At 72.4% G+C, this 56,118-nt stretch carries 54 protein-coding genes and 2 pseudogenes (2 of these 56 running past the window's edge); 24 read left to right on the top strand and 32 right to left on the bottom strand.

Going from position 1 to position 56,118, the window contains the following annotated elements; genetic code table 11:
* The 6 genes from ACFWW8_RS06900 to pssA form a co-directional block, all read left to right on the top strand.
* Positions 1-1,508, top strand: partial view of a protein meaA gene (locus ACFWW8_RS06900; RefSeq protein WP_386524628.1) — the 3' portion only. Its footprint begins 571 nt before the window's first position; only the last 1,508 of its 2,079 coding nucleotides appear in the window; its start codon lies off the left edge, out of view; the stop codon is at positions 1,506-1,508.
* Positions 1,505-2,494 carry an HpcH/HpaI aldolase/citrate lyase family protein gene (locus ACFWW8_RS06895; protein ID WP_386524626.1) on the top strand — a complete coding sequence of 330 codons (990 nt, stop codon included), beginning with the start codon at positions 1,505-1,507 and terminating at the stop codon, positions 2,492-2,494. Before ACFWW8_RS06900 ends, ACFWW8_RS06895 begins: the two co-directional genes overlap by 4 nt.
* Before the next feature lie 4 nt (positions 2,495-2,498).
* Positions 2,499-3,011 (top strand): MaoC family dehydratase, encoded by a 513-nt coding sequence (locus tag ACFWW8_RS06890; RefSeq protein WP_267720681.1) that lies wholly within the window; start codon positions 2,499-2,501, stop codon positions 3,009-3,011.
* Between the two features lie 2 nt (positions 3,012-3,013).
* Positions 3,014-4,219: an acyl-CoA dehydrogenase family protein gene (locus tag ACFWW8_RS06885; RefSeq protein ID WP_386524623.1), complete on the top strand. Its 1,206-nt coding sequence runs from the start codon at positions 3,014-3,016 to the stop codon at positions 4,217-4,219.
* Positions 4,220-4,405: 186 nt separating this feature from the next.
* Positions 4,406-5,062: a phosphatidylserine decarboxylase gene (locus ACFWW8_RS06880; RefSeq protein ID WP_386524622.1), complete on the top strand. Its 657-nt coding sequence runs from the start codon at positions 4,406-4,408 to the stop codon at positions 5,060-5,062.
* 64 nt (positions 5,063-5,126) lie between these two features.
* Positions 5,127-5,906, top strand: coding sequence for a CDP-diacylglycerol--serine O-phosphatidyltransferase (pssA, locus tag ACFWW8_RS06875; protein ID WP_386525098.1), 780 nt, complete (start codon positions 5,127-5,129; stop codon positions 5,904-5,906).
* 385 nt (positions 5,907-6,291) lie between these two features.
* On the opposite strand, the gene ACFWW8_RS06870 is transcribed toward pssA, so the two are convergent.
* The 5 genes from ACFWW8_RS06870 to ACFWW8_RS06850 form a co-directional block, all read right to left on the bottom strand.
* A complete protein-coding gene (locus ACFWW8_RS06870; protein ID WP_386524619.1) occupies positions 6,292-7,581 on the bottom strand; it encodes an ABC transporter substrate-binding protein in 1,290 nt (429 codons plus the stop codon).
* Entirely contained in the window at positions 7,578-8,618 is a 1,041-nt protein-coding gene (locus ACFWW8_RS06865; RefSeq protein WP_386525096.1) for a branched-chain amino acid ABC transporter permease, read from the bottom strand. Before ACFWW8_RS06865 ends, ACFWW8_RS06870 begins: the two co-directional genes overlap by 4 nt.
* Before the next feature lie 214 nt (positions 8,619-8,832).
* Entirely contained in the window at positions 8,833-9,723 is an 891-nt protein-coding gene (locus ACFWW8_RS06860) for a branched-chain amino acid ABC transporter permease (protein WP_386524616.1), read from the bottom strand.
* The gene (locus ACFWW8_RS06855) at positions 9,720-10,535 is read right to left on the bottom strand and encodes an ABC transporter ATP-binding protein (RefSeq protein WP_386524614.1); all 816 of its coding nucleotides are present in this window, start codon (positions 10,533-10,535) and stop codon (positions 9,720-9,722) included. Before ACFWW8_RS06855 ends, ACFWW8_RS06860 begins: the two co-directional genes overlap by 4 nt.
* Positions 10,523-11,311: an ABC transporter ATP-binding protein gene (locus ACFWW8_RS06850; protein WP_386524611.1), complete on the bottom strand. Its 789-nt coding sequence runs from the start codon at positions 11,309-11,311 to the stop codon at positions 10,523-10,525. Before ACFWW8_RS06850 ends, ACFWW8_RS06855 begins: the two co-directional genes overlap by 13 nt.
* A gap of 185 nt (positions 11,312-11,496) precedes the next feature.
* On the opposite strand from ACFWW8_RS06850, the gene ACFWW8_RS06845 reads away from it, so the two are divergent.
* From ACFWW8_RS06845 to ACFWW8_RS06835, 3 genes are all read left to right on the top strand, one after another.
* Positions 11,497-12,702, top strand: coding sequence for a PucR family transcriptional regulator (locus tag ACFWW8_RS06845; protein ID WP_386524609.1), 1,206 nt, complete (start codon positions 11,497-11,499; stop codon positions 12,700-12,702).
* 76 nt (positions 12,703-12,778) lie between these two features.
* Positions 12,779-14,263 (top strand): AlkA N-terminal domain-containing protein, encoded by a 1,485-nt coding sequence (locus ACFWW8_RS06840; RefSeq protein WP_386524607.1) that lies wholly within the window; start codon positions 12,779-12,781, stop codon positions 14,261-14,263.
* Between the two features lie 16 nt (positions 14,264-14,279).
* Positions 14,280-14,786, top strand: coding sequence for a methylated-DNA--[protein]-cysteine S-methyltransferase (locus ACFWW8_RS06835; RefSeq protein ID WP_386524604.1), 507 nt, complete (start codon positions 14,280-14,282; stop codon positions 14,784-14,786).
* Between the two features lie 27 nt (positions 14,787-14,813).
* Here ACFWW8_RS06835 and ACFWW8_RS06830 read toward each other — a convergent pair whose 3' ends face one another.
* The 4 genes and pseudogenes from ACFWW8_RS06830 to ACFWW8_RS06815 all read right to left on the bottom strand — a co-directional run.
* Positions 14,814-15,188, bottom strand: a complete 375-nt coding sequence (locus ACFWW8_RS06830; protein ID WP_386524602.1) for a VOC family protein — start codon at positions 15,186-15,188, stop codon at positions 14,814-14,816.
* Positions 15,189-15,222: 34 nt separating this feature from the next.
* Positions 15,223-15,651 carry a hypothetical protein gene (locus tag ACFWW8_RS06825; protein WP_386524600.1) on the bottom strand — a complete coding sequence of 143 codons (429 nt, stop codon included), beginning with the start codon at positions 15,649-15,651 and terminating at the stop codon, positions 15,223-15,225.
* Positions 15,652-15,764: 113 nt separating this feature from the next.
* The gene (locus tag ACFWW8_RS06820; protein WP_386524597.1) at positions 15,765-16,262 is read right to left on the bottom strand and encodes an NUDIX domain-containing protein; all 498 of its coding nucleotides are present in this window, start codon (positions 16,260-16,262) and stop codon (positions 15,765-15,767) included.
* A gap of 64 nt (positions 16,263-16,326) precedes the next feature.
* Positions 16,327-16,527, bottom strand: a pseudogene (locus ACFWW8_RS06815) (BCCT family transporter); the annotation flags it as partial.
* 219 nt (positions 16,528-16,746) lie between these two features.
* Between ACFWW8_RS06815 and ACFWW8_RS06810 the strand changes: the two are divergent.
* Both ACFWW8_RS06810 and ACFWW8_RS06805 read left to right on the top strand, forming a co-directional pair.
* The gene (locus tag ACFWW8_RS06810) at positions 16,747-17,895 is read left to right on the top strand and encodes a glycerate kinase (protein ID WP_386524594.1); all 1,149 of its coding nucleotides are present in this window, start codon (positions 16,747-16,749) and stop codon (positions 17,893-17,895) included.
* A 229-nt stretch (positions 17,896-18,124) separates the two neighbouring features.
* The gene (locus tag ACFWW8_RS06805) at positions 18,125-20,962 is read left to right on the top strand and encodes a SpoIIE family protein phosphatase (RefSeq protein WP_386524592.1); all 2,838 of its coding nucleotides are present in this window, start codon (positions 18,125-18,127) and stop codon (positions 20,960-20,962) included.
* Positions 20,963-20,992: 30 nt separating this feature from the next.
* Here ACFWW8_RS06805 and ACFWW8_RS06800 read toward each other — a convergent pair whose 3' ends face one another.
* The 17 genes and pseudogenes from ACFWW8_RS06800 to ACFWW8_RS06720 all read right to left on the bottom strand — a co-directional run bounded on the left by ACFWW8_RS06800 (position 20,993) and on the right by ACFWW8_RS06720 (position 38,098).
* Positions 20,993-23,050 (bottom strand): SpoIIE family protein phosphatase, encoded by a 2,058-nt coding sequence (locus tag ACFWW8_RS06800; protein WP_386524590.1) that lies wholly within the window; start codon positions 23,048-23,050, stop codon positions 20,993-20,995.
* Between the two features lie 127 nt (positions 23,051-23,177).
* On the bottom strand, positions 23,178-24,596 hold the full coding sequence (locus ACFWW8_RS06795) for a phytoene desaturase family protein (RefSeq protein ID WP_386524587.1): 1,419 nt from the start codon (positions 24,594-24,596) through the stop codon (positions 23,178-23,180).
* Positions 24,597-24,663: 67 nt separating this feature from the next.
* Positions 24,664-25,488, bottom strand: coding sequence for an inositol monophosphatase family protein (locus tag ACFWW8_RS06790; protein ID WP_386524584.1), 825 nt, complete (start codon positions 25,486-25,488; stop codon positions 24,664-24,666).
* 123 nt (positions 25,489-25,611) lie between these two features.
* Positions 25,612-25,752 (bottom strand): annotated as a pseudogene (locus ACFWW8_RS06785) (response regulator transcription factor); the annotation flags it as partial.
* A 106-nt stretch (positions 25,753-25,858) separates the two neighbouring features.
* Complete coding sequence (locus ACFWW8_RS06780; protein WP_386524582.1) at positions 25,859-26,614, bottom strand: hypothetical protein; 756 nt, start codon at positions 26,612-26,614, stop codon at positions 25,859-25,861.
* Between the two features lie 48 nt (positions 26,615-26,662).
* Positions 26,663-27,205 carry a hypothetical protein gene (locus tag ACFWW8_RS06775; protein ID WP_386524580.1) on the bottom strand — a complete coding sequence of 181 codons (543 nt, stop codon included), beginning with the start codon at positions 27,203-27,205 and terminating at the stop codon, positions 26,663-26,665.
* Positions 27,206-27,232: 27 nt separating this feature from the next.
* Complete coding sequence (locus tag ACFWW8_RS06770; protein WP_386524578.1) at positions 27,233-28,045, bottom strand: hypothetical protein; 813 nt, start codon at positions 28,043-28,045, stop codon at positions 27,233-27,235.
* Entirely contained in the window at positions 28,042-28,584 is a 543-nt protein-coding gene (locus ACFWW8_RS06765; RefSeq protein ID WP_386524576.1) for a hypothetical protein, read from the bottom strand. Before ACFWW8_RS06765 ends, ACFWW8_RS06770 begins: the two co-directional genes overlap by 4 nt.
* Entirely contained in the window at positions 28,581-29,858 is a 1,278-nt protein-coding gene (locus ACFWW8_RS06760) for an MCE family protein (protein WP_386524574.1), read from the bottom strand. The genes ACFWW8_RS06765 and ACFWW8_RS06760 overlap by 4 nt, the downstream gene beginning before the upstream one ends.
* Complete coding sequence (locus ACFWW8_RS06755) at positions 29,855-31,141, bottom strand: MCE family protein (protein WP_386524572.1); 1,287 nt, start codon at positions 31,139-31,141, stop codon at positions 29,855-29,857. The genes ACFWW8_RS06760 and ACFWW8_RS06755 overlap by 4 nt, the downstream gene beginning before the upstream one ends.
* Positions 31,138-32,163: an MCE family protein gene (locus ACFWW8_RS06750; protein WP_386525093.1), complete on the bottom strand. Its 1,026-nt coding sequence runs from the start codon at positions 32,161-32,163 to the stop codon at positions 31,138-31,140. The genes ACFWW8_RS06755 and ACFWW8_RS06750 overlap by 4 nt, the downstream gene beginning before the upstream one ends.
* Positions 32,163-33,212, bottom strand: coding sequence for an MCE family protein (locus tag ACFWW8_RS06745; protein ID WP_386524570.1), 1,050 nt, complete (start codon positions 33,210-33,212; stop codon positions 32,163-32,165). Before ACFWW8_RS06745 ends, ACFWW8_RS06750 begins: the two co-directional genes overlap by 1 nt.
* A complete protein-coding gene (locus tag ACFWW8_RS06740) occupies positions 33,209-34,264 on the bottom strand; it encodes an MCE family protein (RefSeq protein WP_386524568.1) in 1,056 nt (351 codons plus the stop codon). The genes ACFWW8_RS06745 and ACFWW8_RS06740 overlap by 4 nt, the downstream gene beginning before the upstream one ends.
* A complete protein-coding gene (locus tag ACFWW8_RS06735) occupies positions 34,261-35,514 on the bottom strand; it encodes an MCE family protein (protein WP_386524566.1) in 1,254 nt (417 codons plus the stop codon). The genes ACFWW8_RS06740 and ACFWW8_RS06735 overlap by 4 nt, the downstream gene beginning before the upstream one ends.
* A 1-nt stretch (position 35,515) precedes the next feature.
* On the bottom strand, positions 35,516-36,322 hold the full coding sequence (locus ACFWW8_RS06730; RefSeq protein WP_383915667.1) for an MlaE family ABC transporter permease: 807 nt from the start codon (positions 36,320-36,322) through the stop codon (positions 35,516-35,518).
* Positions 36,323-36,326: 4 nt separating this feature from the next.
* Positions 36,327-37,091, bottom strand: coding sequence for an MlaE family ABC transporter permease (locus ACFWW8_RS06725; protein WP_386524565.1), 765 nt, complete (start codon positions 37,089-37,091; stop codon positions 36,327-36,329).
* The gene (locus ACFWW8_RS06720; RefSeq protein ID WP_386524563.1) at positions 37,088-38,098 is read right to left on the bottom strand and encodes an ABC transporter ATP-binding protein; all 1,011 of its coding nucleotides are present in this window, start codon (positions 38,096-38,098) and stop codon (positions 37,088-37,090) included. The genes ACFWW8_RS06725 and ACFWW8_RS06720 overlap by 4 nt, the downstream gene beginning before the upstream one ends.
* 735 nt (positions 38,099-38,833) lie before the next feature.
* Between ACFWW8_RS06720 and ACFWW8_RS06715 the strand changes: the two genes are divergently transcribed.
* From ACFWW8_RS06715 to ACFWW8_RS06700, 4 genes are all read left to right on the top strand, one after another.
* Positions 38,834-39,469 (top strand): hypothetical protein, encoded by a 636-nt coding sequence (locus ACFWW8_RS06715; RefSeq protein ID WP_386524560.1) that lies wholly within the window; start codon positions 38,834-38,836, stop codon positions 39,467-39,469.
* Between the two features lie 226 nt (positions 39,470-39,695).
* Positions 39,696-41,324: a DUF6801 domain-containing protein gene (locus ACFWW8_RS06710; RefSeq protein WP_386524558.1), complete on the top strand. Its 1,629-nt coding sequence runs from the start codon at positions 39,696-39,698 to the stop codon at positions 41,322-41,324.
* 123 nt (positions 41,325-41,447) lie between these two features.
* Positions 41,448-42,392: a hypothetical protein gene (locus tag ACFWW8_RS06705; protein WP_386524556.1), complete on the top strand. Its 945-nt coding sequence runs from the start codon at positions 41,448-41,450 to the stop codon at positions 42,390-42,392.
* A 211-nt stretch (positions 42,393-42,603) separates the two neighbouring features.
* The gene (locus ACFWW8_RS06700) at positions 42,604-43,815 is read left to right on the top strand and encodes a helix-turn-helix domain-containing protein (protein WP_386524554.1); all 1,212 of its coding nucleotides are present in this window, start codon (positions 42,604-42,606) and stop codon (positions 43,813-43,815) included.
* Between the two features lie 420 nt (positions 43,816-44,235).
* Here the strand turns inward: ACFWW8_RS06700 and ACFWW8_RS06695 are convergent, their stop codons facing one another.
* A complete protein-coding gene (locus ACFWW8_RS06695; RefSeq protein ID WP_386524551.1) occupies positions 44,236-44,436 on the bottom strand; it encodes a hypothetical protein in 201 nt (66 codons plus the stop codon).
* Between the two features lie 507 nt (positions 44,437-44,943).
* Between ACFWW8_RS06695 and ACFWW8_RS06690 the strand changes: the two genes are divergently transcribed.
* Both ACFWW8_RS06690 and ACFWW8_RS06685 read left to right on the top strand, forming a co-directional pair.
* Positions 44,944-45,363: an SRPBCC family protein gene (locus ACFWW8_RS06690; protein WP_386524550.1), complete on the top strand. Its 420-nt coding sequence runs from the start codon at positions 44,944-44,946 to the stop codon at positions 45,361-45,363.
* A 188-nt stretch (positions 45,364-45,551) separates the two neighbouring features.
* On the top strand, positions 45,552-45,791 hold the full coding sequence (locus ACFWW8_RS06685; protein WP_386524547.1) for a hypothetical protein: 240 nt from the start codon (positions 45,552-45,554) through the stop codon (positions 45,789-45,791).
* Positions 45,792-46,047: 256 nt separating this feature from the next.
* On the opposite strand, the gene ACFWW8_RS06680 is transcribed toward ACFWW8_RS06685, so the two are convergent.
* A complete protein-coding gene (locus tag ACFWW8_RS06680; RefSeq protein WP_386524544.1) occupies positions 46,048-46,497 on the bottom strand; it encodes an SRPBCC family protein in 450 nt (149 codons plus the stop codon).
* 567 nt (positions 46,498-47,064) lie between these two features.
* Between ACFWW8_RS06680 and ACFWW8_RS06675 the strand changes: the two genes are divergently transcribed.
* From ACFWW8_RS06675 to ACFWW8_RS06645, 7 genes are all read left to right on the top strand, one after another.
* Entirely contained in the window at positions 47,065-48,699 is a 1,635-nt protein-coding gene (locus ACFWW8_RS06675; protein ID WP_386524542.1) for a right-handed parallel beta-helix repeat-containing protein, read from the top strand.
* A gap of 149 nt (positions 48,700-48,848) precedes the next feature.
* Positions 48,849-49,487 (top strand): TetR family transcriptional regulator, encoded by a 639-nt coding sequence (locus tag ACFWW8_RS06670; RefSeq protein WP_386524540.1) that lies wholly within the window; start codon positions 48,849-48,851, stop codon positions 49,485-49,487.
* Positions 49,488-49,819: 332 nt separating this feature from the next.
* On the top strand, positions 49,820-50,329 hold the full coding sequence (locus ACFWW8_RS06665; RefSeq protein WP_386524538.1) for a hypothetical protein: 510 nt from the start codon (positions 49,820-49,822) through the stop codon (positions 50,327-50,329).
* A 286-nt stretch (positions 50,330-50,615) separates the two neighbouring features.
* Positions 50,616-51,128 (top strand): hypothetical protein, encoded by a 513-nt coding sequence (locus ACFWW8_RS06660; protein WP_386524535.1) that lies wholly within the window; start codon positions 50,616-50,618, stop codon positions 51,126-51,128.
* Positions 51,125-51,472, top strand: a complete 348-nt coding sequence (locus tag ACFWW8_RS06655; protein ID WP_386524532.1) for a transcriptional regulator — start codon at positions 51,125-51,127, stop codon at positions 51,470-51,472. The genes ACFWW8_RS06660 and ACFWW8_RS06655 overlap by 4 nt, the downstream gene beginning before the upstream one ends.
* On the top strand, positions 51,469-52,419 hold the full coding sequence (locus ACFWW8_RS06650) for an ABC transporter ATP-binding protein (protein WP_386524530.1): 951 nt from the start codon (positions 51,469-51,471) through the stop codon (positions 52,417-52,419). Before ACFWW8_RS06655 ends, ACFWW8_RS06650 begins: the two co-directional genes overlap by 4 nt.
* Positions 52,416-53,291 carry an ABC transporter permease gene (locus ACFWW8_RS06645; protein WP_386524528.1) on the top strand — a complete coding sequence of 292 codons (876 nt, stop codon included), beginning with the start codon at positions 52,416-52,418 and terminating at the stop codon, positions 53,289-53,291. The genes ACFWW8_RS06650 and ACFWW8_RS06645 overlap by 4 nt, the downstream gene beginning before the upstream one ends.
* 20 nt (positions 53,292-53,311) lie before the next feature.
* On the opposite strand, the gene ACFWW8_RS06640 is transcribed toward ACFWW8_RS06645, so the two are convergent.
* The 4 genes from ACFWW8_RS06640 to ACFWW8_RS06625 form a co-directional block, all read right to left on the bottom strand.
* On the bottom strand, positions 53,312-53,836 hold the full coding sequence (locus ACFWW8_RS06640) for a DUF3291 domain-containing protein (RefSeq protein WP_386524525.1): 525 nt from the start codon (positions 53,834-53,836) through the stop codon (positions 53,312-53,314).
* Between the two features lie 48 nt (positions 53,837-53,884).
* Positions 53,885-54,592 (bottom strand): helix-turn-helix transcriptional regulator, encoded by a 708-nt coding sequence (locus ACFWW8_RS06635; protein WP_386524522.1) that lies wholly within the window; start codon positions 54,590-54,592, stop codon positions 53,885-53,887.
* 178 nt (positions 54,593-54,770) lie between these two features.
* Positions 54,771-55,421: a response regulator gene (locus ACFWW8_RS06630; RefSeq protein ID WP_386524519.1), complete on the bottom strand. Its 651-nt coding sequence runs from the start codon at positions 55,419-55,421 to the stop codon at positions 54,771-54,773.
* Between the two features lie 18 nt (positions 55,422-55,439).
* A protein-coding gene (locus ACFWW8_RS06625) for a sensor histidine kinase (protein ID WP_386524517.1) crosses the window boundary here: on the bottom strand, positions 55,440-56,118 show its 3' portion. It continues 437 nt past the right edge of the window; only the last 679 of its 1,116 coding nucleotides appear in the window; the start codon falls outside the window, past its right edge — the gene reads right to left on this strand; it ends in the stop codon at positions 55,440-55,442.

Genomic DNA, 56,118 nt, shown 5'->3' with positions numbered 1-56,118 from the left:
CCGTGCTGGACTCGGTCCGCGACTCGGGGCAGGTGCCCGAGGAGCGGTTCGGCGAGGTGGTCGCCCGGATCTCGTTCTTCGTGAACGCGGGCGTCCGCTTCATCGAGGAGATGTGCAAGATGCGCGCCTTCGGCCGCATCTGGGACAAGGTCACCCGCGAGCGCTACGGCATCGAGAACGACAAGCAGCGGCGCTTCCGGTACGGCGTCCAGGTCAACTCCCTCGGCCTGACCGAGGCCCAGCCGGAGAACAACGTCCAGCGCATCGTGCTGGAGATGCTGGCCGTCACCCTCTCCAAGGACGCCCGCGCCCGCGCCGTGCAGCTCCCCGCCTGGAACGAGGCCCTGGGCCTGCCCCGGCCGTGGGACCAGCAGTGGTCGCTGCGCATCCAGCAGGTCCTGGCGCACGAGAGCGACCTGCTGGAGTACGAGGACATCTTCGAGGGATCGCACGTCATCGAGGCGAAGGTCCAGTCCCTGGTCGCCGAGTGCCTGGCCGAGATCGACCGGATCCAGGAGATGGGCGGCGCGATGGCGGCCGTCGAGTCCGGCTACCTGAAGTCCCAGCTGGTTTCCTCGCACGCCGAGCGGCGGGCCCGGATCGAGGCCGGCGAGGACAAGATCGTCGGGGTCAACTGCTTCCAGCAGACGGAGGAGAACCCGCTCACCTCCGACCTGGACGGCGCCATCATGACGGTCGACGGCGCCGTGGAGGCCCAGATCGTCGAGCGGATCGGGCGCTGGCGGGCCGAGCGGCAGGAGTCCTCCGACCGGCAGGGCGACGGCGACCCGTTCGTCTTCCCGACGGTCCGCCAGGCCCTGGACCGGCTGAAGGATGCCGCGGCCGGCACCGAGAACCTGATGGAGGCCACCCTGGAGTGCGCCCGCGCCGGCGTCACCACCGGCGAGTGGTCGATCGCCCTGCGCGAGGTGTTCGGGGAGTTCCGCGCGCCGACCGGGGTCTCCTCGGCCCCGGTGGCGGTCACCGCCGAGGAGGGCACTCCGATGGCCCTCGTCCGCGAGAAGGTCTCCCGCACCGCCGACGACCTCGGCGCGGGCCGGCTGCGCCTGCTGGTCGGCAAGCCCGGCCTGGACGGCCACTCCAACGGCGCCGAGCAGATCGCCGTCCGGGCCCGCGACGCGGGCTTCGAGGTGGTCTACCAGGGCATCCGGCTGACGCCCGAGGAGATCTCCTCGGCGGCGCTGGCGGAGGACGTGCACTGCGTGGGACTGTCCATCCTGTCCGGTTCGCACTGCGCGCTCGTCCCGGATGTCCTCGAACGGCTCCGCACGGCGGGGGCGGGTGACATCCCCGTCATCGTCGGAGGCATCATTCCGAACGCCGACGCCGTGACGCTGAAGGCGGCCGGGGTCGCCGCCGTGTTCACGCCGAAGGACTTCGGCATCACGGAGATCATCGGCCGTATCGTCGACGAGATCCGCAAGGCCAACAAGCTCGAGCCCCTCATCAGCACCGACATCGCTGCAAGCACGGAGGTCCCCGCATGACCACGCCCCACCCGGTGAACCGTCTCCGCCCGCGCCGTTCCTGCCTCGCGGTCCCGGGGTCGAACCCGCGCTTCCTGGAGAAGGCCCAGGGCCTGCCGGCCGACCAGGTCTTCCTGGACCTGGAGGACGCCTGCGCGCCGCTCGCCAAGGAGGGCGCACGCCACACGATCGTGGACGCGCTGAACAACGGCGACTGGACGGGCAAGACCCGGGTCGTGCGCGTCAACGACTGGACCACGCACTGGACGTACCGTGACGTCATCACGGTCGTCGAGGGCGCGGGCCAGAACCTCGACTGCATCATGCTGCCGAAGGTCCAGGACGCCCAGCAGATCGTGGCCCTGGACCTCCTCCTGACGCAGATCGAGAAGACGATGGGCTTCGAGGTCGGCAAGATCGGCATCGAGGCGCAGATCGAGAACGCCAAGGGCCTGGTGAACGTCGACGAGATCGCCGCCGCCTCCCCCCGGCTGGAGACGATCATCTTCGGCCCGGCCGACTTCATGGCCTCGATCAACATGAAGACGCTGGTCGTGGGCATGCAGCCGCCCGGGTACGGGGCGGACGCCTACCACTACATCCTGATGCGCATCCTGATGGCGGCCCGCACGCACAACCTCCAGGCGATCGACGGCCCCTTCCTCCAGATCCGCGACGTGGACGCCTACCGTGAGGTGGCGGGCCGGGCGGCGGCGCTGGGCTTCGACGGCAAGTGGGTCCTGCACCCGGGCCAGGTCGACGCGGCGAACGAGGTCTTCTCCCCGTCGCAGGAGGACTACGACCACGCCGAGCTGATCCTCGACGCGTACGACTGGTGCACCTCCGAGGCCGGCGGCAAGAAGGGCTCGGCGATGCTCGGGGACGAGATGATCGACGAGGCCAGCCGCAAGATGGCCCTGGTCGTCGCGGGCAAGGGACGCGCCGCGGGGATGCAGCGCACCAGCAAGTTCGAACACCCCTCGACCGAGAAGACGGCGGAGGCCTAGGACCATGCAGTTCGGACGCACGTACGAAGAGTTCGAGGTCGGAGCGGTCTACAAGCACTGGCCCGGAAAGACCGTCACCGAGTACGACGACCACCTCTTCTGTCTGCTGACCATGAACCACCACCCGCTCCACATGGACAGCAACTACGCGGAGAACACCACCGACTTCGGCAAGAACGTGGTCGTGGGCAACTACATCTACTCGCTGCTGCTGGGCATGTCCGTCCCGGACGTCTCCGGCAAGGCCATCGCCAACCTGGAGATCGAGTCGCTGCGCCACGTGGCGCCGACCTTCCACGGCGACACCCTCTACGGCGAGACCACGGTCCTCGACAAGACCCCGTCGAAGTCGAAGAACGACCGGGGCATCGTGTACGTGGAGACCAAGGGCTACAAGCAGGACGGCACCCTCGTCTGCGTCTTCCGGCGCAAGGTGATGGTCCCGACCGAGACGTACATCAAGGAGCGCGGCGGCGAGCAGCCCGGCCGCCCCACGCTGAAGGAACAGGTGAAGTAGCCATGGCCCGACTCGCCCAGACCGCCGGGCTCACGGACGTCCAGCGGGAGATCCTCAAGACCGTCCGGGAGTTCGTCGACAAGGAGATCATCCCGGTCGCCACCCAGCTGGAGCACCGCGACGAGTACCCGCAGGACATCGTCGACGGGCTCAAGGAGCTCGGCCTGTTCGGCCTGATGATCCCGGAGGAGTACGGCGGCCTGGGTGAGTCGCTCCTCACGTACGCCCTGTGCGTCGAGGAGATAGCGCGGGGCTGGATGTCCGTCTCGGGCATCATCAACACGCACTTCATCGTGGCGTACATGCTCAAGCAGCACGGCACGCAGGAGCAGAAGGACCACTTCCTGCCGCGGATGGCGCTCGGCGAGGTGCGCGGCGCGTTCTCGATGTCCGAGCCGGCGCTCGGCTCCGACGTGTCGGCCATCACGTCGAAGGCGGTGCGGGACGGCGACGAGTACGTCCTGAACGGTCAGAAGATGTGGCTGACGAACGGCGGCACGTCCACCCTGGTGGCCGTTCTCGTCCGGAGTGACGAAGGACACGCCGAGGGAACGCCCCCGCACAAGTCGATGACGACCTTCCTCGTCGAGAAGGAGCCGGGCTTCGGTGAGGTCCGTCCGGGCCTGACGATCCCGGGCAAGATCGACAAGATGGGCTACAAGGGCGTCGACACGACCGAGCTCATCATGGACGGACTGCGCAGTCCGGCCAATCGGGTCCTCGGAGGCCAGACGGGCCGAGGGTTTTACCAAATGATGGACGGGGTCGAGGTCGGCCGGGTGAACGTGGCGGCGCGTGGCTGCGGCGTCGCTCAGCGTGCCTTCGAGCTGGGTGTCTCATATGCCCAGCAACGTCACACTTTCGGCAAGGCGATCGCCGAGCACCAGGCCATCCAGTTCAAGCTGGCCGAGATGGCTACCAAGGTCGAAGCCGCCCATGCGATGATGGTCAATGCAGCACGCAAAAAGGACTCCGGGGAACGAAACGACCTCGAAGCAGGGATGGCGAAGTACCTCGCCTCCGAGTACTGCAAGGAGGTGGTGGAGGACGCGTTCCGCATCCACGGCGGCTACGGCTTCTCGAAGGAGTACGAGATCGAGCGCCTCTACCGGGAGGCCCCGATGCTGCTGATCGGTGAAGGTACCGCCGAGATCCAGAAAATGATCATCGGGCGACGCCTGCTTGAGGAGTACCGACTCCAGGGCTGAAAGTACCTTTTGCTGCGAATCGTCCATGGGTTCGTCGCGAAAGGGTCACTGCCAGTCACTGGCCGACGGCCATCGACTCGGCTTCTGGCTTGCCCAGTTGTTGCGTGCAACCGATAGCATTCCAGTAAAGCCGCCGTCCCGTCCCCCTGTTTGCGGCGCGGCAATCACCCGCTACGAAGGTCATCCATGCCCCACAGCCAAACCTCTGCACCTCGCGACAGCCTCCTTGGCGTACGCCTCGCGCGCGGAGCATCGCCGTGGCTTCTGCCGACCGTCGCCACCGCGGCGCTCAGCCTCACCCGGGCTCGCAAGTCCGGGCGCTGGGCCGCGGCGGCCGTGCCCGTCACCGCGCTCGCGGCGGGCATGCTGTGGTTCTTCCGCGACCCCGAGCGTGAGATCGCCCAGGGCCGCGTCATCTCGCCCGCCGACGGTGTGGTGCAGAGCATCATGCCGTGGAAGGACGGGCGCACCCGCGTCGCGATCTTCATGAGCCCGCTGAACGTCCACGTCAACCGGGCGCCCCTCGCGGGCACGGTGACGTCCGTGGAGCACGTCCCCGGCGGATTCGTTCCGGCGTTCAACAAGGAGAGCGAGAACAACGAGCGGGTCGTCTGGCACTTCGACACCGAGCTCGGCGACATCGAGATGGTGCAGATCGCCGGCGCCGTCGCCCGTCGCATCGTGCCCTACCTCCCGGCCGGTACCAAGGTGGAGCAGGGCGAACGCATCGGTCTGATCCGCTTCGGATCCCGAGTCGACATCTACCTCCCCGAGGGCGTCGAGGTCGCGGTCGAGGTCGGTCAGACCACCACCGCGGGGGTGACCCGAATTGACCGTGACTGACCCCGAGAGTCCCGCCGCCGGCTGGGTGCCGGAGCACGCCGAGGAGGAGTCCGCCGGAGACGACATGCCGCTCTCGATGCGGTTGTCGATAGCGGACACCCTCACCCTCGGCAACGCGACCTGCGGATTCATGGCGGTGTACTTCACCACCACCGGAATCCTCATCCCGCACCTGACCGGCAGCAACGAGTCGGGCATGGCCCGTCACAGCGCCGCGACGGCGGTGATACTGATGCTGCTCGCCGCGGTCTTCGACCTCTTCGACGGCATCGTGGCCCGCAAGCTGCGCAGCTCGCCGATGGGTGCCGAGCTGGACAACCTGTCCGACCTGATCAGCTTCGGACTGGCGCCCGCGTACTTCGTGCTCGTCTACGGCATGGTCGCCGACGACGCGCACCAGAAGATGTCGGCGCTCGCCGCGATCGTGGTGCTGCTGGCCGTGGTGCTCAGGCTCGCGAGATTCAGCTGCGTGACGCTGAAGGACGGCATGTTCCAGGGCATGCCGAGCCCCTTCGGCGCGCTCACGGTCGTCTCGATCGTGCTGCTGGAGCTGCCGTTCATCCCGACGCTGCTGGCGATCATCGGGGTGGCCTGGCTGATGGTGAGCCGGGTCGAGTACCCCAAGCCGCGGGGCGTCCTCGCGGTGGCGATGCTGAGCTGGATCGTCGGGGCGATGGGCCTGCTGGCGGCCTGGGCGTTCGACGCCCCCGGCGGCCAGCTGCTGCTGCAGACGGGCTGCGCCCTGCAGATCGCGCTGGCGGCCACCATCCCGCTGTTCGCGACGACCCGGAGGGCCAACACCTTCCGGCACAACCGCCGCGAGGCGCGGGCGACCCAGCCGTAGCGCCGTGCTCGACGTGTGAGAGGGCCCCGGATGCCAGACGGCATCCGGGGCCCTCTCGTCGTACGGGCGCCTGCGGCGGCCCACGCGGTGCCCCGTACTCCGGGGCCCTAAGCCGCCGCAGGCGCCGTCCGCCCCCCGCCCGGCCCCGGAGGGCGCCGCGGGCCGGGGAGGGCCCACAGGGGCCCGTGGAAGGCCGGGAGGGGTGTGGGGGGCCCGCCGCCGTGGTGGCGGGGACCGCGTCGTGGTGGCGCGGACCCCGCACGCGTTCGTGGCCGGCCACCCGCGTGCGGGGACCGCGCCGTGGTGGCGGGGACCCCGCACGCGTTCGTGGCCGGCCTCCCGCGAGGGTGACCGGCCACGAACGCGTGCGGGGCGGGTGCGGGGATCAGCCCGCCGGAGTGAACTTCTCCGCCGCGGGCGCGACGCCGGCCTCCTTGACCACCTTCAGGCCGCCCGGTGTCTTGCCGTCCGGCTTCATGATCACGCTCTGCCGGGTCGACGGGGCCTTCGGGTCGGAGAAGTCGTGCGTGATCCCGAACCCGCCGTCGTAGGACTTCAGGGTCAGCAGCGCCTTGCCGACCCCCTCGCGGGTGAGGTCCTTGTCGGCGCAGGCCTTCTTCAGCGCCTCGCCGTAGACCCCGGCCGCCGAGTACCCGGCCACCACGCCGTTGTCGAGGGCCGCTCCCGGGTACTCCGCCGTGTAGGCCGCGGCGAGGGCCGCCGGTCCCGGCTCGGTGGAGCCGATCGGGAGCGTGGAGGCGGCGACGTAGTAGTCCTTCTGCAGGGCCGCACCCGCCGGGGTGGCGAGCAGCTGCGGCGAGAACGCGGAGTTGTTGCCGACCACCGGGACGTTCCAGCCGCCGGCCGCGGCGACCCCGACGAGCGAGGCCGCCTGCCGGGGCCCCGCGCTGACCACGACGGCCTTGACCCCGGCCTGCTTGAGCGCCGCGACCTGGGCGGACATGTCGTTGTCGGTGGGCTTGATCTTCTGTTCCACGATGGTCAGCCCGGCCTCCGCGGCCGCGTGCTTGGCCCCCGCCAGGGCGTTCTCGCCGTAGTCCCCCTCGAAGTAGACCTGCCCGATCTTGTCGCCGGAGGCGACCCGCTTCTGTTCCAGCAGGTAGCCGACGAGGTTGACCGTCTCGATGTCGTACGTGGCGCCGATCGTGCGGACGTACGGGCTTCCCAGCAGCGACGCGGACCAGGCCTGGGGGATGACCAGGCCCTTGTCCTGGCCGTCGACGCGGTCCTCGACGGCGGCGACGAACGGGGACCCGATGAACTGGGCGAAGCCGAGCACCTCGGGCTCCAGCTCCGTGTAGCCGGCGAGCGCCTTCTGCGGGTCGTAGCCGTGGTCGCGGACCGTCAGCTCCAGCTGCCGGCCGCAGATGCCGCCGGAGGCGTTGGCCTGCTTGACCCACAGTTGCTGGGCCTGGGTGACGCTCTTGCCGAGGGAGGCGTAGACGCCGGTCATGTCGGTGAGGGCGCCGAGCCGGATCGCGGTCGCGGAAACGCCCTTGCCGGTCTTGAGGCCGTCCTCTCCCTGCTGGTCGCCGGCGCCGCCGCCCGCTTTTCCGCTGCATCCGGCGGCGCCGGTGAGGACGAGGGCGGCCGCGAGGGCCGCCGTACCGAGTCGCGCGCGCTGGCGGGGGCGGACCGTACGGACTCTGTTCACGCTGGCTCCTTCGGGGGGCGTGCGGGCTGGGAGGGGCGGATGCGGGCCAGGCCGCCGGGGAGGAACAGGACCACCGCGACGACGGCCGCGCCGTAGAGGTAGCGGGACGCCTCGCCCGGGGAGACGCCGCCGCTGCCGGGGGCGGAGACCAGGGGGAGGGCGTCGCTGTACCGGGTGAGCAGCTGGGGCAGCAGGGAGACGAAGACCGCGCCGACGACGGCGCCGCCGACCGTGCCGAGCCCGCCGATCACGATCATGGCGAGGTACTCCAGGGACAGGACCATGCCGAAGTAGTCGGGCACCGTCCGCTGGAAGACGAGGGCGAGCAGGACCCCGGCGAGGCCGGCGTACATGGAGGACAGGACGAACACGGCGGCGCGGTGGCGGGCCACGGGCACGCCCATCACCCCGGCGGCGATGTTGTGGTCCCGGATGGCGTTCAGGGCCCGCCCGGGCCGCCCGCGCAGGACACCGCGGGCGAACAGGGCGCAGGCGAGGAGCGCGGCCAGGGCCACGTACCAGAGCTTCTCGGCGGACTGGAAGGGGACGGCCGCGATCACGGTCTCGGTGTCGTCGAAGGTGATCCCGAGGAGGGACAGGGGTTCGACGGGGCGGCCGTTGAAGCCGCCGGTGAGGGCGGTGGCGTTGAACAGCACGTGCTGGCCGATGAAGATCAGCGCGAGGGTGGCGATGCCGAGGTACGCGCCGCGCAGGCGGCCGGCGATGGGGCTGAAGAGGCCCCCCGCGGCGCCCGCGAGGGCGACGGCGAGGACCGCGGCGAGCCAGCTCGGCAGGCCCAGTCCGACCAGCTGGTGGCCGCCGGAGCGGCCGCCCTCCCCGGCCAGGACGCAGTAGCCGTACGCGCCGACGGCCAGGAAGAAGGCGTGCCCCATCGACAGTTGCCCGGTGGATCCGGTGAGCAGGTTGAGGCCGATGGCGCCGATCCCGGCGGCGATGGCGAACAGGCCGGCCTGGAGCCAGAAGCGCTCCAGGTAGAACGGCAGGGCGAGCAGCACGACTCCCCCCGCGGCCCACAGGGCGTACCGGAGGCGGTGCCGCGCTGTCGGGGGCCGGAGCCCGCCGACGGCCGTGCGGCTCCGCCCGCCGTCGGGCTGCGCGGGGACCCGTCCGGAGGTCGTGGTGTGCCCGGCGGCCGCCTCGGGGCCCGGCGCGGCGGCGGGCGTCGTGGGTGCCGTGGACCCGGCCGGGCCGTCGGGGGCGCCCTGCGGGCCGGGTACCGCGGTCTCGTGCTCAGACACGGGCGGGCTCCTTCGTTCCGAAGAGGCCCGCCGGGCGCAGGAGCAGGACCACGACCATGACCAGGTACGGGGCGAGGTCCCCGATGCCGCGGCCGAGGAAGGCGAGCTCGCTCTGGTAGCCGGTCGCCATGGCCTCGGTGACTCCGACGATCAGGCCTCCCGCGAGGGCTCCGGTGGTGGAGTCGAGGCCGCCCAGGATGGCGGCGGGGAAGGCCTTGAGGGCCGCCAGTGAGGTGGCCCGTTCCAGGCCGGGGGTGGGGAAGACGGTGAGGAAGAGCGCGGCCACGGCGGCCAGGGACCCGGCCACCGCCCAGGCGGCCAGCGAGACCCGGCCCAGCCGGACGCCCATGAGGGCGGCGGTCTCCGGCTTCTCGGCGGCGGCCCGCATGGCGACTCCCCAGGCGGTGTACCGGAAGACCAGCAGGAACGCGCCGATCAGCAGGGCGGCGGAGACGAAGGCCGCGATCCGGGTCTGCGGGAGGACGACCGGGCCGAGGTGGACGACGGCGTCGCCCCACGGGTCGCCGAGCGCGAGGACGTCCGTACCGATGCGGCGGGTGAGGTCGGTGGTGATCAGGATGTCCACGCCGATGGTGACGATGGCGAGGACGCTCTGGTCCTGGCCCCGGTAGCGGCGCATCACGAGGAACTCCACCGCGGCGCCGACCGCGGCGGCCGAGGCGATGCCGACGGCGAGTGCGGGCCAGAAGCCGATGTCGTCGTGGAGGACGGCGGTCACGTACCCGCCGGCGAGGAGGAGGGAGGCGTGGGCGAAGTTCACGACCTCGGTGGCCTTGAAGATGACGACGAAGCCGAGGGCGATCAGCGCGTACACGGAGCCCATGGACAGGCCGCCGAGCAGCAGTTCCAGGAAGGTGGTCACGCGGCCGGTTCCTCCTCGCCCAGGTAGGCGCGCACGACCGCGGGGTCGCTCTGCACCTGGGCGGGGGTCCCGCCGCCGATCCGTTTTCCGAAGTCGAGTACGGTCACCGCGTCCGCGAGCCGCATCACCACCCCCATGTCGTGTTCGACCAGCACGATCGATATGCCGAGGCCGTCCCGCACGCCCGCGACGACGGCGGCGGTGCGCTGCCGCTCGTCGGCGGTCATCCCGGCGACCGGTTCGTCCAGGAGCAGCAGCCGGGGCTCCATGCACAGGGCCCGGGCCAGCTCCACGAGTTTCTGTTTGCCGTACGGGAGGGAGCCCGCGGGGGCGGCCAGGTCGGCCTCCAGGCCGACGAAGGCGGCGATCTCGCGGACCCGTTCGCGGTGGCGCCGGTCCTCTCGGACGGCGGACGGCAGCCGCAGGCCGGCGGCGAGGAAGCCGGACCGCATCAGCCGGTGGCGGCCGAGGAGCAGGCTGTCGGCGACCGTGGTGTGCGGAGGCAGGGCCAGGTTCTGGAAGGTGCGGGCGACGCCGAGGGCGGCGACCTCGTGCGGGGCGAGGCCGGTGAGTTCGGCGTGGCCGAAGCGGACGCTGCCCGAGGCGGCCCGGTAGACCCCGGAGAGCACGTTGAAGCAGGTGGACTTGCCGGCGCCGTTGGGGCCGATGACGGCGTGGACGCTGCCCGGCTCGACGGTGAACGAGACCGCGTCGAGGGCGGTCAGGCCGGCGAAGCGGACGGTGACGTCGCTGACGGTGAGCGGCGGGGGGCCGGCCGTGTGGGGGGCCGTGGACGCGTTCACGCGGACCACCTCGCCAGCGGGCGGGTCGCGCGCGGCGGCGGGGCGGCCTCGTCCGTGATGCCGAGGTAGCGGCGGCGGACCTCGTCGGAGGCGGCGAGCTCGGCCGCCGGGCCGGACAGGGTGACCTCGCCGACCTCCAGGACGTACGCGTGGGAGGCGAGCCGCAGCGCGAGGGCCGCGTTCTGCTCCACCAGGAGCACCGAGGTGCCCGAGGCGTTGATCTCGGTGATCGTCTCGGCGATGGTGGCCGCCATCTTCGGTGCGAGCCCCAGCGAGGGCTCGTCCAGGAGCAGCAGCCGGGGCCGGGCCATCAGCGCCCGGCCCAGCGCGAGCATCTGCTGCTCGCCGCCGGAGAGCAGACCGGCGCGCTGCCGGGACCGGGAGGCGAGGACCGGGAACAGCTCGTGGACGCGGGCCAGCGAGCGGGCGGTGTCGGCCCGGGAGCCGGCCCGGGAGCCGAGCGCTCCGGCCCGCAGGTTGTCCGCGACGGTCATCCGGGCGAACACCTGCCGCCCCTCGGGGACCTGCACCACCCCGGCGGCCACCGCGCGGGCCGGGGAGGTCCCGTCCAGCGCTGTGCCGTCGAAGGTGATGCTCCCGCCGGTCGCGGCGCCCCGGTGGAAGCCGAGCGTCCGGGACACCGCCCGGAGCAGGGTCGTCTTTCCCGCGCCGTTCCCGCCGAGCACGACGACCACGGCGCCCTCGGGTACGTCGAGGGACACGTCGCGCAGCGCCCGTACCGGCCCGTAGCCGACGGACAGTGCGCGCACCTGGAGCGAAGCCACATGCCCTCCGTTTCTTTGACGTTGTGCTGGCGCACAGACCAGCACCGGGCGGGGGCGGGCGTCCACGGCCGGGAGCGCAATCGCTGCGGATGACCAGCCGGGGGCGGGGTGCCGTTGTGCAGTGGCACAGACCTGCCGGCGCGGCCCCTTACGGCGGGGGTCGGGGGGTGGCATCCTCGGCGGCCATGGGCGGACGCAGGGCGCGCACGGAAGCGGAATGGTCGGTGCTGCTGACGGCGGCCGAGGTGCTGCTGGAGCGCGTTCCCGCGCTGACGGAGCGGCTGATCGGCGATCTGGCGAAGCACTCGCCGCTGTTCGACCTGGCGGTGCCGCGGGCCGAGCACTGGCAGCAGGTGTCCGAGGCGATGCGGTACGGCATCGAGGCGTTCGCCGCGCGCGGCTGCGACCCGCGCAGGGATCTGGCGTACGCGCAGGAGCTGGGGCGCAGGCGCGCCGAACAGGGGCTGCCGCTCGACCTGTTGCTGTACGCGTACCGGCGGGCGGGCCGCCTGACCTGGGAGGCCCTGCTGGACATCGTCACGGAGGACGAGCCCGACGCCCTGCCGGTGCTGGCGCGGACGGCGGGCACGATGTGGGCCGGGATCGAACAGCAGGCCGCGGCCACGGCGGAGGCCTACCGGGCGGGCGAGCTGGAGCTGCGGCGGCGCTGCGACGAGCGGGTGCAGGCGTTGCTGGACGCCCTGCTGGAGGGGAACGCGGCGCCGGGCCTCGCGGCGCGGGCGGCGGCGGGCCTGGACCTCCCCGAGCAGGGGCGGTACGCGGTCGTCGTGCTCCCGGTGGACCGGCGGGACTCGGTGCACCGGGTGGCGTCGGCGGGCGGGATGCGGATGTTCTGGCGGATGCGGGCGGAGCAGGAGCTGGCGGTGGTGTCCCTGGGGGACTCAACGCTCGACGAGCTGGTCGGCGAGCTCGCCGACCGGTGCCCGGGCCCGGGCGGGATCAGCCCGGTGGTGGACGGCCTGGCGGAGCTGGGCCGGGCGCGGCGGCTGGCGGAGACGGCGCTGGGCACGTGTGCGCCGGACGACCGGACCCTGGTGCGCCTCGCGGACCGGCTGCCGGCCGCCCTGGTGGTGCGCCAGCCCGAGCTGGCGGGGGAACTGGTCCAGGCGGTGCTGGGTCCGCTCCTGGAGCTGGATCCGGCGGACCGGGCGGTGCTGCTGGAGACGCTGGACGCCTGGCTCGCGGCCGAGGGCTCGGCGGGGCGGGCCGCGACCCGGCTGTACTGCCACCGCAACACGGTCTTCAACCGGCTGCGCCGGCTGGAGCACCTCACCTCCCGCTCACTGTCGCGCCCGCACGACCTGATCGCCCTGACCCTGGCCCGGGACGCCCACCGTCTGGCGGCGGGCCCGGCCCCGGCGGGTGGGTGACCGCCGCTCCGGGCGGCGTAGTCTTGATGTCGGAAAACCGCCAGCCGACCTCTCCCCGCGCGGGGATCCTGGACTCATGCACACCGACACCGACCGCTGCGTCAGAGCCGTGCAGTCGAAGGACGCCCGCTTCGACGGCTGGTTCTTCACCGCCGTCCTGACCACCAGGATCTACTGCCGTCCGAGCTGTCCGGCCGTGCCGCCCAAGGTCGGGAACATGACCTTCCTGCCCAGTGCCGCGGCCTGCCAGCAGGCCGGGTTCCGCGCCTGCAAGCGCTGCCGCCCCGACTCCAGCCCCGGCTCTCCCGAGTGGAACGCCCGCGCCGACGCCGTGGCCCGGGCGATGCGGCTCATCCAGGACGGGGTCGTCGACCGCGAGGGCGTGCCCGGCCTCGCCACCCGCCTCGGCTACTCGACCCGCCAGGTGGAGCGGCAGCTGAACGCCGAGCTCGGCGCTGGCCCGCTGGCCCTGGCCCGGGCGCAGCGCGCGCAGACCGCCCGCCTGCTCATCGAGACCTCCGAACTCCCCATGGCGGACGTGGCCTTCGCCTCCGGGTTCTCCTCGATCCGCACCTTCAACGACACCGTGCGCGAGGTCTTCGCCCTCTCCCCCAGCGACCTGCGGGTCCGTGCGGCGAAGGCGAGCCGCCGGCCCGACACGCAGCCCCGCGTCCCCGGGACGATCAGCCTGCGGCTGCCGTTCCGGGCCCCGCTCAACCCCGACAACCTGTTCGGCCACCTCGCCGCGACCGCCGTACCCGGGGTCGAGGAGTGGCGCGACGGGGCGTACCGGCGCACGCTGCGCCTGCCGTTCGGCACCGGTGTGGTGGCCCTGGCGCCGCGGCCCGACCACATCGCCTGCCGGCTGGCCCTGACCGACCTGCGCGACCTCACGATCGCGATCAGCCGCTGCCGCTGGATGCTCGACCTCGATGCCGACCCGGAGGCGGTGGACGAGCAGCTGCGGTCCGACCCGCTGCTGGCCCCGCTGGTGGACAAGGCCCCCGGGCGCCGGGTGCCCCGTACGGTCGACGCGGCGGAGTTCGCCGTACGGGCCGTGCTCGGGCAGCAGGTGTCCACGGCTGCGGCGCGCACGCACGCGGCCCGGCTGGTGGCCGCGCACGGCGAGCGCGTCGAGGACCCGCACGGCGGGCTGACCCGGCTGTTCCCGTCCCCGGAGGCGCTGGCCGAACTGGACCCGGAGGCGCTGGCCCTGCCGCGCAGCCGGCGTGCCACGCTCACCACCCTGGTCACGGCGCTGGCCGACGGCTCGCTGCCGCTCGGCATCGACAGCGACTGGGACGCGGCCCGCGCCCGGCTCTCGGCGCTGCCGGGCTTCGGGCCGTGGACCACCGAGGTGATCGCGATGCGGGCGCTCGGCGACCCGGACGCGTTCCTCCCGTCCGACCTCGGTGTCCGGCGGGCCGCGCAGGACCTCGGGCTGCCGTCCACGCCGGCGGCGCTGACCGCCCGGGCGGCGGGCTGGCGGCCGTGGCGCGCGTACGCCGTGCAGTACCTGTGGGCCACCGGCGACCACCCCGTCAACCACCTCCCCGCCTGAAAGGCGCGTTACGACCATGAACCCCAGCAGCAGGCAGCACACCGTCGTCGACAGCCCGTACGGACCGCTCACCCTGGTCGCGACGGAAGGGGTCCTCAGCGGCCTGTACATGACCGGGCAGCGGCACCGGCCGGCGGAGGAGTCCTTCGGCGAGCGGGTCGCCCTCACCGAGGAGCCCTTCCCCGAGGTGGTGCGGCAGCTGGCCGCGTACTTCGCCGGCGGGCTCACCGCGTTCGACCTGCCGCTCCGTCTGGAGGGCACCGACTTCCAGCGCAGCGTGTGGGACCAGCTCGTCCGCATCCCGTACGGCGAGACGTGGTCGTACGGGCGGCTGGCGGACGAGCTCGGCAAGCCGAACGCCTCCCGCGCGGTCGGGCTGGCCAACGGGAAGAACCCGATCGGGATCATCGTCCCGTGCCACCGGGTGATCGGGGCCTCGGGCGGCATGACGGGGTACGGCGGCGGGCTGGAACGCAAGGTCCGGCTGCTGGACTTCGAGTCGGGCGCGGGCCGGCTGGTCTAGGCCGTTTCGGATCGTGCCCGGCGCGCGTCAGGCGGGCCGGATCCGGGTGCGCAGGAGGCAGAACTCGTTGCCCTCCGGGTCGGCCAGGACGTGCCAGCTCTCGGCGCCGCTCTGGCCGACGTCGGCGGGGCGGGCGCCGAGGGCGAGCAGCCGTTCCAGCTCGGCGTCCTGGTCGCGGTCGGTGGCGTTGACGTCGATGTGCAGGGGGAGCTTCCCGGTCCGCGGGCCGCTGCTGGGGCTGAGGACGAGGGTGGGCTGCGGGCCGCCGCCGGGCGGGCCGATCTCGATGCTCCCGTCGTCCTCGCGGCCGAGTTCCACGTAGCCGAGGACCTCGCTCCAGAACGCGGCGAGCCGCTCGGGGTCGGCGGCGTCGAGGACCAGCTCACTGATGCGGCATGCCATGCCCGTCAGTCTACGGAGGGCCGGCCGGCTCGGCTCAGACGACGGCGAGCGGAACCAGCAGGGCGAAGGCGGCGCCCGCCTCGACGGCGTAGGCGTAGAGCGAGGGGTGCTGGACGGGGGCGGCGAGCAGGACCACGCTCTGCTGGGCGGCGGCCGCCTCGACCCAGTCGGCGTCGGCGCCGAGGCCGCCCTCGTACCAGCCCTCGCAGGAGCCCGGTCCGGTGACGGCGAGGAAGCCGTCCTCGCGGCGGTAATAGGCCTGCCAGCCGGCGGCGGGGACGGACCAGCCCTCGAAGTCGGTGAACTGGGCCCAGCCGCCGTCGCGTATCGCGGAGTCGAACAGCCAGACGGGCGTCCCCTCGGGGGTGAGCTCCCCGCCGGCCTGCTCGTCGGTCGTGAAGTGGACCATGGGGAGGGCGTCCGGTCCGTCGGCGGTGCTGGGCCAGGCGTACATCGTGATCATCTGCTGAATCGTGTCCTGGTCGAAGGGGCGCGGTGTCACCGGGCGGGCTCCGGGTGACGCTGACGGATGACGGGCTCCGGGCGGCGGCTCCGGTGGGGCGCGGACGACACGGCTCAGGCCGCCGGCGGGCGGCCGTTCTCCAGCTCCGCGGCGCCCTCGCCGGACTGCAGGACCCGGTAGGCCTCAGCGGTGCGCAGGCCGAGCGATCCGGGCAGGTACGCGGTCAGTTCGGCGGGCTCGACGAGCCGCCAGGAGAGCAGTTCCTCCTCCTGGAGCGTGATGGAGGCGAGCTGGTGCGCGTCCAGCACCCCGCCGTCGTAGAGGTACGCGACGAGCGGCGGGCGGGCCGCACCGAGGGTCCAGTCGACCGCGAGCAGCCGGCCCAGCGGGACGTCGATGCCGATCTCCTCGGCGCTCTCGCGGCGGGCGGCCGTGCGCGGAGACTCACCCAGGTCGGACTCGATGGTGCCACCGGGAAGGGCCCAGCCCGCCCGGTAGTTGGGCTCGACGAGCAGCACCCGGCCCTCCGCGTCGCGGTAGAGGGCGGCGGCTCCGGCCAGCACCCGGGGCAGGCTCGCGATGTAGGTGGCGTAGTCATCCGTGGTGGTCACGACGCCACCCTACCCAGGCGCTCCGGGGGTGCGGAGGCCCCCTTCCGAAGGCCGCCGTCGCGGATCAACCGGACGTCGGGCCCCCGCCGTCCTCGCGGTCGCGGCCCCTGGACTGCGAGACGCGCCGCAGCCGCGGGTGCCGGTCCGGGCCCTGCTCGGTGACGGCGTCGCCGGCCATCGTCCGGACCGCGTCGCGCAGCCCGTGCAGGGCGTGGTGGCGGGCCGGTCCCGCGCCGGGGTCCGCGCGGAGCTCCTTCACCAGGGCCCGGCGCAGTCCGCGGAACCGTCGGACCCCCCGCCCGGGCCGTCCGGACGTGACCGTTCCAGCGATTCCGCGCTCAGGGGGCCCGCCTATGGGGTGGTACATACACTTTTGGGGCGATGGCACGCCGGGTGTGACCCAGGCCACCCATGGGCATAGGAGGATCCTCCGGATAGGCTCATGGCGGCGCGACTGCACTGTTCGATAGCAAGGGAATGGCAAGTGACGGACGGAGCAGTAACTGAGACCGCGCGCGTGCTCATCGCCGCGGACAAATTCAAGGGCTCGCTCACGGCCGTGCAGGTCGCGGAGCGGGTGACGGCCGGGCTTCGCGCGGCCGTACCGGACGTGGAGATCGAGACCCTCCCCGTCGCGGACGGCGGCGACGGTACGGTCGCGGCCGCCGTGGCGGCCGGTTTCGAACGCCGGGAGGTACGGGTCACCGGACCCCTCGGTGACCAGGTCACGGCCGCTTTCGCGCTGCGCGACGGCACCGCTGTGGTCGAGATGGCGGAGGCCTCCGGGCTGCAGCTGCTGCCCGCGGGCACCTTCGCGGCGCTGACCGCCACCACGTACGGCTCGGGCGAGCTGCTGAAGGCCGCCCTGGACGCGGGCGCCCGCTCGATCGTCTTCGGCGTGGGCGGCAGCGCCACCACCGACGGCGGCGCCGGCATGCTGGCCGCACTGGGCGCGGTGTTCCTGGATGCGAACGGCGAACCGGTCGGACCGGGCGGCGGCGCACTGGCCTCGCTGGCCTCCGCGGACCTGTCCGGGATCGACCCGCGCTTCGCAGACGTGGACTTCGTCCTCGCCAGCGACGTGGACAACCCCCTGACGGGCCCCAAGGGCGCGCCCGCGGTCTACGGACCGCAGAAGGGCGCCTCGCCGCAGGACGTGGCGACCCTCGACGCGGCGCTGGCCCACTTCGCGGTGGTGCTGGAGAAGTCGATCGGCGCGAAGGCCGCCGCATGCGCGGTCCTCCCGGGCGCGGGCGGCGCCGGCGGCATCGGGTACGGGGCGCTGCTGCTCGGCGCGACGTTCCGCCCCGGCATCGAGCTGATGCTGGAGGTACTGGGCTTCGCGTCGGCGCTGGAGCGCGCCACGGTGGTCATCACCGGCGAGGGGTCGCTGGACGAGCAGACCCTGCACGGCAAGGCCCCGGCGGGCGTGGCGGCCGCCGCGCGCGCGGCGGGCAAGCCCGTGGTGGCGGTCTGCGGCCGCCTGCTGCTGGGCCAGGAGGCCCTGGAGGCGGCCGGCATCCGCCGGGCGTACCCGCTGACGGACCTGGAGCCCGACCCGGCCAAGTCCATCCCGAACGCGGGCCCCCTGCTGGAGCGGGTCGCGGCGAACATCGCCGCCGACATCCTCTGACCGGTCCGGTTTCCGAGGACCTGCCCACCGGCCCCGGTACCGGTCGCGGCGGCCGGGGCCCGGGCCCCTTCGGGGGTCCGGGCCCCGGCCGTTCCCGGGCCGGTGCGCGGGCCGGACGCCGGCCGCCCCGGCACCGGTCGGGACCCGGGCGCGGTCCCACCGGTGCCGCGCGGACCCCGGCGCCCGCGCAGCCGCCGCCAAACCACCGCGACAGTGTTAGAAATGGCTCATGACCGGACGCAAGGGTCGCCAGCCGACCGGGTGGGGTGCGCGGCTGCTCGCGCGCCTGTCCAGGGGGATGCGCAGTGTCGCCGGTCAGGTCTTCGCCTTCCAGGCGGTCGTCGTGCTGCTGCTGATCGGCGCCGCCTCGGTGGCCCTGCTGGTCCAGGCCCGGTTCGACAGTCAGCGCGATGCCCGCCACCGTTCGCTCGCGGCCGCGGAGGCCTTCGCGCACGCCCCCGGCCTCCCGGAGGCCCTGAGGGCGCCGAACCCGACCGCCGAGCTCCAGCCGCTGGCCGAGGCCGCCCGCCTGGCCTCGGGGATCGACTTCATCGCCGTCATGGACACCTCCGGGGTCCGCTACACGGACTCGCGGCCCGAGCTGATCGGGCGGCGCGCCACCGGCGACCTCTCCCGCGCCGTCGCCGGGCAGTCGTTCACCGAGTCCTTCGAGGGCGCGCCGAGCGACGCGGTCCGGGCCGTGGTGCCCGTACGGGACGCGAGCGGCGCCGTCGTGGGGCTGGTCGGCACCGGCATCGAGGTGGAGAACGTCTCCGACGTGGTCGAGGACCAGCTCCCGCTGCTGGTGGGGGCCGCCGCCTGCGCCCTGCTCCTCGGCACCGGCAGCGCGGCCCTCGTGAGCCGCCGGCTGCGGCGCCAGACGCACGGCCTGGGCGCCGCCGAGATGTCCCGGATGAGCGAGCACCACGAGGCGGTCCTGCACGCCGTGCGCGAGGGTGTGCTCATCATCGGGGCCGACGGCCGGCTGGTCCTCGCCAACGACGAGGCCCGCCGCCTCCTGGACCTGCCCGCCGACGCCGAGCGGCGTCACGTCTCCGAACTCGGCCTCGACGCGCGCACCACCGAGCTGCTGGTGTCGGGCCGGGTCGCCACGGACGAGGTCCACCGGGCGGGCGACCGGCTGCTGGCCGTCAACGTACGGCCCACCGAGCCGTACGCGGGCCGGCCCACCGGCAGCGTCATGACCCTGCGCGACACCACCGAGCTCGCCTCGCTCTCCGGCCGGGCCGAGGTGGCCCGCGGGCGGCTCCAGCTGCTGTACGACGCCGGGGTGCGCATCGGCACGACCCTGGACGTGGTGCGGACCGCCGAGGAGCTGTCGGAGGTGGCCGTGCCGCGCTTCGCGGACTTCGTCACCGTCGAGCTGCTGGAGCCGGTGCTGCGCGGCGACGAGCCGGTCCGGGCCGGTGGCGCGTACACCGAGATGCGCCGGGCGGCGATGAGCGGGGTCCGCGCCGGCCAGCCGCTCCAGCCCGTCGGCGACCTCATCCGCTTCGCCGTGTCGACGGCCCCGATGTCGGCGGCGCTGAACGCCGGGCACGCGGTGCTCGCGGCCGATCTGAACGCCGCCATGGGGTGGCGGGCCCAGGACCCGGCCGGGACCCGGGTGGCCCTCGACTACGGGCTGCACTCGCTGATCTCCGTACCGCTCCAGGCGCGCGGGGTGGTCCTGGGCATGGCCAACTTCTGGCGGGCCGCCGACACCCCGGAGGCGTTCGACGAAGAGGACCTGTCCTTCGCCGAGGAGCTCGGGGCGCGCGCGGCCGTCTCCATCGACAACGCCCGCCGCTACACGCGGGAGCACGCGACGGCGGTGGCCCTCCAGCGGAGCCTGCTGCCCCGGGTGCTGCCCGACCAGACGGCCGTGGACGTGGCGTTCCGCTACCTCCCGGCGAAGGCGGGGGTGGGCGGGGACTGGTTCGACGTGATCCCGCTGCCCGGGGCCCGGGTGGCGCTGGTCGTCGGGGACGTCGTCGGGCACGGGGTGCACGCCGCGGCCACGATGGGCAGGTTGCGGACCGCCGTGCACAACTTCTCCACCCTGGACCTGCCGCCCGACGAGCTGCTCGGGCACCTGGACGAACTGATCCACCGGATCGACCAGAACGAGTCCGGGCCCGGCCCGGCCGGCGACGGCTCCGACGCCGCCGGGTCCGGCGGGGCGGCCGACGGCTCGGGCCCCGGCGGGACGGAGCTCCTCGACGAGCCCGCCGCCGTCACCGGCGCCACCTGCCTGTACGCCGTCTACGATCCCGTCTCCGGCCGGTGCCTGATGGCGAGCGCCGGGCATCCGGGGCCCGCCCTGGTCCACCCCGACGGGCGCGTGGAGTTCCCCGAGATGCCGGCCGGCCTCCCCCTCGGCGTCGGTGGCATGCCCTTCGAGGCCACCGAACTGCGGCTGCCCGAGGGGACCCGGCTGGCGCTGTTCACCGACGGACTGGTCGAGGACCGCGACCGGGACTTCGACACCGGGCTGGTCCTGCTCGCCGAGACCCTGGCCCGGCCGGGCCGGAGCCCCGACCAGGCCTGCGCGGACGTGCTCGCCGCCCTGCTGTTCCCGACGCCGAGCGACGACATCGCCCTGCTCATCGCCGACACCCGGCGCCTGGAGCCCGACCGGATCGCCGAGTGGGAGGTGCCCGGGGAGCCGTCGGCCGTGTCGCGGGTGCGCAACGCGGGCTCGGCGCAGCTCACCGCCTGGGGCCTGGAGGACATCGCCTTCCCCGCCGAGCTGATCCTCAGCGAGCTGGTCACCAACGCCATCCGGTACGGCAGCGCTCCCGTACGGGTGCGCCTGCTCCGCGACCGGAGCCTGGTCTGCGAGGTCTCCGACGGCAGCAGCACCTCCCCGCACCTGCGGTACGCGGCCACCACCGACGAGGGCGGGCGCGGGCTGTTCCTCGTCGCGCAGTACGCCGAGCGGTGGGGCACCCGGTACACCGAGCGGGGCAAGGTGATCTGGGCCGAGCTGCCCCTGACCGGGGGCGCGGAACCGCCCGCGGCGGCCCCGCTGGACCTGGACGCGCTGGAGGACCTGGCCTGGTGACGGGGCCCGTGCGGACCGGGTGGCCGCCGGTCAGACGGGCAGGGTGCGGGCCAGCAGGACCGCCACGTCGTCCTGGGGGGCGCCCGGCAGCAGCCCCGCCAGGATCCCGTCGCACAGCTCCTCCAGGGGCTGCCGCACGTCCCCCAGCGCCAGCGCCAGCTGGGCCATGCCCTGGTCCAGGTCGCGGTCCCGGGCCTCGATGAGCCCGTCGGTGTACAGCGCGAGCAGGCTCCCCGGGGGCAGCGGCACCGCCTCGGTGCGGAAGTCCTGCCCCCCGGTGCCCAGCGGGGTCCCGGGCGGGCCGTCGAGGAACGTGATCGTCCCGTCGGCGGTGACCACGGCCGGCGGCGGGTGGCCGGCGCGCGCGATCTCGCACACGCCCGTCACCGGGTCGTGGACGGCGTACACGCAGGTGGCCATCTCGTCCTCCCCCAGGTCGGCCACCACGGCGTCCAGCGAGCGCAGCAGCTGCGCCGGGGGCACCTCGTGGCGCGCGAGGGTCCGGACGGCCGTGCGCAGCTGCCCCATGACGGCCGCCGCGTGGATGCCGTGTCCCATGACGTCGCCGATGACCATGCCGGTCCGCCCGCCGGACAGCCGGATGACGTCGAACCAGTCCCCGCCCACGTCGTGGTCGCTGGCCGGCAGGTAGCGCCCGGTGAGCTCCAGGCCGGCGACCCGGGGCAGCTCGCTGTTGGTGAGGCTGCGCTGGAGGGTCAGGGCGGCCTGCCGCTGGCGGGTGTACATCCGTGCGTTGTCGATGTTGAGGGCCGCGCGGGCGATCAGCTCGTCGACGAGCACGCAGTCCTCCTCCTCGAACGGCTCCCGCCCGCGGACCCGGGTGACGGCGACCGCGCCCAGCACGGCCCCCCGGGCGACCAGGGGGATCAGGCGGGCGGAGCCGAGGGTGGCGAGGTAGGCGCGCAGGGCCTGGGCGCGCGGGTCGGTGATCAGTGCGGGGATGTCGGAGAGGTACAGGTTCATGGCCCGGCCGCCGGCGATGACCCGCTCGTAGACGGTGCCCCGGGGGATCTGGAAGGTCTGTCCCGCGGCGAGCTTCGCGGTGGGGGCGGTCGGGTCGGGGAATCGGGCGGCCAGGCGGCGCAGGACGCCGCGCGTCGACGCTCCGGCGTCGTCGGGTTCCAGGACGGCTTCCAGGAGCTGGACGTCGGCCGAGTCGGCGAGCCGCGGCACCAGGACCTCCACGATCTCCTGGGCGGTCTGCTCCAGGTCCAGGGTCGTCCCGATCCGGGTGCCGGCCTCCGCGAGCAGGGCGAACCGGCCGCGGGCCCGGTCCGCCTCGGCCTGGGCCCGCTGGCCCTCGGTGATGTCGATGAGGGAGGCGATCACGCCGAGGGGCCGCCCGTTGCCGTCCAGCAGCGGGGCGTACGAGCAGGACCACGTGCGGTCGTGCTCGGGGTCGGCGGGGGTGCGGCCCGTGCGGCGGACGTCGACCACGGCCGTGCCGCTGTCGAGGACCTGCCGCATCGTCGCCTCCAGCGCGATGGCGTTGACCCCGGGCACCACCTCGGTGAGCCGCTTGCCCAGGTGCTCGGCGGCGGAGACGCCGTTCATCCGGGCCAGCGCGTCGTTGACCCGCAGGAACCGCAGGTCGGTGCCGAGGGTGGCCAGGCCGATCGGCGACTGGGTGAACAGGCTCTGGAGGGCGGCGAGGGAGTCCCGCATGTGGAGGACCTCGGAGGTCTCCACGGCGATCAGCAGCGCCCCGGTGCGCCCCCGCGGGTCGGCGGCGGGGACGATCCACATCTCCATCGTCACGCGGTGGCCGTCGCGGTGGCGCACGGGCAGCGTCCCGACGACGGTCTCCCCGGCCTGGACACGGCGGGTCAGGTCGTCGGCGAGCCCGCGGTTGGCCTCGGGGACGAGCACGCTGCTGCCGGGCCGGCCGAGGATGTCGGCGGGCCGGTGTCCGAGCAGGTCCTGGGCGGCGAGGGACCACTCCACGATCAGGCCGTCGGCGTCCTCCCGCCACAGGGCGAGGGGGAGCAGCTCGCGGAGCACACCCGCGTATCCGACAGCCGCCGCCGGCTGGTCCGGCACCTCGCTCGTCGACTGGTAAACGTCCAACGCACCGACCTCACCCCGGGGGGCCTGATTTCCTTCGGATTCACCCTATCCGAGGCATCGCCGGGAGGCCCTGTGTCGCGGGCGGACGGCCCGGCGGGCGGCGGGCACCGGCTCCGGCCCCGACCGCTCAGGAGCCCTGGCGCAGGTGGCGCCAGACCGCCTTGGCCGCGTTGTGGCCCGACATGCCGTGCACGCCCGGGCCCGGCGGGGTCGCCGAGGAGCAGAGGAAGACCGCCGGATGCGCCGTCGTGTACGGGGAGGGGGTCAGCTTCGGCCGCAGCAGGAGCTGGAGCCCGGAGGCGGCGCCGCAGGCGATGTCCCCGCCGACGTAGTTGGGGTTCTTGGCGGCCAGCTGCGGCGGCCCGGCGGTGGCGCGGGCCAGCACCAGGTCGCGGAAGCCGGGGGCGAAGCGCTCCAGCTGGCGCTCGACGGCGTCGGTGAGGTCGCCGTCCCAGCGCGCGGGGACGTGCCCGTACGCCCAGAAGACGTGCTTGCCCTCGGGCGCCCGGCCGGGGTCGACGAGGCTCGGCTGCGCGGTGATGAGGAACGGCGTGCGGGGGGCCCGGCCGCCGGAGGCCAGCTGGAGGGCGGCGTCGATGTCCCGGGTGCGCGGACCGATCTGGACGGTCCCGGCCCGGCGCGGTTCCCCGGCGGTCCAGGGGACCGGTCCGTCCAGCGCATAGTCGATCTTGAAGACGGACGCGCCGTACCGGTAGCCGTCGTAGGCGTTGCCCAGGCGGGCGATGCGGGCGAGGGCGGTCGGCGAGGTGTCGAAGACGTACGCGCGGGCCGGCGGCAGCTCGTCGAGCCGTTTCACCTCGAAGCCGGTGTGGACGGTCCCGCCGAGGTCGCGCAGGTACGCGGCGAGGGCGTCGGAGATGGACTGCGATCCGCCGCGCGGCAGGGGCCAGCCGTTCGCGTGCGCGGCCAGGGCGAAGACCAGGCCGACGGCGCCGGTGCCGATCCCGCCGAGGGGGGCGATGACGTGGGCCACGAGTCCCGCGATGAGGGCGCGGGCGGGTTCGTCGCGGAACCGGCGCAGCAGCCAGGTGGAGGGCGGCAGCCCGGCCAGCCCGAACCGGGCGAGCGTGACGGGGTCCCGGGGCAGCGCGGTGGTCGGCAGCGACATGAAGTCGCGTGCCAGGGTGTCCCACTTGCCGAGGAACGGCGCGACCAGGCGACGGTAGGTGCCCGCGTCCCGCGGCCCGAAGGACGCCGCCGTCTCGGCGACGGAGCGGGACAGGACGGCGGCGGTGCCGTCGTCGAAGGGGTGCGCCAGGGGCAGCGGGGCGTGCAGCCACTCCAGCCCGTACCGCTTCAGGGGCATCGTGGCGAAGACCGGCGAGCCGATGCCCAGCGGGTGCACGGCCGAGCACGGGTCGTGACGGAAGCCGGGGAGCGTGAGCTCCTCGGTCCGCGCTCCCCCGCCGATCGAGTCGGCGGCCTCGAAGACGGCGACCGAGAAGCCGCGGCGGGCCAGTTCGACGGCGGCCGTCAGCCCGTTGGGACCCGCCCCCACCACGACCGCATCGAGGATCGACGACACTTGCGACTCCTTCGTCCGGCGGCGCCTGCGCCACCAGGATATGGCGCCCCTCGGGGCGGCCGGTCCGCTACGCGCCCCGGAGCAGGTCCCGGATGTGTATCGCGGTGGCCTCGTCGCGGCCGACCGCGAAGGGCAGCGCGTTGTCGCGGTCCACCCGGAAGGGGACCCCGTCGACCGTGCTCTGGGCCCCGCCCGCCTCGGCGACCAGCAGCAGGCCGGCCGCGTGGTCCCAGGCGGAGGGCCAGGTGAAGGCCAGGCCGTCCATCTCGCCGCGGGCCACCCGCAGGTACTCCAGGCCCGCGGAGCCGCAGGGGCGGGCCGCGACACCGGGCACGTCCAGCCGGGACAGGGTCCGCTTGTCCGCCTCGGAGGTGTACAGCGGGTGGGCCGTGGCGACCCGCAGGTCGGCGCCCTGATCGGGCGAACCGCTTTGGATGCGAACTCCGTTGACGTACGCGCCCTGCCCGCGGACGGCCGTGGACATCTCCTCCAGCGCCGGGGCGAAGGTCCAGGAGGCCAGGATCTCGCCGCGGTGGGCGAGCCCGACCAGGGTGCAGAAGGCGGGGTCGCCGTTGACGAACTGGCGGGTGCCGTCGACCGGGTCGACGATCCACACGGGGGCGTCCTCGCGCAGCGCGCCGTACACCGTCGGATCGGCGTGCACGGCCTCCTCGCCGACCACGGCCGAACCGGGCAGCAGCCGCGTGAGGGAGGCCGTGAGGTGCTCCTCGGCCTGCCGGTCCGCGATGGTCACCAGGTCGTGCGGACCGCTCTTCTCGTCGACCTCGTGCTCGGCGAGCTGCCGGAACCTCGGCATGATCTCCACCGCCGCCGCTTTGCGGACGGCCTCTTCGACATCGGACAGGCCACGGGCCAGGAACTCATCGATCATGCCCCCAGCAAAGCACGCCCGACCGACAAACCCCACCGGCGGCCGGAACGGGAGGACGGACACCGGGTGGCCGTCCGGTGAACCGGGATCCGCCTCCCGGGCCCGGGCGCGGCCGCCAGGGCCTCAGACCTGGCCGCCCGGTACCACCAAGCGGCTCTCGTAGGCCGCGACCACCGCCTGCGCGCGGCTCTCCAGGCCCAGCTTGTTCATGGTGCGGTTGAGATGGCTCTTGACCGTCGCCTCGCTGACGAACAGCCTCCAGGCGAGCATGGGGCAGAAGGAGTTGAAGCGTCGGGCCGTTTCGTGCGTCTGGCAACCTCCCGGAGCGGCCGGCGGCCGCCGTCACGGCGGTCCGCGCGCGGCCTCCGGCTCAGCGGCCGAAGGTGTCGATGCCCTCCACCAGCCAGCGCCCGTCGCGCGCGACGAGGTCGAGGGCGAACATCGCGCCCGCGTAGACCCCCTGGTCCTGGGCGGCCTGGCCCTCAGGGGCCTGCTTCCCGGTCCCCGCCGTGCCCACGCTGCTCTGGTCCGCGTAGATCAGGACGCGCGCCCGGTCGCCGTCGATGCGCTCGACCGCGCTGTCGGTGACCGTCGTGGTGACCACCGTCTTCTGCTTCCCGGCCTGGGCGAGGACCTCGCCGAAGAGCGCCCGGTGCTGGGTGACGGCCTTGCCGGTGAGCAAGGTCTTCGACGCGCTCTCGAAGGCGTCCGGCTTCGCGTGGTCGTACGAGAAGAGGGAGGCCACCGCCTTGGCGGTCTGACCCTTGATCTCGCTGGTGCGGGCCAGGTCGGTGAGCGCGGTGTTGCCGCGTGCCGGATCGTCCCGCAGCGCGGCGGCCCGGCTCTGGGCGAAGCCGGCGAAGGCTCCGAGGAGGAGGGTGAGGACGCAGAGGATCAGGAGGGGGGCCAGGTTCCTCCCACCGCCCCTCGCGGTGCCGGCCGCTGCGGCCCCCGCGTCGCGCTCCGGCGGCTCCTGCCGCTTCGGCCGGGCGCTCTTCCCCGCGGACGCGCCGCCGAGGGCCTGCTCCGGTCCCGTGTCCCCGGCGGCGCGCGCCGCGGGGACCGTCTGTCCGCCGACGGCCCGGCGGCGGCGCTGGCGGTTGATGAGGTGGCGGGTCGTCGACATCGTGCGTGTCCTCTCGGGTGCGGGTGGTTCTCGCGGTGCGGCGGCCGGTCAGCCGGACGCCGTGCCACCCACGGGCGCCTGGCCCAGCGCGCTGAGCTTCCAGTGGGTCCCGGTGCGGGTCAGTTCACCGAGCATGCGGCTGTCCTTCTCGCTGCTCTTGTCGTCGGCCGCCTTCACCGTGATCCGCAGGGCGACCAGCACCCTGGCCCGGCCTGCGCGGTCGTCCAGTTCGGTGACGGCGCCGGACAGCACCCGGGCCGTCGTCACCGTCTTCGCAGCCTTGACCTGATGGGCGAACTCGGTGCGCCCCTGCACGAGCTGGTCGTGCAGTTCACCGGTCGTGGACGACTCCCACAGGTCGAGGCCCTGGTCCACCTTGGTGTGGTCGAGGGTGTTGAGGTTCTGCACGGCCTGTTCCGCCGCCGCGAGCGCCCGGTCGCGCTGGAGTGCGTACGCGGCGGACTCGTCGTGGCTCGCCCCGTACCAGCCCAGGCCGGCCCAGGCGGCGAAACCGCCCGCGATCAGGGTGAGCACGACGGCGGCGGCCAGGATCGGCCGGGCGCCCCCGAGGGCGCGGACCGCGAGTGTCATGGGGTGGTCCCGTCTCCCGCTCATCGCTCAGCGGGCCTTGATGTCGACGATCTGCCAACGGTTCTCCTGGAACCGGGCGGTGACGGTCAGCTGGGCCGCGGCCGAGGTGGCGGCGCCCCCGTCCCGCTGCGAGGTCTGGTCGAGGAGCACCAGCAGCCGTGCGGTGTCCCCGTCCAGTTCGATCACCCCGGTGCGGACGGCCTGCGTGGTGAGGGTGAGCTTCTGTGTCTCCAGGTTCGTACGGAGCTGGGCGAACAGGTCGTCGTACTGCCGGGCGGCCCGCCCCCCGAGCACCGTCCGCGCCGATCGCGCGGTGGCGTCGGCGCCGGTGGGGGTGTACGAGAAGATCCTGGCCAGGCCGTCACCGACCTCGGCGCTCACCCGCTCGGTGGCCACGGTGTCGGTGAGGGCGCGGTTCTGCGCGGACGGGGTGGAGTGCAACCGGTGCGCGCCGTGGAAGAAGGCGCTCCCGCCCAGGAGCAGCACGACGACGGCCGCCGCGAGGGCCGCCGTGTGCCACCGGCCGCCGAAGCGGGAGCCGGCGCCGCCCCGGCCGTCCGGGGTGGCGTGGCCGTCCGGGGTGGCGTAGCCGTCGGAACCGCCGTCGGCCTCGTCCGGCGCCCCGTCGTCCGTCGCCTGCGGGCCGCCGTCGGCCCTGCCCGCGTCCCCGGTGGCCGGGCTCGCACCGGCCTCACCGGCGGGCTCGGCCTTCTGCGTCCCGGCAGCGGGCCCTCCCGGCGCCTCCCGGTCGGCCGTGTCCGGCGCGACCGGGCCGTGCGCGGCCTCCGGCACCCCGCTCTCCGCGGGTCCGTCCGTCGTCTTCTCAGGCAGCCGCGTCACCGCGCCCCGCTCCCCCCGGTGGCGGTCCCGGAACCGGCGGCGCCCGCGCCCGCCACCGGAACGGCGCTCAGCGCCCTGACCTTCCACGTGGCGTCGCCCGTGCGCTCCAGTACGGCCTCCAGCCGCTTGCGGTCGCCGGTCGTCTTCGAGGCGCCCTCGGGCGTGACGTCGACGCGCACGGTCGCGATGAGCTTCGCCGTACCGGCACGGACGTCCAGCGCGGTGACGGCCGCCTCGGTGACGGTGGCGCGCGCCGAGGCGCCCGTCGCCGCCCGGGTGGCGCTCAGTTCGGTGTGCAGCGGCCCGGTGGAGGCCTCGCGCCACGCCTTGATCCCGGCCTCCGCGTGCTCGCGCGTGGACGCGTCCAGGGTGGTGAGCACCGCGATGTGGCCGCGGCCCTGGGCGAGGGCGTCGTCCCGCTCGCGGCTGAAGGCGAGCCCGTCGTCGGTGCGGGCCTGCGCGTACGTCCAGGCCCCGGTCCCGCAGAAGGCGAGCGCCACCGCCAGTCCCGCGCCCGCGAGGACGCGCGCCCGCCTCACCGGCCGCTCCCGGCGCCGAGGCCGAGCAGCCCGGCCATGTCGGTGGGTCCGCCGTCCTGGGCCGGCAGGCCGAGCGCCCCGGGCAGGGCCGCCGCGGCCGGCGCGGCGGCGGAGCCGGCGCTGCCCGAGGGCAGGGAGCCGGGTCGGGCCGGGGTGGGGACGGCCCCGCCCTTCGGGGCGTTCGCGGAGCCGCGCACGTTCGTCCCGGACGAGGCGGGACTGGTGCAGGAGGCTGCGGTGTTCAGGGCGGGTGCGGTACCGAGGTCGAGGCCGTTGCGGTAGCGCGTACCGCCGTAACCGGAGGTGCAGGGAAGGGGCTTGAAGAAGGTGACGGCCATGCCGAGGTTCATCCGTCCTCCGTCGACGGTGGTGGCGCCCGCGGAGACGGCCGCGGGGAACTTCACGAGGAGCTCTTCCATGCCGCGCTGCCGGGTCACGGCGATCTCCGAGGTGGTGAGCAGGTTGGCGAGGACCACGCCGAGGCTCGGATCGAGATCGCGCAGGAGGCCGCTGACCTGCGTGGCCGCGCCCGGGGTGACGGCGAGGAGGCGGCGCAGGTCGCTGTCGGAGCCCTTGAGGGTGACGGCGAGGTCGCGCGCGCCGGTGGCGAAGTCTCTGATGGCCTGACCTTCTTCGGCCTGGGTGCGCAGGACGACCTCGCCGTCGTTGATGAGGCGGCTGGTCGCGGGCAGGGAGCGGTCGGCTGCCTGGACGAACGCGCTGCCGCTGTCGATCAGTGCCTGGAGGTCGTCGCCGTGCCCCTCGAACGCCGCGCCCAGTTCGTCGACGACCGTGCGCAGCGAGTCGAGCGGAACGGACCGGGTGAGGTCGTTCATGCTGGTCAGGAGGTCGGTGACGGGCGCGGGTACCTCGGTGTCGGCCTGGTCGATACGGGCCCCGTCCGCGAGGAAGGGCCCCTGGTCGCTGTCGGGCCGCAGGTCGATGTACTGCTCGCCGACGGCGGACAGTCCGGCGACGACGGCCTTCGCGTCGGCGGGGACGGGGGCGGCCGACTTCTTGATGCGCAGCCGGGCCACGACCCCGTCGGCGGTGAGGTCGATGGCACCGACGCGGCCCACGGAGACGCCCCGGTAGGTGACGTCCGAGTGGGGGAACAGGCCGCCGGTGCGGGAGAGGTGGACGTCGACGGTGTAGTGGTCGGCGGCGCCGACGTAGCGGCCCAGGTCGGCGTAGCGGATGCCCAGGAAGCCGAGGACGAGGACGGCGATGACGAGGAACGCGAGGTTCTTCAGCCGTACGGCGAGGGTGATCACGGGGTCTTCCCTCCGTCTTCGGCTCCGGTCGCGGTGTCCGTCGCACCCGGAGCGGCGGACGGCCCGGCCGGTGCGGCGCTCTGGACGGGCGGCAGCGGCAGCGGTGACGCCGGCTTCGCGGACCCGGCGCCGGACGCGCCCCGGCGGAGGGTGGCGCCCGGATCGTCCGGCGGGGTGCCCGGATCGCCGGGCGGGGTGCCCGGATCGGCAGGCGGGGTGGGTGTGGCCTGCGGGACGAGCGGCGGGATGACGCGCGTGCCGGGTTCGGCGGCGATGTACAGGTAGGTGTTGAGGTAGTCGCCCTTGACGCCGCGCATCACCTCGTCGGTGAAGGGGTACGTCAGCAGCGCCTGGAGGGAGTCGGGCAAGTCGGTGCCGGCGTCGGCGAGTGCCTTCAGCGTCGGCGCCAGGGCCTTGAGGTCGGCGACCATGTCGTCCTTGCTCGCGTTCACGGTGGAGACGGTGACACCGGACAGCGTGTCGAGGGCCCGCAGCATCGTGAGGAGCGAACCCCTCTGCTCCTCCAGGGTCTTGAGGCCGGGCGAGAGACCGGTGAGGATCTTGCCCACGTCCTCCTTGCGCCCGGCCAGGGTGGTGGAGAGCCGGTTGACGCCGTCGAGCGCCCGCGTGATGTCGTCCCGGTGGGCGTCGAGTTCGGTGACGAGGGTGTTGACCCGCTCCAGCATGGAGCGGACCTCGGGTTCGCGTCCGCCGAGCGCCGCGTTCAGCTCCTTGGAGATGGTCTTCAGCTGGTTGACCCCGCCGCCGTTGAGCAGCAGGGACAGGGCGCCGAAGACCTCCTCGACCTCGGTGTTGCGGCTGGTGCGGGAGAGCGGGATCGTGCTGCCGTCGCCGAGGCGCGCACCGCCCGTGTCCTTGGCGGGGGCGGTGAGTTCGACGTACTTCTCGCCGAGCAGGCTGGACTGCTGCAGGCGGGCGCCCGCGTCGGCGGGCAGGCGGACGTCGCCGTTGATCCTCATGGTGACGCGCGCCGTCCAGTCGCCGGTCCCGAGCCGGATCTCGGTGACCCGGCCGACGGCGACGTCGTTGACCTTGACAGCGGACTGCGGTACGAGGCTGAGGACGTCGGTCAGTTCGGCGGTGACCGTGTACGGGTGGGAGCCGAGGTCCGCGCCGCCGGGCAGCGGCAGGTCCTCGATGCCGTCGAAGCGGGGCAGTCCGGGGAGCACCGTCACGGTGAGTACGACGACCGCGCCCAGGGCGACGATGCCGCCGGCCTTGGTCCCGGCGCCCTTGCCGGCGAAGGGGCTGCGGCGCTTCACCGGTCCCCCTTCCCGCCGGTGGCCGAGGAGCCGCCGGTCACGGGCAGCGGGAGCAGCGGTCCGCCCATGCTGATCTCGTTGAGGTTGGCCCGGCCGTCGAGGGTGCGGGTGTCCTCGTTGTACGCGCCCACCACGTTGGCCGCCGCGAGCGGGGCCACGTCCAGGGCTTCGGCGAGGGAGGCCCGCTGGTCGACGAGGGCCTGGGTGAGGGGGACGAGCCGGTCGACGTTCTGCTTCAGCTCGGCGCGGTTGTTCTGGATGAAGGTCTTCACCTGGGCCAGGGCCTTGCCGAGTTCGGCGAGGGCGCCCGCGAGGTCGTCCTTGTTGGCGGCGAAGAAGGTCACCACGTCGTCGAGGCGCTCCTGAGCGGTGCGGACGTCGCCGTCGTTGTCCTTCAGCATGGTGGTGAACGTCTGGAGCTGACCGAGGGTGGCGAACAGGTCGTCACTGCTGCCGTCGAGCGTCTTGGCCGCCTTGCCGAACTCCCTGATGGACGTGCCGATCGCGTCACCGTTGCCCTTGAGGTTCTCCGCGCCGGTGTCGAGCAGGCCGGACAGAGCGCCGGTCGCGTTGGCGCCGTCGGGGCCGAGGGCCTTGCCGAGGTCGGTGATCGAGGCGTACAGCTGGTCGATCTCGACGGGGGTGCGGTTGCGGGACGCGGCGAGCTGCGCCCCGTCGGCGAGCGCCGGGCCCGTGCTGTACGCCGGGGTGAGCTGGACGTACCGGTCCGCGACGATGCTCGGGGCGACGATGACGGCCCGTGCGTCGGCCGCGACGCGGACGCCGTCGTCGACGCGCAGGCGGACGCGCACCCGGGTGCCCTCGGGCTCCACGGACTCGATCTCGCCGACCCGTACCCCGAGGATCCTCAGGTCCGATCCGGCGTAGACGCCGACGGCACGGTCGAAGTAGGCGGTGACCCGGGTGCCGTCGGAGCCGAGGAGGCGTACGCCGACGAGTCCGACGGCCGCGAGCACCACGAGGGCGAGCCCGATGGTGAGGGGCCTTCTGGGTGTGGTCATCATTCACCGCTCCCCTTCGCCGCCGCCGGTGTCTGCTGCGGCGGTTGGCATCCGGTCTTGGGCTGCGACGCCTCGGGCAGGTAGTTCCGCGGCACGACTCCGCACAGGTAGCTGTCGAACCAGTGACCGTTGCCGAGGGTGTTGCCGACGAGCCGGTAGTACGGTCCGACGAGGGCCAGGGTCTTGTCGAGCTGGCTGCTGTTCTCCTCCAGGACCTTGGTGACGCGGCTCAGCGCCTTCAGGGTGGGTCCGAGCTGCCGGTCGTTGTCGTCGACGATGCCGCTCAGCTGCGTGCCCAGGTCCCGGCTGCCCTTGAGCAGGGCGCGGATGGCGTCACGCCGGTCCTTGAGCTCGCCGAGCAGCGAACCGCCGTCCTCCAGCAGGGTCTCGAAGCTGGACTTCTTTCCCTCCAGGGTCTTGGTGAACGTCCGGCTCCCCTGGAGGAGCCGGGTGAGCTGGGCGTCGCGGCTGGAGACGGACTTCGACAGTTCGGACAGGCCGGTGGCGGCGCTGCGCACGTTCGGCGGCGAGTTCTTGAAGGTGTCGGAGATGGTCTCGAAGCTCTCGGCGAGCTTCTTGGTGTCGATGGCGTCGACGGTGCCGCTCAGGTCCTGGAACGCCTGCGTCACGTCGTACGGGGACGTGGTCCGCGCCAGCGGGATGCGGCTGCGGGGGTTCTGGCGTGCGGCGCCCAGCGGGTCCAGGGCCAGGTACTTGTCGCCGAGCAGGGTCTTGATGGCGATGGCGGCGGTGGAGCGGTCGCCGATCCAGGCGTCGCCGACCGCGAAGGTCACCTTCACCTTGGGCCCGTCGAGGGCGACGCCGGTGACCGAGCCGACCTTGACCCCGGCGATGCGCACCTCGTCGCCGGTACCGAGACCGGCGGCCTCGGTGAAGTCGGCGCTGTAGGTGGTGCCCGTGCCGGCGAACGGCAGGCGGTCCGCGTGGTAGGCGAGGACGGCGATCAGGGCGAGCACGACGAGGCCGACGGCGGCCACCGCGACGGGGTTGCGGGCCCTGACGGGGGTGAACCGGGGCGGGCGGCTCATCCTCGGCACCTCGATTCCGTGACGATGATGCCGGTCGGCGGGTTGGAGCCGTCGGAGGTGCTCACACCGCTCACGCGGGCCTCGCAGAGGTAGAGGTTGAACCACGATCCGTACGAGGACAGGCGGGCCAGGGCGGCCATCTTGGCCGGGGTCCTGTCGAGGAAGGTCTCGATCTGCGGTGTGCGGTCGCCGAGGGTGCTCGAAAGGCGGCCCAGTTCGCCGATGCTCTGCTTCAGGGGGGCGCGCCCGTCCTGGAGGAGTCCCGCGGTCGTGGTGGTGAGGTCGCCCATCGCCTGGACGGCGTCGCCGAGGGGTTTGCGGTCGCCGTTGAAGCCCGTGACGAGCTTCTGGAGGGTGACGACGAGGTCGTCGAAGGCGGCCTCACGGGTGTTGAGCGTGTCCAGGACGGTGTTGAGGTTGGTGACGACCTGGCCGATCACCTTGTCCTTGGCGGCGACCGTGTGCGTGAGCGAACCGATGTGCCGGATGAGGCTGTCGACCGTGCCGCCCTCGCCCTGGAGGACCTGGATGAGCGAGCCGGCGAGCTCGTTGACGTCACCCGGCGAGAGACCCTCGAAGAGCGGCTTGAACCCGTTGAAGAGCAGCGTCATGTCGAGGGCGGGTGTGGTGCGCTCCAGCGGGATGGTGGCACCGGCCCGCAGGGTGCCGCCGACGTCGCCGCTGCCCCGGTCGAGGGCGATGTAGCGCTGCCCGACCATGTTGAGGTACTTCACGGCGGCGGTCACCGAGCCGGGGAGCGTACGGTCGTCGCGGACGCGGAAGGTGACCTGGGCGGTGCGCCGGTCGACGACGCGGACGTCGGTCACCTCCCCGACCTTCACGCCGGAGATCCGGACGCTGTCGCCGTCGATGAGCCCGGTGGCGTCGGTGAACAGCGCCTTGTACGAGCGGGTGTCCGAGCTCACGCCGGTGTTGGCGATGCTGAGCGCGAGCACGGTCGTGGCGAGGGCGGTGACCAGCACGAAGACGAGGGACTTGACCAGTGGTCCGGTCAGGGGTCGCCGTCGGGTGTGGGCGAGGTCGTTCGTCACTTGAGGATCACCTCCGTGCCCCGGTAGGCGGGTCCCGCCAGCAGGCTGCTCCAGTCGGGCAGTTCGCCGGCCCGCTTCTCGGCTGCGGGCGCGAGGAGTTCGTTCAGGAAGTCGTTCTCCTGCGGGGAGTTGGCGGGGCCGAGGTTCTGCTCGGCTGCCGCCGCGGGCCGCACGGCGGGGGCCACCGGGATGCCGAGGTAGGGCACCGGATAGCAGCGCGGACCGCCGCCCGCGGTGTAGGAGGGGGTGTCGCGACCGGGTGCGTACGCGCCGCGCGAGGGCACGGTGACCACGTTGACGTGCAGCCCGGGCTGGTCGGTGCCCTTGCCGAGCGCCTTGTCCATGGCCGGCACGAACTCGGCGAGGGTGCGCAGGGTGCAGGGGAAGGACGAGGAGTACTCGGAGAGCAGCTCCAGGGTGGGCCGGCCGGTGGCGCTGAGCCGGATGATGTTGTCCTTGTTCTGCCGCAGGAAGGAGGTGACGTCCTGGGCGGTGCGGGTGGTGGCCCCGAGGGTGCCGGCCAGTTCGGTCTCCTTCTCGGCGAGGGTGCCGCTGGTGGTGGTGAAGTCGGTGAGCGCCGTGACGATGTCGGGGGCCGCGTCCGCGTACAGGTTGCTGACCTTCACGAGTTCCTTGAGGTCGCGGTTGAGCGCGGGCAGCTCCGGGTTGAACTTCTGCAGGTGGGCGTCCAGTTGGGCGAGCGTGGCGCCGAGCTTGTCGCCGCGCCCTTCGAGGGCCCGGGACACGGCGGACAGGGTGGCCGACAGCTTCTGCGGCTGGACGGCGGTGAGCATGGGCAGGACGTTGTCCAGGACCTGCTGGAGTTCCACGGCGTTGCCGGAGCGGTCCTCGGGGATGACGGCCCCGGCGCCGATCGGCTCCGGCGAGGGCGCCGGCGGCGGGACGAGCGCCACGAACCGTTCACCGAACAGGGTGGTCGGCAGCATCTGTGCCCGTACGTCGGAGGGGACCCGGCCGAGGGTGCCGGGATCCATCGCGAGGGTGAGCCGGGCTCCCGTGCCGGTGGCCTCGATGGAGCGGACCTCGCCGATGACGACGCCGCGCAGTTTGACCTCGGCGCCCGGGTGCATCTCGTTGCCGACGCTGCCCGTCTCGACGGTGATCGGGGCGCTGTCGGTGAACTGCTTGTCGTAGACCGCGATCGCCAGCCAGACGAGGAGGGCGGGGACCAGCAGGAAGACGACTCCGGCCAGTCGGCGGCTCAGGGTCTCACCCCGTGGGCTGCTCATCTCACCCCGCCACCTTCACGGTCGTGGTCGCGCCCCACAGGGCCAGCGACAGGAAGAAGTCCGTGATGCTGATGATCACGATGGCGTTCCGCACGGAGCGGCCCACGGCGACGCCGACCCCGGCGGGGCCACCCGAAGCGCGGAATCCGTAGTAGCAGTGGGCGAGGATCACCATGACGCTGAAGATGAACACCTTGAGGACCGACAGCACGACGTCCGTCGGTGAGAGGAACAGGTTGAAGTAGTGGTCGTACGTTCCCTGCGACTGGCCGTTGAACAGGACGGTCACGTAGCGGGAGGCGAGGTACGACGAGAGCAGGCCGATCGCGTAGAGCGGGATGATCGCGACGACGCCCGCGATGATGCGGGTGGTCACCAGGTACGGGATGGAGCGGATGCCCATGCCTTCGAGGGCGTCGACCTCCTCGTTGATCCGCATCGCGCCGAGCTGGGCGGTGAAGCCGGCGCCGACGGTGGCGGAGAGGGCGAGCCCGGCGACCAGGGGGGCGATCTCGCGCGTGTTGAAGTACGCGGAGATGAACCCGGTGAACGCGGCGGTGCCGATCTGGTCGAGGGCCGCGTATCCCTGGAGGCCGACGACCGTGCCGGTGAACAGGGTCATCGCGATCATCACGCCGATGGTGCCGCCGATCACGCCGAGCCCGCCGGAGCCGAAGGCCACTTCGGCGAGGAGCCGTTGGACCTCCTTGAGGTAGCGGCGCAGCGTGCGCGGGATCCAGGCCAGGGCTTTGACGTAGAACAGGAACTGGTCGCCGGACCGGTCGAGCCAGACGAACGGGGAGGCCATCGCCTCAGCCTCCCTTCGGTGGGACGATGTTCAGGTAGACGGCCGTCAGCACCATGTTCACGAAGAACAGCAGCATGAACGTGATGACGACGGACTGGTTGACGGCGTCGCCGACCCCCTTGGGGCCGCCGCGGGGGTTGAGGCCGCGGTAGGCGGCGACGATGCCCGCGATGAATCCGAAGACGAGGGCCTTGAACTCGCTGATGTACAGGTCGGGCAGCTGGGCGAGCGCGGAGAAGCTGGACAGGTAGGCGCCCGGGGTGCCGCCCTGGAGGATGACGTTGAAGAAGTAGCCGCCGAGGGTCCCGACGACGGACACCAGGCCGTTGAGGAGCACGGCCACGCCCATCGTCGCCAGCACCCGCGGTACGACCAGGCGTTGGACGGGTGAGACGCCCATGACCTCCATCGCGTCGAGCTCCTCGCGGATCGTGCGGGAGCCGAGGTCGGCGCAGATGGCGGAGCCGCCGGCGCCGGCGATGAGCAGGGCGACGATGAGCGGGCTCGCCTGCTGGATGACGGCCAGGACGCTGGCGCCTCCGGTGAACGACTGCGCGCCCAGTTGCTGGGTGAGCGACCCGACCTGGAGGGCGATCACCGCGCCGAACGGGATGGAGACGAGCGCGGCCGGCAGGATCGTGATGCTGGCGATGAACCAGAACTGCTCGACGAACTCCCGGAACTGGAAGGGCCGTCTGAAGATGGACCGGCCCACCTCGGCCGCGAGGGCGAAGAGGCGGCCGGTGTGACGCAGCCCGTTCGTGATCACGAACCGCTCCCGGTGGCCGGCATCCGCAGGGTGGGCGCCTGCGCTCTGCGCGCGTACGTGTCCTCGATGGCGGCGCGGGCGGCGGGCGGCAGCGTGTCGAGCATGCCGAGGACCCGCTCGCGGCGCCGCAGGGCCGCCTGGCGCGGGGGCAGTCCGGGCGAGGGCTCCAGTTGCGGAACGATGACCCGGGGCGCGGCGGGTTCGGCGGCGGGGACGGCGGCCTCGGCGGCGAGCGTGGCCGCGTCCTTCTCCTCGGACATCCCGATGGGGCCTTCGCGCCGTCCCGCGAGGAACTGCGCCACGACCGGCTCGTCACTGGTGAGCAGCACTTCGCGCGGGCCGAAGGTGACGAGGTTGCGCCGGAAGAGCATCCCCATGTTGTCGGGGACGGTGGCGGCGATGTCGAGGTTGTGGGTGACGATGAGCATCGTCGCGTCGATCTGCGCGTTGAGGTCGATCAGCAGCTGGGAGAGGTTGGCGGTGCGGACGGGGTCGAGGCCGGAGTCCGGCTCGTCGCACAGCACGATCTGCGGGTCGAGCACGAGCGCGCGGGCCAGTCCCGCCCGTTTGCGCATACCGCCGCTGATCTCGCCGGGGAGCTTGCCCTCGGAGCCGACGAGCCCGACGACGTCGATGCGCTCCATGACGATCCGCCGGATCTCCGACTCCTTCTTCCGCGTGTGCTCGCGCAGCGGGAAGGCGATGTTGTCGAAGAGGGACATGGACCCGAAGAGCGCTCCGTCCTGGAACATCAGGCCGAAGAGCTTGCGGGCCTCGTATATGTCACGTTCGGAGCTGTTCACCATGTCGACTCCGGCCACGAGGACACGTCCCCGTTCCGGCTTCAGCAGACCGATGAGCGATTTGAGGAACACCGTCTTCCCGGTACCGGAAGGGCCGAGCATGACGCTGACTTCACCCGCGGGCAAGGTCAAGGTCACGTCCTGCCAGATGTTCTGCTTGCCGAAGGACATCGTCAGACCCTCAACAGCCACCTCGATTCCCATATCACCTCCAGCAGGCGTGTCGCGTGCGCTTCACAGGCCGCACGTTAGGTCGTTCGAGATCATCGGGACAATAGGCGTGACACCATTACGGCCCGGCGTCCCGGAATGTGTCACCGTGCGGACAAATCCGGGTGCGCCTCTTGTCTCCGGCGAGACAAGGTGGGCCCTCGCGGGGCCGTGAGCCGGATCGGCGGGCCCCGCCGAAGGGTGGTGGTCCCGGTGGGAGGCCGGGCCGAGACCGTCGGGCAGGACTGCTGCCGTCGGGGGCCGCCAACCAGGGGTAGAGCGTCGCACCCGGAACGCTACGGCTGGGTAACATCCGACGGCAATACGCGGGTCCGAGTTTTTCGCGACGCCGTCGGCACCTCCGCGTCATTTGTCACTCGGATTACACATGCGCACGGCCGATTGTCATGACGGAGAGCACTTCCTCTTCATATCGAGATTCATACGACCCGCCCCTGCGGAAAAAGTGGCAGCGCGGTGCGTGATCGATCGAAATTGTCGACATTGCGCACCCGGAGGCTAAGGCGGTACCGAGGACCGCTCACCCCGCGAACAGGTAATTCGGGCTCTTCAAAGAATCTTGAACTGCGCCATTGTTCAGCCAAGTTTCCCGCAAGTAACGTCAGCGTCGCGGCCGAGGAACACCGAGCCGCGGGTCCTCTGTGTCTCCCCCATCGCACAGCTACGGCCCACCTCTGCCGGTCAATCCCCAAGGAGAGTCCCAGAGCCATGAAGAAGACCATCAGAAACCTCGCCGTCGTCACCGGTACCGCCGCCGCCGCGTTCACCCTGACCGTGGGCCCGGCGTCGGCCGTCCCGTCCACCACCTGGACCGTCAACCCGTCCCCCTCCACCTACACGGCGACGAACAGCGGGAACATCGTCCTCAGCGTCAACGGCATCGCCATGACGTGTACGACGTCGGGAGCCTCCGGCTCGATGGCCAGCGCCACCGGCAACCCGGCCACCGTCGGCTCGATCAGCGCCATCAACTTCGGTGCCAGCGGCTCGCCCTGCACGAGCGTCCTGGGCAACGTGACCACCGTTCCCACCACCCCGTGGACCGTGGTGGCCCAGGACTACACCGCCGCGACCGGCGTCACCAAGGGCTACATCGGCAACGTGGACGCCAAGGTCACCGTCGGCGCCTGCGTCTTCCGCGTGACGGGCAAGGCGGCCGCCACGTACACCAACTCGACGGGCAAGCTCGCGGTGGCCAGCACCTCCGGTCAGCTCAACGTCGTCTCGTCGACCAACTGCGGCAGCGCCGTCCCGGTCGGCGCCAAGCCGATCTTCACCGGTGCCTACCTGGTCAAGAAGACCGGCACCGCGATCATCCCGACCATCGTCGGTACCAACCCGTAAGGCGTGCGGGAGTGCCGCCGGCACTCCCCCGGGTCCGTGCGCCCGACCGGTGACCCCGGCCGGGCGTTCGCCGACCCCCGGCCCAACCCCGGACGCCGGCCCCTACGCCGACCTTCCACGCGGCGCCTACACACGGCACGGGCACCGCACAGAAACGCCGACCAGACACGCCGAACGGCCGCGCCGGCCGTCGGCGCCCCCGCACGACGCCCGAGCGGAGCAAGCGATGAGTGGCCACCCTCCCGCCCCGGGGACACACCGCGTCCGCGCGCGCGGTGCGGCGATCGCCGCCCTCGCGGCCCTCGCCCCCCTGATCCCGTCGGCGGCCGCCGCGGTGGGCTCGCAGGAGATCACCGCGAAGCTGGCCTACGACTGCGTGCTGCCCTCGGGGCACCAGCGCGCCACGGTCCGGGTGAAGGCCACCTTCCCCGGCCGGGCCACGGCCGGCGAGAAGATCCTTCCCACCGGGGTGACGACGGCGGTCGAGCTCCCGGCCGCGGCGGTCGCCGACCTCACGGCCCTCAAGGCCGCCACAGTGGTGCCCGAGACCAGGCTGACGCTCGACGTCGCCCAGCGCGGCGCCGCGACGCAGGCCCTCTGGCGCGGCACCGCCGGGACCCCGGCCGTCGCCGTTCCCGCCGAGGGACCGCTGACCCTCACCACCACCGGCGAGGCGCCGACCGTAACGGCGGCCGCCGACGGCGACCTCACGTTCACGGCCGTGGACCTGGGCATCGACCTCGCCCTCGGTACGGCCGACGGGGCGCCCGCCACCCCCGCGTCCCTCTCCCTCGCCTGCACCCTGGCGAAGGACGCGGACGGCCACGGTCTCCTGGTCACGGTGCCGGTCGGTCCGGCCCCCTCCACCCCGGCCCCGAGTGGTTCGGCCTCCCCGTCGGCCCCCACGCCCCCGGGGCAGCCGGCGGACCCGGCGTCCCCGACGGCACCGACGGCCCCCGGCACCCCGGAGGGCTCGACGACGCCCGGGACTCCCCCCGAACGGACCGGCGGGGACAAGGACCAGGACAAGGCCCCGAAGGTCGGTGACGCCCGCGCCGGCTCCTCGGCCGCCAGGCCGCCGGCGCCGCCCTGTGTCAAGGAGAACCCGACCGACAAGTCGCTCAACGCCTACATCACGGGCTACTCCAACGTCCGCAAACTGGGCGGCGCCTCCCTGATCCCGGTGTCGTGCGTACAGATCGAGCAGGGCGACCCGGAGATCGCCTTCCCTCCGGACGGGAGCATCCACCTGCTCCAGAAGTCGGAGGGCTACCTCGACCACCAGGGCCGCAAGCAGACCCCGCCGTTCCAGTCCACCTTCCTGACCTTCGGTTTCACCCCGACGACGGCAACCATGATCCTCGAACAGGCGGGGCCGATGACCGTCGCGTCGGACGTCCTGCTCGTCTTCCCGGACAACATCGCGGAGACGTACGTGCGCGCCCCGCTGGTCCTGCGCGTCCTGGACGTCAAGGTCAACGGCACGCCGCTGGACGTCGGCCCGTCGTGCCGTACGCAGACCCCGCTCAGCTCCCCCGAGCCCGATCCGGCCACGTACCCGGGCCCGCACCTCGTGATGCTGGGAAAGGGGCAGCTCATCAACGGCACGGACGCCACCGGATACGTCCTGACCTCCGGCGGGCCGCTGACGGGCGAGGTCACCATTCCCCCGTTCACCGGCTGCGGCGTCGGCGGTGAGGACCTCGACCGGCTGCTGACCGCGTCCATCTCGGGCCCCGGCAACTACGTCAAGCAGATCCAGGGGCAGACCTGCGCGGTGGGCGTCGAGGTACCCACCGAGGGTCAGTGCACCGAGGACCGCCAGCCGTTCGTGGTCCCCGTGCCGGAGCGCTGACCCGGACCCCCGCCCAGACGCCCGGCGCCCCCGGCAGCTCCGGACCGCACGCCGGCACCGCCCCACGAACCCGCACCCCCGCACCACAGACCCGAACGTCCCCCGCCACCGAAAGGCACCTCCATGCCACTCGCCTCCGCACGTACCCGGCTCGCCACCGTCTCGGCGCTGACCGCGTTCGGCGCGTTCGCCTCGCTCGGTACGGCGACCGCCGCCACCCCGGACCTCAACGGCGGGTGGGGCCCGTTCACCCGCTGTCCCGTCGACTCGCCGACGATGCTCGGGGCGGACGGTCTGGACAAGGCACCGCAGTGCGTCGTCTCCTACGCCGCCAGCGGGTCCATCAAGCTCGGCAACACGACGGTCGTCACCGGCAACAGCAACCTCCAGATGGGAGTCGTCCAGAACTCCGACGGCACCAGCACCGTCGTCGCGCCCGCCTCCGGTGCGATCATCGCCGCGTCGGCGACGGTGCCCGGCGGTCTCCTCGGACTGATGTGCCCGAGTAACATCCCGGGCGTCACCGCCATCTGCAAGCAGCTCTCGGACGCCAAGCTCAACAAGATCACCGCGACCCTGGAGTCGGTGGGCACCCCGTCGGACTTCGACCAGATCGCGGGAGTCGTCACCGACCAGACGATCGTGCACATCCCGGTCCGCATCCACCTGGAGAACCCGTTCCTGGGCAGCAACTGCTACATCGGCACCAAGAGCAACCCGATCGTCCTGAAGCCGAAGAACCTGACCTACCCGTCGTTCGCCGTGGAGCGGTTCGACGGTGACGGCACCGCGAACGAGGAGGGCGAGATGAGCCGCCTCAACCTCCTGGGCTCCACCCAGAGCGACACCTCCTTCGCCGTTCCCGGCGCCAGCGGCTGCGGGCTGGGGCTGTTCGGCGTGATCGACGCGGCGGTCAACCTCAAGACCGGCCTGCCGTCCGCGGCGGGCAGGAACAGCCTCACTCTGAACAACACCCAGACCTATCTGGGCGGGCTCTTCGCCCCGGGCACGATCGCCCCCGACGCGGGCAAGCAGCTCGCCCGGAACTGGCACTCGGCCGTCAAGTAACGGTCACCGAACGGCGATTCCCGGCCGACTCTCCGGACTCCACCCGCACTCCTGCGCATCTCCTGCCCAAACGGTGTACAGCACAGCGGACTTGACCTAGCGTCAGCACCTGAACACAGGTATGTACCTGACGGTCGCGCGGCGCCCTCCAGCCAGCAGGGCGCTGTCACGCCGCTCCCCACCGGGCGCGCAGGAGAGCAAGGGATCAGTCATGCCCTCGATGCCAGAACCACCGGACCTCGGCGAACCGCTCGACCCGCTCCCCAAGGAGTTCGCGGCCCTGATGAGGCCCGAGGTCCCGGGGCTCATCAAGGAGATACGCGTCGAGGTCCAGCGCGCCTATCCGGTGTACGCCCGTCTCCTCAACGGCCCCAACGCGGACGCCATCCGACAGGGTGTGGAACAGGCGCTGGCCACGTTCGTGGACCGCGTCGCCGACCCCGGCACGAGTTCGGTCCTGCGCGACGAACTGCTGCGCAAGTTCGGCCGGGTGGAGGCCTACGAGGGCCGGGACCTCGACACCCTCCAGGGGGCCTACCGGCTCGGCGCACGCATCGCGCTGCGCCGGGCCAAGACCATGGGCCGCCAGTACAACCTGTCCCCCTCCCTGATCCTCGCCTTCGCGGACGCGCTCTTCGCCTACGTCGACGAGTTGGAGGCGGTCGCGCGCGAGGGGTACGCGGAGGTCCAGGAACGCGCGCCCTCCGAGTTATCGGCGTTACGCCGGAAGCTGCTCCACCTCATCCTGGTCGGGTCGCCCCTCCCGCAGGCGACCATCGCCGAGCTGTGCGAGCAGGCGTCCTGGGAACTCCCGGCACAGTGCACACTGGTGGCCCTGCGCGCCCCGGCCCCCGACCACATGCGGGCATGCCTCGACCGCGACGTCCTCGCCGACCTCGGCATCCCGCAGCCGCACCTGCTGATCCCCGGGCCGCTCACCCCCGAGCGCCTGGCGATGCTCGAATCCGCCCTCGCGGGGGCCCCGGCCGTCATCGGTCTGACCGTGCCACCGCCGCAGGCCGCCGACTCCATTCGGTGGGCCAGGAAGGTGTTGCAGCTCATCGACGAGGGGATCGTGCCCGACGGCCCGGTCGTGCACTGCGAAGACCACCTGACCACCTTGTGGCTGCTGTCCGACCCCGCGCTGGTCACGCACATCGCGGCCCGCGAACTGGCCCCGCTCAGCGGGCTGGGCGGCTCCCGGCGCGGCCGCCTGGTCGAGACGCTGCGCGTCCACATCGCCACGCGGGCCCCCGCCGAACAGGTCGGCGAGGTGCTCGGCGTGCACGCGCAGACGGTCCGCTACCGCCTGCGCAACCTGGACGCCCGCCTGGGCGACCGCATCACGGACCCGGACCACCGCTTCGCGCTGGAGGCGGCCCTGCGCTCGCTCCACCTCCAGGGCAACGACTACGCGGAATGACCCGGCCGGGGGCCGCGGCCGATGACGCCGCCGCGTTCCGCTGAGACCGCTCCGCGCCACCGGAGCCGCTCTGCCGCTACCAGGTGGTTGAGAGCTCACACGGCAGACGCGCGGCGCGTTCCGGCTTCCCTTCGTGCGGGCCGTTCGGACCGGCCGTGATGGCGAGAGCCGGTTTTCGGGGTACCGGTGGCGGGAGCGTCGGCGTCACGAACGGCACCTGTCCTGTGCCCCATGACCACCATCCCGCCCTCCACCGCCCGGGGCGTGACCGGCGCCGCTGGGTGAGCGTGCCGTCGACCGTGGTGGCCACGCCCCCGTGCCCGACGACCATGTCGCCTTCGGCGATGCCGCGCCATGACAGAGCCCGGCCGGGTGACTACGGGCCCGGCCGGGCTCTGCGTGCGTGGGTTACCGCTGTGCTCAGAAGTCGTCGTCGCGCAGGTTGCGTCCGTCGGGGAGCAGGTCTTCCTCGCGGCGCCGCTCCATCTCCTCCGGGCGCTGTCCGCCGCGGGAGGGGGTGACGGGCTCGGGGTGGACCGGGTCCTGACCGGGGCGCTGGGGGCGCTGCTGCTCCTCGCGGCCCTTGCCCGGCTCCTGGCGCTTGTCCTGCTTACCGCCCATGATGGCGACTCCTTCGTGTGTGGGAGACGTTCTCCTGCCGTTCAAGCTGACACGGTCCGTCGCTCTCCGCATGTTTTCGACTACGGAACGTGGTGGGCGGGTGATGCCGGCCCGGCGGCGTGCGAGCGGCGGACCCGGTGCCGAAGGACGGCCCGGCAGCCGCGTGTGCACCCGTACGGCCCAACCGGCGTGACGCGCGGTCGCCGCAGGCGTTGAGAGCGTCGACACGTGCCCGCCTGCCCGTCCATCCCGGGCCGGTACCCGTGTGACGGTCCTGCCGCCCAGCCCGGCGGCAGGACCGTCGTCGTGCCGCCTCCGACGCCGAACGGACTCGCCCGGTGCGGCGGGGTTCCGCCGGACGGGTCGATTTCACCGCGTCGCCCGGCAGACGGGCCAGACCGACGGCCCCGGAAACCCGGGCCGGAAGCAGAGCCGATGGCCACGGCTGCTGCCCCCCTGCCGACTTGGGCTGTTTCGTCCCTCGGGGTGTGAGGGAACGGGATGTCCATGGGTGACTACGACACTTCGATCAGCGTGGCGGTTTCTCCGACCGTGCTGTTCGGCTACCTCGCCGACGTACAGAACCTTCCCGCCTACATGCCACGGCTGACCTCCGCCGAGCCGCACGACGGCGACCGGGTCACCGTCACCGCGCACATCGAACCACCCGGCGAACCGGAGCAGGACGTCCGGAGCGAGGCATGGATCCGCGTCCTCGAAGAGGGCACGTCACTGGAGTGGGGCGCGCCCGGCCCGCACGACTACCGCGGCCGGCTGCACGTGGCCGCCGGGGACGACGCGAACCACTCCCGGCTCTCCGTGGAACTGCACACCGAGCGGATCGAGGGCGAACAGGTCATCGACGGCCTCGAGGAAGCGCTGGACGGCATCAAGTCCGCCGTCGAAGCAGCCGAAGTCGGCCGGTAGTCCGTGGGAGCGAGTCTGCCGTCTCCGCGGCGACGCCGACCTGCGTCCGGCGCTCTTCACACCGGGCCGGGGCCCCGCCCTGCGCATCCGGAGCGGGCGAGGAGTACCGAGGCCTGCCCCCCCCCGGATGCGCGAAAGGGGTACATGGGTGACGGTAGAAGCTCCGATGTCGCACCACGAGGAGCGCCATGATCGTCAAAATGCTGCACGACAAGGGCCTGCGGAGTGAGCACGCCAACACCATCGCCTGCCTGACCATCGGCTTGTCCGTCGCCTCATGGCTGACGTCGTTGAAGGTGGAGCCGGCGGGTATCGACCGGGCCGACCGGTGGGGAATCTTCGTCGCCACGTGGCCGGCGACCTGGTTCGGCCTCGGACAGGCCCTCGCGCAGTACGAACGCGCCGACGAATCGGTCGGGGGCATGTAGCCCCTGCGTCTGGCAGCAGCAACCGCTGTACGCGGAAACAACCCCGATCTGCACTGCCGACTTCGGCATCGTGCGGGGCGGGCAGGGCCCGACCGGGCCGAGGGTGCGGATCCGGTCGGGCCCTGGTCTGCATCGGCACCTGTCGTCGCATCAGCCACGGCGGGCAACCGGTATCCGGCAGGCACAGGCAAGCCGGCAGAACAGCGCGGCGTGGAAGGTCCGTCTTCCCCGAGAGGACGTTCCTGCCCCGCGGGGGTCAGACCTCGCCGCGCCAGGAACCGGATTCGGCGCCGCGGGACTCGATGTACTCCTTGAAGCGCTTGAGGTCACCCGTGACCTGCCGCTTGACGAAGCCGAGCTTGTCGCCGAGGTTCTCGGCGAAGCCCTCGGGGTCGTAGTCCAGCTGGAGCATGACCTTGGTCTTGTTCTCGGCCAGGCGGTGGAAGGTGACCACGCCGGCCTGCCTGGCCTCGCCGCCGACAGTCGTCCAGGCGACGCGCTCGTCGGGGATCTGCTCGGTGATCTCCGCGTCGAACTCCCGCTCGACACCCCCCACCTTGGCCTTCCAGTGGGTGAGCGTGTCGTTGACCTGGGTGATCTTCTCCACTCCCTCCATGAACTGGGGGAACGTCTCGAACTGCGTCCACTGGTTGTAAGCGGTGCGGACGGGAACGTCGACCTCGATGGACTCTTCGACCTGCGACACGTGACAACCCTTCTCCTCGTACGGCCGCACCGAAGAGAGCAACGGTGCGGGGGACGCTTCATGAATGCCCCATGTCACTCTGCTGCCCACGCCACGGCAGACCATGACCCCCGAACGGACGCCCCGGCCCCGCGCGGCGGGCGGGGTGCCGGCAGCCGACGCACCGGTTCCGCAGGGCGCTGCCCCCGGACCCCGGCGAACAGGGTGACCGCAGTCGGTCCCACAGGGTTCGGCCACCCGTACGGCGGCAAGACGAAGGGGGCTTCGGCTGCGGCGCCGGACACCGCCGCCCGATCTGATGATCCATCAAAACGTTTACAACACGTACGGGGTTGCGTCCCATTTTTGCGTCTGCGACCGTCGGGCACACCACTCGCCCCCATCGAGGAAACCGGAAGGGTGAGATCACGGCCGCGGCACCCCGGCTCGGCGCCCTGACCCGGCGCCGCACCGGCGCGGTGCCCCTGCCCTGAACGCCGTGTACGTCCTTGACCCGCGCGCAGGGCGTGTGAGTCGAGGCGGGGGCCCCACCCTTCCGCCCGGACAAGTCTCGGAGACCAGGCAACAATGAACCGCACGCGCAGTCTCGCCGCGACCACGGCGCTTCTCACGTCCGCCGCGCCCCTCGCACTCGTCACCGCAGGAGCCGGGCCGGCCCAGGCGGCCGCCCGCACCTACTTCGTCAGCGCCAGCGGGAGCGACAGCAATCCGGGGACCTCCACCGGAGCCCCCTTTCGCACGATTCAGAAGGCCGCCGACAGCGCGGGGCCGGGCGACACCGTCTCCCTCATGAACGGGACGTACTCGGAGCGCTCCGCGGGCTCGAACGTGCTGACCGTCACCCGCTCGGGGCGTCCCGGAGCGCCCATCACCTTCACCGCCCACCCCGGCCACAGCCCGGTGATTCACCCGGTGCACGCCTGGAACGGGATCAGCGTCAACGGCGCGTCCTACATCACCATCAAAAACCTGGAGGTCAAGGGCAACAACGCGGCTCTGAACCTCGCCGGCGCGGAACGCGGCTCGAAGAAGGGCGACCCCACCTACAACACCAACTGCATCTCCATCGAGCGGAACAGAACCACGGGCGATCTGTCGCACCACATCGAGGTGACCGGCAACCGGGTGCACGACTGCGCCGGCGGCGGAATATCGGCGATCGACGCCGACCACGTGACGATCTCCGGCAACCATGTCCACTCGAACTCGTGGTACACGGTCTACGCAACCAGCGGCATCTCGGTACTCACCCCCCGCGACATCGGCGGTGGGGACTCCGGAACGTACAAGATCCGCATCACGGGCAACCGCGTCCACGACAACGAAACAAAGATCAAATGGGAGAAGTGCCGTTGCTACTCCGACGGCAACGGCATCATCGTCGACACCCTCAAGGGGGACGCGGACCACCCGGCCTACAGCGGACGCACTCTGGTCGCCGACAACATCTCGTACGACAACGGCGGCTCGGGGATCCACTCCTACAAGAGTCAGCACGTCGACATCGTGCACAACACGGCGTACATGAACGGCCGCAGCACCCGCATGGACAGCTATGCCAACATCTTCGCGCACGACAGCACCGATGTCCGGCTGCTGAACAACATCGCGTACGGTCGCCCCGACCAGGCGACCAACAGCAAGTCCCGCAACACGAACGTCACCTACGACTACAACATCTACTTCGGCGGCAAAGCACCTGAGGTGAAAGGCGCTCACGACGTCGTCGCAGAGCCGAAGTTCGTGAACGCCTCCACCGGCGCGAGCGCCGACTTCCGGCTGCGGGACGGCTCCCCCGCGATCGGCTCGGGAATCCCCTTCGCCGCAGTGACCACGGACTTCACGGGTAGCCGCAGGACCAGTGGCGCACCCGACCGAGGCGCGTACAGCTTCGGCGCCGGAACAATCGACGCGCCGCAGGGCGGCCGTTCCGACGCCGGTCCTGCCGGGTCCACCGCACCGGCCGGGAAGAGCGCGGGCGCAAGCGCCGACGGAAGCGCAGACGGAACCGCTACCGGCGCCACGCCGGCCGCAGAGGCAGCCGCCGGCGGCAACAGCGACTCCGGGCTGAACGCTGACGGCGCCGGCACCCCCCTCGCCGAGACAGGCGGCTCCGATCCCACCATCCCGCTCGCCGTGGCAGCGGCGGTCCTCGCCATCGGCGGTGGCCTCGTCCTCGCCGCCCGACGCAAGCGACGCTGACAGCCGTCTCTCCACGTCTCCCTGACGTGACGTCGGTCCCTCGGTCCGGCGGCGGAGGGGCCGATGCCACGGCGCGCTCCGCCGGAGTGCGCCCGCCGACCGCCCTCCGTGCCGACCGACCGGCCGACCTCCCTGACAGAATCACCGCCATGGCGGCATACCAGAACAGCGGAACGGAGGGTGCAACCGGTGAGCCGGTACCCGACCCGCCTCGCGTCGCCTGGCGCAAGCACATGAGAGTGCGCGTACTGGACGCCGCTCACGACCTCACGTGCGACGCCGGATGGGATCAGGTCAGCCTCTCAGCGGTCGCGGCCCGCGCCGGCGTCTCACGCCCCTCCGTGTACAAGGAATTCGGGAGCCGGGCCGGTCTGGGTCGCGCATTGGTGATCCGCGAAACTCAGACATTCCTCGGCGGCGTCGCCAGCACCCTCTACCCCGGGCTCCCCGACACTCGCGACTGCCTCGAAGCCGCCATCCGCCACGTCCTCACCGAAGCCGACAAGCAACCCCTCATCCGGGCCGTCATCGCAGCCGCCCGCAAGGGCTCCGACAGTTTGCTCCCCTACCTCACCGCACGCGCCGACCCCATCTTCGACGCGGGACAGACGCTGGTGCAGGACTGGCTCGGCAAGCGCTACCCGGCACAGGACAGAGAGAGCATCGAAGTCGCCGCGGACATCACCGTCCGCATGACAATCAGCCACCTCATTCTGCCCACCAAGCCCCCGCAGCAGACGGCCTGCCGGTTAGCCACGGCGGTGCTGACCCTGCTGGAACGTCCCTGACGGACCGCACCCGCGGCGTGGCCCCGGGTACCGATCAAGGGTGTGCGGGCAGGGGATCAGGCGGCCAGGGGGCCGAACCGGCTCCGGCGGCGGTCGCCGCAGTCCGAGCGGTAGCTGCCGGCGCCGGCCCCGGAGGAGTACGAGTCACCGCGGGCCGCGGAGCGGTGGCCGGCGGCGGTTCGGAGATCTTCGGCCGAGTCCGCCAAGACGGGGCGTCCTCCCTCTGGCGGACGCGCGTAGAGCTGAGGCACCATCTCCTTGCCCGATCAGCACACTCTGATCCGCCTGCACCGCCGTCCCACCGTCACGGTCCCCAGCAGGAGGCACGCCCGATGAAACTCCGTTCCGTCCTCACCGCTCTCGCCCTGGTCCTCGGCGCGCTCTTCGCCCCCGGCGTGGGCGTCCTCGGCGGCGCCACCGACGCCCACGCAGTCAGCAAGATCAGCCACGCCACCGCCACCTCGAAGTTCAACAGCTCCGGGATCACCTGGTCCTCGTCCGGTGGCTGCTCGAACCGCAACAATCCGACCTGCACGTCCTTCGACCAGCTCAATCTCGCCACCGCCCAAGGCGCCCAGACCCTCAAGAGCGCCAGCGGCTGCGCGCTGAACATCACCGGCGGCACCGAGACCGGACACGCCGGCGGCACCTACTCACACTGGAACGGCTACAAGCTCGACTTCAGCAAGTACACGTGCCTCGGCAACTACATCAAGAACACGTTCACCTACATCGGAGTGCGCGGTGACGGCGCCCCGCAGTGGAAGTCCGGGGCCGGCAACGTCTACGCCGACGAAGGCAACCACTGGGACGTGACCTTCTACAACTGCGGCGGCTGCTGACCCCGCGGCGCCGCGTTGGATGGACCACCGCGGTCCGCCCGGGCACGCGCTCCCTCTCGTCCTGCGGTCGTCGGCGGGCTGGAACCACGGGCATCCGCGGGGGTGTTCCGCACCGCGGGGCGGCGGGACGAGCAGCGGATGAGCGTGGCCCGACCGTCGCAACCGCCGCGGCTCCCGCCTCCCGCCTCCCGCCTCCCGCCTCCCGGTACCGCGAGCTTCCGACTTGCCTACCAGGAAAGCCAAGAGTAGCTTTCCTGGTAGGAAAGTTGTCGGGTACGGGAGGGCGATGGCCGTGAGCATGCCGGTGGATGCCGAACAGGCATGGCAGGATCTCCAGCGGATCCGGGTGCCGCAGGAGCGGGTGTACGACGAGTTCGAGCGCTCCGCGTCCGGCGGGCGCCGCATGGTCCACGGCACGGCCGCGCTCATGTGGGTGTTCCTTGCCGGTGTCGGCATGGATCCGCCCCAGTGGGGCGTCGGACTGTTCGTGGCCGCCTACGTCGGCCTGTTGAGCGTGCTGGTCGTGATGCACAGCCGCAGGAACCGGATGCAGCTGCACCACACCCGCTGCCCCGGACGCATGTGGGCCGCGTTCGGTGCGGTGGCCGTGCTGGTCGGCGGGACGATCGTGCTGCTGGACCACCTGACCGAGCGGCTGGAGCCGATCTGCGCCGGCCCCCTCCAGGCCACGGCGGCGGTGGCCGTGTACCTCCTCTCGCTCGGTCCCGCCAACCGCTGGGCGGCCGAATCGGTACGCAGCGGCGGCGAACCGGCGGCCGAGCGGGAGGCGGGCCGATGAGCACCCCTGCCGGCTTCGACGACCTGATCCACCCCGCCACCCGCCTGTCGGTGGTCGCGCTGCTCGCCGCCACCGAGTGGGCGGACTTCGCGTTCGTCCGCGACAGCCTCTCGCTCAGCGACTCCGCGCTCTCCAAGCAGTTGCACACCCTGGAGGGGGCCGGGTACCTGGAGACCCACAAGGAGGGCGGCGGCCGCAACCGCCGTACGAAGGTACGGCTGACGGACCGCGGTCGCACCGCCTTCGAGGGACACGTGGCGGCACTCCGGGCCATCGTCGACAGCGCCGGACCCGCGACCGGGGCGGCACGACGGCAGCAGCCCCGCGCGGAGGCGGGCCGATGACGGCGCTCGGGCGAACCGATGTCCAGCCCGTGATCCGGGTACGCGATCTGACCATGGCGTACGGCGATGCCGACGTCCTGCGCGGCGTCGATCTGGACATCCACCGCGGCGAGGTCTTCGCGCTGCTCGGGCCCAACGGTGCGGGGAAGACAACGACCGTCGAGATCCTGGAAGGCTTCCGGCAGCGCTCCGGCGGGGAGGTGAGCGTCTTCGGTACGGATCCCGAGCGGGGCGGCGACGCGTGGCGAGCCCGGATCGGCCTGGTCCTGCAGTCCTGGCGTGACCACCGCCGCTGGCGGGTCGCCGAGCTGCTGACCCACTTCGCGACCTACTACCCCGACCCGCGCGACCCGGCCGGACTGCTGTCCCTGGTCGGCCTCACCGACCAGGCCGGCCGGCAGGTGGACCGGCTGTCCGGCGGCCAGCGCCGGCGTCTCGACGTCGCGCTCGGCATCGTCGGCCGCCCCGAACTCCTCTTCCTCGACGAGCCGACCACCGGCTTCGACCCCCAGGCGCGGCACGAGTTCCACGTCCTGGTCGAACGGCTGGCCCGCGACGAGGGCGTCACCGTCCTGCTCACCACCCACGACCTGGCGGAGGCCGAGCGGCTCGCCGACCGGATCGCCATGCTGGTCGGCGGCCGGATCCGGGCCTGTGGCACCCCCGCGGAACTGGCCCGGGGAGCCGCCGCACAGGCCGAGGTCCGCTGGACGGCCGACGACGGGACGCCACGCCGCGAACGCACAGAGGACCCCTCACGGCTGGTCTGGGAACTCCACCGGCACGCGGCCGGCCCGATCACCGACCTGGAGGTCCGCCGCCCGACGCTGGAGGACACCTACCTGCACATGGTGCACCGGGAGGCCGGGGGCACGGACGGGGCCGGGGCCACGGACGGGGCCGAGGGCACGGACCGGGACGCGGACGAGGAGGTACCGGCCGCATGAGGGGGACACACGTGACGAACGGGACGAACAGCTGGCGTGCCGGACTCCAGCGCGGCGGAATCGAGCTGCGGCACCTCCTGCGCAACGGCAAGGAGATGTCCGGCAATCTGACCAACGTCGCGGTCGCGTTGCTCGTCGCCGCCTACGTCAGCGACGACGTGCCCGGGACCCGAACCCCGATGACCCATCTGGTGCTGGCGGGCTTCGCCGCCTACCTGCTGTTCCAGGTCGGGCTGATCAACCTCCCGCAGATCCTCGTGACCGAGCGGGAGGAGGGCGCCCTCCTGCGGCTGCGCGCCACGCCCGGCGGGATACCGGCCTACCTCATCGCCAAGTGCCTGCTGATGGTCGCCCTGGCGGTCGGCACCCTGGCGCTGCTCCTGATCGCCGGGGCGCTGCTGGTGGACGGGCCGCTGCCGCACGGGCCGGGCGACTGGCTGACGCTGCTGTGGGTCACCGCACTCGGGCTGCTCGCCGTCATACCGCTCGGCGCGGCCGTAGGCGCCGTACTGCCCAACCCCCGCGAGGCCCTGGCGTTGATCATGCTGCCGACGATGGGGCTGCTGCTCACCTCGGGGACGGTGTTCCCGATCACCGCACTGCCCGTGCCGGTCCAGCAGGTGGCCGCCGTCTTCCCGCTCAAGTGGATGGCGCAGGGCCTGCGTTCGGCACTGCTCCCGGACTCGGCACGGACCGCCGAGGCGGCCGGCTCCTGGGAACTGCCCATGGTCGCCCTGGTCCTCACGGCCTGGGCGGTCCTCGGGTTCCTCCTTGCGGTACCGCTCCTGCGCCGCGCCGCCCGCCGCGAGTCCGGTTCGCGGCTGGCCACCCGCCAACGCAAGGCGACGCAGAGCGGCGCGCCGGCCGCGTAGACCGCCCCGGGACCACCGGGCTACGTCGTGGCCCGCTTCGTCGGCACGGGCCGGCGCGCCGGCCGATCGACGAGGTACTGCGCGGCTTCCTCGGCCGTGTAGGAGGAGGCGAAGGTGAAGACGCGCGGCGAAGGGCCGTGCGCCCTCAGGTCCGCCAGCCGCTCCATGGCCTCGCTGACGGTCGGGACATGGCCGGCGGGGACCCACCACAGGGCCAGGTGCGCCTCGACGTGCCGCTCGAACCAGTCGCGACGGCGGCGCATGACCTCGAGGTGCCCGCTGCGGTAGGCGAAGTCCCACAGTGACTCCTGGCTTTCCCACACGGACAGGTTGACGATGACGTTCTCGCCGGCCGGACGCAGCCCGGTGGCATCGGCCGCGCCCTCCTCCACCAGCCGCCACACGAAACCGGGGGCGCCGTCGGCCGCGGCGTTGACGGGGTCGAGCATCGCGACGAACGGCGCGATGCGCGGATCGTCGATGGGGTGGAGGAGGGCGGCGACGTTGAGCTGGGCCAGGTGCACGGCGTGCGGGGGTGCGGTCATGGCCTCATCCCAGCACGTCGGTCTTTTCTATGTCAATGATGATTGTTTTTAGAGTTCCACCACCACGCAGCACTCTCCCGGCCGGGGATCCATGCGGGCGCGCACCGGCCCGTCCTCACCGAGCAGCCCTTCCAGCAGCGCGAGATTCATGCCGCACACCAGCGGCGGGAAACGTTCGGCGACCGCATGGAAAGGGCAGTTGCGCATCCGGACGACGTGGGGGGCCACTCCCGCTCCCCCGTCGGCGCCCCCGCCGCCGACCGCTCCGTCGGCAACGGGGGCGCCGTCCGCGGCTTCCCGATACGGCTCGTAGCCGCGGGCGGCCAGCACCTCCGCAACCTCGGTGAGATCGCCGCAGGGAGCGCCCGAACGGCGCAGCGTCTCGCCCCGCCGACGCGCGGCCGCGCAGAGTCCGGCGTCCAGGCCGGCTTCCTCGGCCGCCTCGGCGAGGAGTTCGGCGGCGGTGCGGTAGTCGCGGGCGGGCAGCGACACCGCCCTCTCGGTGCGAGCCCGTGTGTACACCTTGGCGGGACGACCCGCCCCGGGCCCCGAGCGGCCTGTCAGCCGGCGGCTGCCGCGATCCAGCAGCCCGGCGTCGGTGAGCCGGTCGAGATGGTGCGCCGCGAGCGTGCGGGCCACCCCGGCCGCCTCTGCGGCCTCGTTGCGGCCGACCTCACGGCCCTGCGCGGCCACGTACTCGTACAGGCGGCGCCGCACGGGGTCCTGCAGCGCCGCGATCGCATCGATGTCCTCCACCCCGCCAGTCTAAGAACAATCTCGATCGGCGAGAGAAGTGACGGCCTCTCCCCGGGTGGACGACTCAGCTCGTATCCCCAGCTTGCCGCGGTGGTCCTCGGTGCCGCCCCGAGCCGGCCGAGCACTGCCGGCGGGCTGGCCGGCGGGCTGTTCGTTCATGGCCGCGCGGCGGCAACGCTCACGGGGTGAGGCCCGCGTCGCGGGCCAGGAGGGCGGCTTGGACCCGGTTGGTGACGTCGAGGGCGGTCAGGATGCGGCTGACGTGCGCTTTGACGGTGCTTTCCCGCATGCCGAGCCTTTGTGCGATGTCGGCATTGGTGGCGCCCTCGGCGAGCAGTGCCAGGACGTCCTTCTCGCGGGGCGTGAGGGAGGTGATTCTGGTCTGGGCACGGGTGGCCCGGGGACGGTTGGTGTGGTGGTAGCGGTCGATGAGGCGGCGTGCGGCGGTGGGGTGGAGCATGGCGGAGCCGGCGGCGACGAGGTGGACGGCGCGAAGGATTTCGGCGGGGTCGGTGTCCTTGAGGAGGAAGCCGTCGGCACCGGCGGCCAGGGCGTCGTAGACGTATGCGTCCAGGTCGAAGGTGGTCAGAACGATGATCTTCGGCGGGTTGGGGAGGGCGCGCAGCCGCGGGATGGCGGTGATGCCGTCCATGCGGGGCATGCGGACGTCGATGAGGGCCACGTCGATGTGGTGGGCGGCGGCCTGCTCGATGGCGTGGAGGCCGTCGGTGGCCTGGGCGACGACCTCGATGTCCGGGTCGTTGTTGAGGAGGTCGGTCAGTCCGAGGCGTACGAGGGCGTCGTCGTCGACGATCATGGCGCGGATCATGTGAGGGGACCGATCTGCTCAGTGGTGGGGGATGCGGGCGGCCAGTCGCCAGGCTCCGGAACCGCTGGGGCCGGCGTTCAGGTGCCCGCCGAGTGCTTCGACGCGCTCGCGCAGGCCTACCAGGCCGAACCCGGAGGGCACGGTGTGCCCGGTGTGGGTGCTGGAGGTGTTGGTGACCTCGATGAGGGTCGCGGGCGGTCCGTAGTCGATGCGCACGTGGACGGTCGTGTCGGGTGCGTGTTTGCGGGCGTTGGTCAGGGCTTCCTGGACCAGGCGGAAGACGGCGAGCCGGTGGGTCACGGGGGCTTGCTCGGGTGTGCCTTCGGTGGTGGTGTCGATGCGCTGCCCGGCGGCCCTGGCCTGTTCGATCACTTCCTGGACGTCGCGCAGGACGGGCGTCGGCCTGTCGGTGGCGGGACGGGTGCCGGTGGTGCGCAGGGCGCCCAGGACGTCACGCAGGTCGGTCAGGGCGTCGGTGGAGGCGGTGCGCAGCAGCGCGAGGCGGTCGATGACGGGAAGGGGGAGGCCGTCCTGCCTGGCGGCCAGGACGCCGGTGTGCAGGGCGATCAGGCTGAGCCGGTGGGCGAGTACGTCGTGCATTTCCGCGGCGATCGCGGACCGCTCGGCGATGCGGGCGGCCTGCTCGCGCAACTCCCTCTCGATCCTCAGGTGTTCGACCTGTGTGTTCAGCGCCTGC

Origin of the sequence: Streptomyces sp. NPDC058701 (assembly GCF_042715295.1) — a bacterium.
Taxonomy (GTDB): domain Bacteria; phylum Actinomycetota; class Actinomycetes; order Streptomycetales; family Streptomycetaceae; genus Streptomyces.
The sequence above is the reverse complement of the archived record's forward strand: the minus strand, read 5'-3'. Positions and strand labels throughout refer to the sequence as shown.

Excerpts from the sequence above, each read along its gene's own strand:
- ACFWW8_RS06650 (WP_386524530.1), top strand. The coding sequence starts at position 51,469 with ATGACGGCGCTCGGGCGAACCGATGTCCAGCCCGTGATCCGGGTACGC.
- ACFWW8_RS06845 (WP_386524609.1), top strand. The coding sequence starts at position 11,497 with ATGGGCGGACGCAGGGCGCGCACGGAAGCGGAATGGTCGGTGCTGCTG.
- ACFWW8_RS06655 (WP_386524532.1), top strand. The coding sequence starts at position 51,125 with ATGAGCACCCCTGCCGGCTTCGACGACCTGATCCACCCCGCCACCCGC.
- ACFWW8_RS06890 (WP_267720681.1), top strand. The coding sequence starts at position 2,499 with ATGCAGTTCGGACGCACGTACGAAGAGTTCGAGGTCGGAGCGGTCTAC.
- ACFWW8_RS06790 (WP_386524584.1), bottom strand. The coding sequence starts at position 25,488 with ATGATCGATGAGTTCCTGGCCCGTGGCCTGTCCGATGTCGAAGAGGCC.
- ACFWW8_RS06880 (WP_386524622.1), top strand. The coding sequence starts at position 4,406 with ATGCCCCACAGCCAAACCTCTGCACCTCGCGACAGCCTCCTTGGCGTA.
- ACFWW8_RS06775 (WP_386524580.1), bottom strand. The coding sequence starts at position 27,205 with ATGACACTCGCGGTCCGCGCCCTCGGGGGCGCCCGGCCGATCCTGGCC.
- ACFWW8_RS06675 (WP_386524542.1), top strand. The coding sequence starts at position 47,065 with ATGAACCGCACGCGCAGTCTCGCCGCGACCACGGCGCTTCTCACGTCC.
- ACFWW8_RS06645 (WP_386524528.1), top strand. The coding sequence starts at position 52,416 with ATGAGGGGGACACACGTGACGAACGGGACGAACAGCTGGCGTGCCGGA.
- ACFWW8_RS06825 (WP_386524600.1), bottom strand. The coding sequence starts at position 15,651 with ATGATCACGATGTACGCCTGGCCCAGCACCGCCGACGGACCGGACGCC.
- ACFWW8_RS06840 (WP_386524607.1), top strand. The coding sequence starts at position 12,779 with ATGCACACCGACACCGACCGCTGCGTCAGAGCCGTGCAGTCGAAGGAC.
- ACFWW8_RS06690 (WP_386524550.1), top strand. The coding sequence starts at position 44,944 with ATGGGTGACTACGACACTTCGATCAGCGTGGCGGTTTCTCCGACCGTG.
- ACFWW8_RS06705 (WP_386524556.1), top strand. The coding sequence starts at position 41,448 with ATGCCACTCGCCTCCGCACGTACCCGGCTCGCCACCGTCTCGGCGCTG.
- ACFWW8_RS06695 (WP_386524551.1), bottom strand. The coding sequence starts at position 44,436 with ATGGGCGGTAAGCAGGACAAGCGCCAGGAGCCGGGCAAGGGCCGCGAG.
- ACFWW8_RS06665 (WP_386524538.1), top strand. The coding sequence starts at position 49,820 with ATGAAACTCCGTTCCGTCCTCACCGCTCTCGCCCTGGTCCTCGGCGCG.
- ACFWW8_RS06745 (WP_386524570.1), bottom strand. The coding sequence starts at position 33,212 with ATGAGCCGCCCGCCCCGGTTCACCCCCGTCAGGGCCCGCAACCCCGTC.
- ACFWW8_RS06835 (WP_386524604.1), top strand. The coding sequence starts at position 14,280 with ATGAACCCCAGCAGCAGGCAGCACACCGTCGTCGACAGCCCGTACGGA.
- ACFWW8_RS06720 (WP_386524563.1), bottom strand. The coding sequence starts at position 38,098 with ATGGGAATCGAGGTGGCTGTTGAGGGTCTGACGATGTCCTTCGGCAAG.
- ACFWW8_RS06685 (WP_386524547.1), top strand. The coding sequence starts at position 45,552 with ATGATCGTCAAAATGCTGCACGACAAGGGCCTGCGGAGTGAGCACGCC.
- ACFWW8_RS06885 (WP_386524623.1), top strand. The coding sequence starts at position 3,014 with ATGGCCCGACTCGCCCAGACCGCCGGGCTCACGGACGTCCAGCGGGAG.
- ACFWW8_RS06895 (WP_386524626.1), top strand. The coding sequence starts at position 1,505 with ATGACCACGCCCCACCCGGTGAACCGTCTCCGCCCGCGCCGTTCCTGC.
- ACFWW8_RS06780 (WP_386524582.1), bottom strand. The coding sequence starts at position 26,614 with ATGTCGACGACCCGCCACCTCATCAACCGCCAGCGCCGCCGCCGGGCC.
- ACFWW8_RS06750 (WP_386525093.1), bottom strand. The coding sequence starts at position 32,163 with ATGACCACACCCAGAAGGCCCCTCACCATCGGGCTCGCCCTCGTGGTG.
- ACFWW8_RS06805 (WP_386524592.1), top strand. The coding sequence starts at position 18,125 with ATGACCGGACGCAAGGGTCGCCAGCCGACCGGGTGGGGTGCGCGGCTG.
- ACFWW8_RS06715 (WP_386524560.1), top strand. The coding sequence starts at position 38,834 with ATGAAGAAGACCATCAGAAACCTCGCCGTCGTCACCGGTACCGCCGCC.
- ACFWW8_RS06735 (WP_386524566.1), bottom strand. The coding sequence starts at position 35,514 with ATGAGCAGCCCACGGGGTGAGACCCTGAGCCGCCGACTGGCCGGAGTC.
- ACFWW8_RS06830 (WP_386524602.1), bottom strand. The coding sequence starts at position 15,188 with ATGGCATGCCGCATCAGTGAGCTGGTCCTCGACGCCGCCGACCCCGAG.
- ACFWW8_RS06670 (WP_386524540.1), top strand. The coding sequence starts at position 48,849 with ATGGCGGCATACCAGAACAGCGGAACGGAGGGTGCAACCGGTGAGCCG.
- ACFWW8_RS06710 (WP_386524558.1), top strand. The coding sequence starts at position 39,696 with ATGAGTGGCCACCCTCCCGCCCCGGGGACACACCGCGTCCGCGCGCGC.
- ACFWW8_RS06630 (WP_386524519.1), bottom strand. The coding sequence starts at position 55,421 with ATGATCCGCGCCATGATCGTCGACGACGACGCCCTCGTACGCCTCGGA.
- pssA (WP_386525098.1), top strand. The coding sequence starts at position 5,127 with ATGCCGCTCTCGATGCGGTTGTCGATAGCGGACACCCTCACCCTCGGC.
- ACFWW8_RS06640 (WP_386524525.1), bottom strand. The coding sequence starts at position 53,836 with ATGACCGCACCCCCGCACGCCGTGCACCTGGCCCAGCTCAACGTCGCC.
- ACFWW8_RS06660 (WP_386524535.1), top strand. The coding sequence starts at position 50,616 with ATGGCCGTGAGCATGCCGGTGGATGCCGAACAGGCATGGCAGGATCTC.
- ACFWW8_RS06700 (WP_386524554.1), top strand. The coding sequence starts at position 42,604 with ATGCCCTCGATGCCAGAACCACCGGACCTCGGCGAACCGCTCGACCCG.
- ACFWW8_RS06730 (WP_383915667.1), bottom strand. The coding sequence starts at position 36,322 with ATGGCCTCCCCGTTCGTCTGGCTCGACCGGTCCGGCGACCAGTTCCTG.